General features: G+C 68.1%; 56 protein-coding genes (2 of these 56 running past the window's edge). 26 read left to right on the forward strand and 30 right to left on the reverse strand.

Annotated features, from left to right (window positions below; all coding sequences use genetic code 11):
- From ACS5NL_RS03715 to ACS5NL_RS03730, 4 genes are all read left to right on the forward strand, one after another.
- A protein-coding gene (locus ACS5NL_RS03715; protein WP_439352242.1) for a hypothetical protein crosses the window boundary here: on the forward strand, window positions 1-162 show its final stretch. The gene continues 174 nt to the left of window position 1, outside the view; the window shows 162 of its 336 coding nt (coding positions 175-336); its start codon lies off the left edge, out of view; the stop codon is at window positions 160-162.
- Between the two features lie 65 nt (window positions 163-227).
- Window positions 228-605 carry a VOC family protein gene (locus ACS5NL_RS03720; RefSeq protein ID WP_439352243.1) on the forward strand — a complete coding sequence of 126 codons (378 nt, stop codon included), beginning with the start codon at window positions 228-230 and terminating at the stop codon, window positions 603-605.
- 20 nt (window positions 606-625) lie between these two features.
- A complete protein-coding gene (locus ACS5NL_RS03725; protein ID WP_439352244.1) occupies window positions 626-973 on the forward strand; it encodes a DUF2200 domain-containing protein in 348 nt (115 codons plus the stop codon).
- A gap of 69 nt (window positions 974-1,042) precedes the next feature.
- Window positions 1,043-1,603 (forward strand): flavodoxin family protein, encoded by a 561-nt coding sequence (locus ACS5NL_RS03730; RefSeq protein WP_439352245.1) that lies wholly within the window; start codon window positions 1,043-1,045, stop codon window positions 1,601-1,603.
- Window positions 1,604-1,686: 83 nt separating this feature from the next.
- On the opposite strand, the gene dnaJ is transcribed toward ACS5NL_RS03730, so the two are convergent.
- From dnaJ to grpE, 3 genes are all read right to left on the reverse strand, one after another.
- The gene (dnaJ, locus tag ACS5NL_RS03735) at window positions 1,687-2,826 is read right to left on the reverse strand and encodes a molecular chaperone DnaJ (protein WP_439352246.1); all 1,140 of its coding nucleotides are present in this window, start codon (window positions 2,824-2,826) and stop codon (window positions 1,687-1,689) included.
- Between the two features lie 86 nt (window positions 2,827-2,912).
- Complete coding sequence (gene dnaK, locus ACS5NL_RS03740) at window positions 2,913-4,856, reverse strand: molecular chaperone DnaK (RefSeq protein WP_439352247.1); 1,944 nt, start codon at window positions 4,854-4,856, stop codon at window positions 2,913-2,915.
- Between the two features lie 115 nt (window positions 4,857-4,971).
- Window positions 4,972-5,529, reverse strand: coding sequence for a nucleotide exchange factor GrpE (gene grpE, locus ACS5NL_RS03745; RefSeq protein WP_439352248.1), 558 nt, complete (start codon window positions 5,527-5,529; stop codon window positions 4,972-4,974).
- Window positions 5,530-5,676: 147 nt separating this feature from the next.
- Between grpE and ACS5NL_RS03750 the strand changes: the two genes are divergently transcribed.
- Window positions 5,677-6,522, forward strand: a complete 846-nt coding sequence (locus ACS5NL_RS03750) for a fumarylacetoacetate hydrolase family protein (RefSeq protein ID WP_439352249.1) — start codon at window positions 5,677-5,679, stop codon at window positions 6,520-6,522.
- Between the two features lie 10 nt (window positions 6,523-6,532).
- On the opposite strand, the gene ACS5NL_RS03755 is transcribed toward ACS5NL_RS03750, so the two are convergent.
- The 15 genes from ACS5NL_RS03755 to ACS5NL_RS03825 form a co-directional block, all read right to left on the reverse strand.
- On the reverse strand, window positions 6,533-6,883 hold the full coding sequence (locus tag ACS5NL_RS03755) for a winged helix-turn-helix transcriptional regulator (protein ID WP_439352250.1): 351 nt from the start codon (window positions 6,881-6,883) through the stop codon (window positions 6,533-6,535).
- Between the two features lie 238 nt (window positions 6,884-7,121).
- Window positions 7,122-7,646 (reverse strand): MarR family winged helix-turn-helix transcriptional regulator, encoded by a 525-nt coding sequence (locus tag ACS5NL_RS03760; protein WP_439352251.1) that lies wholly within the window; start codon window positions 7,644-7,646, stop codon window positions 7,122-7,124.
- 44 nt (window positions 7,647-7,690) lie between these two features.
- A complete protein-coding gene (locus ACS5NL_RS03765; protein ID WP_439352549.1) occupies window positions 7,691-9,382 on the reverse strand; it encodes an acyl-CoA dehydrogenase family protein in 1,692 nt (563 codons plus the stop codon).
- Window positions 9,383-9,442: 60 nt separating this feature from the next.
- Window positions 9,443-10,126, reverse strand: a complete 684-nt coding sequence (locus ACS5NL_RS03770) for a flavin reductase family protein (protein ID WP_439352252.1) — start codon at window positions 10,124-10,126, stop codon at window positions 9,443-9,445.
- A 35-nt stretch (window positions 10,127-10,161) separates the two neighbouring features.
- Window positions 10,162-11,772, reverse strand: a complete 1,611-nt coding sequence (locus ACS5NL_RS03775; RefSeq protein ID WP_439352253.1) for a tannase/feruloyl esterase family alpha/beta hydrolase — start codon at window positions 11,770-11,772, stop codon at window positions 10,162-10,164.
- A gap of 20 nt (window positions 11,773-11,792) precedes the next feature.
- Window positions 11,793-13,529 carry a tannase/feruloyl esterase family alpha/beta hydrolase gene (locus ACS5NL_RS03780; protein WP_439352254.1) on the reverse strand — a complete coding sequence of 579 codons (1,737 nt, stop codon included), beginning with the start codon at window positions 13,527-13,529 and terminating at the stop codon, window positions 11,793-11,795.
- 22 nt (window positions 13,530-13,551) lie between these two features.
- A complete protein-coding gene (locus tag ACS5NL_RS03785; protein WP_439352255.1) occupies window positions 13,552-14,286 on the reverse strand; it encodes an ABC transporter ATP-binding protein in 735 nt (244 codons plus the stop codon).
- 15 nt (window positions 14,287-14,301) lie between these two features.
- On the reverse strand, window positions 14,302-16,068 hold the full coding sequence (locus ACS5NL_RS03790) for a branched-chain amino acid ABC transporter ATP-binding protein/permease (RefSeq protein WP_439352256.1): 1,767 nt from the start codon (window positions 16,066-16,068) through the stop codon (window positions 14,302-14,304).
- A 1-nt stretch (window position 16,069) separates the two neighbouring features.
- Complete coding sequence (locus tag ACS5NL_RS03795; protein ID WP_439352258.1) at window positions 16,070-17,110, reverse strand: branched-chain amino acid ABC transporter permease; 1,041 nt, start codon at window positions 17,108-17,110, stop codon at window positions 16,070-16,072.
- Between the two features lie 146 nt (window positions 17,111-17,256).
- Complete coding sequence (locus tag ACS5NL_RS03800; RefSeq protein WP_439352260.1) at window positions 17,257-18,390, reverse strand: ABC transporter substrate-binding protein; 1,134 nt, start codon at window positions 18,388-18,390, stop codon at window positions 17,257-17,259.
- 57 nt (window positions 18,391-18,447) lie between these two features.
- Window positions 18,448-18,867, reverse strand: a complete 420-nt coding sequence (locus ACS5NL_RS03805) for an acyl-CoA thioesterase (RefSeq protein ID WP_439352262.1) — start codon at window positions 18,865-18,867, stop codon at window positions 18,448-18,450.
- Window positions 18,868-18,877: 10 nt separating this feature from the next.
- Window positions 18,878-19,642 carry an SDR family NAD(P)-dependent oxidoreductase gene (locus ACS5NL_RS03810; protein ID WP_411363822.1) on the reverse strand — a complete coding sequence of 255 codons (765 nt, stop codon included), beginning with the start codon at window positions 19,640-19,642 and terminating at the stop codon, window positions 18,878-18,880.
- A 1-nt stretch (window position 19,643) separates the two neighbouring features.
- Complete coding sequence (locus ACS5NL_RS03815; RefSeq protein WP_439352264.1) at window positions 19,644-20,894, reverse strand: thiolase family protein; 1,251 nt, start codon at window positions 20,892-20,894, stop codon at window positions 19,644-19,646.
- Between the two features lie 11 nt (window positions 20,895-20,905).
- Window positions 20,906-22,762 carry a feruloyl-CoA synthase gene (locus ACS5NL_RS03820; protein WP_439352266.1) on the reverse strand — a complete coding sequence of 619 codons (1,857 nt, stop codon included), beginning with the start codon at window positions 22,760-22,762 and terminating at the stop codon, window positions 20,906-20,908.
- 53 nt (window positions 22,763-22,815) lie between these two features.
- Window positions 22,816-23,604, reverse strand: a complete 789-nt coding sequence (locus ACS5NL_RS03825) for a crotonase/enoyl-CoA hydratase family protein (protein WP_439352267.1) — start codon at window positions 23,602-23,604, stop codon at window positions 22,816-22,818.
- Between the two features lie 126 nt (window positions 23,605-23,730).
- Here ACS5NL_RS03825 and ACS5NL_RS03830 point away from each other — a divergent pair, with 126 nt between their 5' ends.
- From ACS5NL_RS03830 to ACS5NL_RS03860, 7 genes are all read left to right on the forward strand, one after another.
- A complete protein-coding gene (locus ACS5NL_RS03830) occupies window positions 23,731-24,594 on the forward strand; it encodes an amidohydrolase family protein (protein WP_439352269.1) in 864 nt (287 codons plus the stop codon).
- A 169-nt stretch (window positions 24,595-24,763) separates the two neighbouring features.
- On the forward strand, window positions 24,764-25,801 hold the full coding sequence (locus ACS5NL_RS03835) for a TRAP transporter substrate-binding protein (protein ID WP_439352271.1): 1,038 nt from the start codon (window positions 24,764-24,766) through the stop codon (window positions 25,799-25,801).
- Window positions 25,802-25,923: 122 nt separating this feature from the next.
- Window positions 25,924-26,400, forward strand: coding sequence for a TRAP transporter small permease (locus ACS5NL_RS03840; RefSeq protein WP_439352273.1), 477 nt, complete (start codon window positions 25,924-25,926; stop codon window positions 26,398-26,400).
- Complete coding sequence (locus tag ACS5NL_RS03845) at window positions 26,397-27,722, forward strand: TRAP transporter large permease (RefSeq protein WP_439352275.1); 1,326 nt, start codon at window positions 26,397-26,399, stop codon at window positions 27,720-27,722. The genes ACS5NL_RS03840 and ACS5NL_RS03845 overlap by 4 nt, the downstream gene beginning before the upstream one ends.
- Window positions 27,723-27,922: 200 nt before the next feature.
- Window positions 27,923-28,834 carry a Bug family tripartite tricarboxylate transporter substrate binding protein gene (locus ACS5NL_RS03850; RefSeq protein WP_439352550.1) on the forward strand — a complete coding sequence of 304 codons (912 nt, stop codon included), beginning with the start codon at window positions 27,923-27,925 and terminating at the stop codon, window positions 28,832-28,834.
- A gap of 15 nt (window positions 28,835-28,849) precedes the next feature.
- Window positions 28,850-29,764, forward strand: a complete 915-nt coding sequence (locus tag ACS5NL_RS03855) for an NAD(P)-dependent oxidoreductase (protein WP_439352276.1) — start codon at window positions 28,850-28,852, stop codon at window positions 29,762-29,764.
- 16 nt (window positions 29,765-29,780) lie between these two features.
- Window positions 29,781-30,737 (forward strand): AEC family transporter, encoded by a 957-nt coding sequence (locus ACS5NL_RS03860; RefSeq protein ID WP_439352277.1) that lies wholly within the window; start codon window positions 29,781-29,783, stop codon window positions 30,735-30,737.
- A gap of 22 nt (window positions 30,738-30,759) precedes the next feature.
- Here ACS5NL_RS03860 and ACS5NL_RS03865 read toward each other — a convergent pair whose 3' ends face one another.
- The 3 genes from ACS5NL_RS03865 to ACS5NL_RS03875 all read right to left on the reverse strand — a co-directional run bounded on the left by ACS5NL_RS03865 (window position 30,760) and on the right by ACS5NL_RS03875 (window position 33,590).
- Complete coding sequence (locus ACS5NL_RS03865; RefSeq protein WP_439352279.1) at window positions 30,760-31,545, reverse strand: YybH family protein; 786 nt, start codon at window positions 31,543-31,545, stop codon at window positions 30,760-30,762.
- Between the two features lie 46 nt (window positions 31,546-31,591).
- Complete coding sequence (locus ACS5NL_RS03870; protein WP_439352281.1) at window positions 31,592-32,494, reverse strand: LysR substrate-binding domain-containing protein; 903 nt, start codon at window positions 32,492-32,494, stop codon at window positions 31,592-31,594.
- A gap of 97 nt (window positions 32,495-32,591) precedes the next feature.
- Window positions 32,592-33,590 (reverse strand): Bug family tripartite tricarboxylate transporter substrate binding protein, encoded by a 999-nt coding sequence (locus tag ACS5NL_RS03875; RefSeq protein ID WP_439352283.1) that lies wholly within the window; start codon window positions 33,588-33,590, stop codon window positions 32,592-32,594.
- 205 nt (window positions 33,591-33,795) lie between these two features.
- Here ACS5NL_RS03875 and ACS5NL_RS03880 point away from each other — a divergent pair, with 205 nt between their 5' ends.
- The 8 genes from ACS5NL_RS03880 to ACS5NL_RS03915 are packed head-to-tail and all read left to right on the forward strand — an operon-like array spanning window position 33,796 to window position 40,441.
- Complete coding sequence (locus tag ACS5NL_RS03880) at window positions 33,796-34,842, forward strand: amidohydrolase family protein (RefSeq protein WP_439352284.1); 1,047 nt, start codon at window positions 33,796-33,798, stop codon at window positions 34,840-34,842.
- Between the two features lie 27 nt (window positions 34,843-34,869).
- A complete protein-coding gene (ligK, locus tag ACS5NL_RS03885; protein ID WP_439352286.1) occupies window positions 34,870-35,553 on the forward strand; it encodes a 4-carboxy-4-hydroxy-2-oxoadipate aldolase/oxaloacetate decarboxylase in 684 nt (227 codons plus the stop codon).
- 10 nt (window positions 35,554-35,563) lie between these two features.
- Window positions 35,564-36,499 (forward strand): amidohydrolase family protein, encoded by a 936-nt coding sequence (locus tag ACS5NL_RS03890; protein ID WP_439352288.1) that lies wholly within the window; start codon window positions 35,564-35,566, stop codon window positions 36,497-36,499.
- A 12-nt stretch (window positions 36,500-36,511) separates the two neighbouring features.
- Window positions 36,512-36,952, forward strand: coding sequence for a protocatechuate 4,5-dioxygenase subunit alpha (gene ligA / locus ACS5NL_RS03895; RefSeq protein WP_439352289.1), 441 nt, complete (start codon window positions 36,512-36,514; stop codon window positions 36,950-36,952).
- A 2-nt stretch (window positions 36,953-36,954) separates the two neighbouring features.
- Window positions 36,955-37,833, forward strand: a complete 879-nt coding sequence (locus tag ACS5NL_RS03900; protein WP_439352291.1) for a class III extradiol dioxygenase subunit beta — start codon at window positions 36,955-36,957, stop codon at window positions 37,831-37,833.
- A gap of 10 nt (window positions 37,834-37,843) precedes the next feature.
- Window positions 37,844-38,794, forward strand: a complete 951-nt coding sequence (locus tag ACS5NL_RS03905; RefSeq protein ID WP_439352294.1) for a Gfo/Idh/MocA family oxidoreductase — start codon at window positions 37,844-37,846, stop codon at window positions 38,792-38,794.
- A 35-nt stretch (window positions 38,795-38,829) separates the two neighbouring features.
- Entirely contained in the window at window positions 38,830-39,417 is a 588-nt protein-coding gene (locus ACS5NL_RS03910) for a hypothetical protein (protein ID WP_439352296.1), read from the forward strand.
- Between the two features lie 25 nt (window positions 39,418-39,442).
- Window positions 39,443-40,441 (forward strand): aldo/keto reductase, encoded by a 999-nt coding sequence (locus tag ACS5NL_RS03915; protein WP_439352298.1) that lies wholly within the window; start codon window positions 39,443-39,445, stop codon window positions 40,439-40,441.
- 31 nt (window positions 40,442-40,472) lie between these two features.
- Here ACS5NL_RS03915 and ACS5NL_RS03920 read toward each other — a convergent pair whose 3' ends face one another.
- The 7 genes from ACS5NL_RS03920 to ACS5NL_RS03950 all read right to left on the reverse strand — a co-directional run bounded on the left by ACS5NL_RS03920 (window position 40,473) and on the right by ACS5NL_RS03950 (window position 47,691).
- Window positions 40,473-41,258, reverse strand: coding sequence for an enoyl-CoA hydratase-related protein (locus ACS5NL_RS03920; RefSeq protein WP_439352300.1), 786 nt, complete (start codon window positions 41,256-41,258; stop codon window positions 40,473-40,475).
- Window positions 41,255-42,064, reverse strand: a complete 810-nt coding sequence (locus ACS5NL_RS03925; RefSeq protein WP_439352302.1) for a crotonase/enoyl-CoA hydratase family protein — start codon at window positions 42,062-42,064, stop codon at window positions 41,255-41,257. The genes ACS5NL_RS03920 and ACS5NL_RS03925 overlap by 4 nt, the downstream gene beginning before the upstream one ends.
- Before the next feature lie 98 nt (window positions 42,065-42,162).
- Window positions 42,163-43,365, reverse strand: coding sequence for a 3-oxoadipyl-CoA thiolase (gene pcaF / locus ACS5NL_RS03930; RefSeq protein WP_439352304.1), 1,203 nt, complete (start codon window positions 43,363-43,365; stop codon window positions 42,163-42,165).
- A 2-nt stretch (window positions 43,366-43,367) separates the two neighbouring features.
- A complete protein-coding gene (locus tag ACS5NL_RS03935; RefSeq protein ID WP_439352306.1) occupies window positions 43,368-44,210 on the reverse strand; it encodes an amidohydrolase family protein in 843 nt (280 codons plus the stop codon).
- 23 nt (window positions 44,211-44,233) lie between these two features.
- Window positions 44,234-45,892 (reverse strand): (2,3-dihydroxybenzoyl)adenylate synthase, encoded by a 1,659-nt coding sequence (locus tag ACS5NL_RS03940; RefSeq protein WP_439352307.1) that lies wholly within the window; start codon window positions 45,890-45,892, stop codon window positions 44,234-44,236.
- A 24-nt stretch (window positions 45,893-45,916) separates the two neighbouring features.
- A complete protein-coding gene (locus ACS5NL_RS03945; protein ID WP_439352309.1) occupies window positions 45,917-46,690 on the reverse strand; it encodes an SDR family NAD(P)-dependent oxidoreductase in 774 nt (257 codons plus the stop codon).
- A 26-nt stretch (window positions 46,691-46,716) separates the two neighbouring features.
- Window positions 46,717-47,691 (reverse strand): Bug family tripartite tricarboxylate transporter substrate binding protein, encoded by a 975-nt coding sequence (locus ACS5NL_RS03950; protein WP_439352311.1) that lies wholly within the window; start codon window positions 47,689-47,691, stop codon window positions 46,717-46,719.
- A gap of 140 nt (window positions 47,692-47,831) precedes the next feature.
- On the opposite strand from ACS5NL_RS03950, the gene ACS5NL_RS03955 reads away from it, so the two are divergent.
- Entirely contained in the window at window positions 47,832-48,725 is an 894-nt protein-coding gene (locus ACS5NL_RS03955; RefSeq protein ID WP_439352313.1) for a LysR family transcriptional regulator, read from the forward strand.
- A 15-nt stretch (window positions 48,726-48,740) separates the two neighbouring features.
- Here ACS5NL_RS03955 and ACS5NL_RS03960 read toward each other — a convergent pair whose 3' ends face one another.
- Entirely contained in the window at window positions 48,741-49,526 is a 786-nt protein-coding gene (locus ACS5NL_RS03960; RefSeq protein WP_439352315.1) for an alpha/beta hydrolase, read from the reverse strand.
- Between the two features lie 115 nt (window positions 49,527-49,641).
- A complete protein-coding gene (locus ACS5NL_RS03965) occupies window positions 49,642-50,994 on the reverse strand; it encodes an esterase-like activity of phytase family protein (RefSeq protein WP_439352318.1) in 1,353 nt (450 codons plus the stop codon).
- 194 nt (window positions 50,995-51,188) lie between these two features.
- On the opposite strand from ACS5NL_RS03965, the gene ACS5NL_RS03970 reads away from it, so the two are divergent.
- The 5 genes in view from ACS5NL_RS03970 to arsA are tightly spaced (at most 44 nt apart) and all read left to right on the forward strand, a layout consistent with a single transcriptional unit that may run on beyond the window.
- Window positions 51,189-51,659 (forward strand): Spy/CpxP family protein refolding chaperone, encoded by a 471-nt coding sequence (locus tag ACS5NL_RS03970; protein WP_439352319.1) that lies wholly within the window; start codon window positions 51,189-51,191, stop codon window positions 51,657-51,659.
- On the forward strand, window positions 51,652-51,942 hold the full coding sequence (locus tag ACS5NL_RS03975) for a hypothetical protein (protein WP_439352321.1): 291 nt from the start codon (window positions 51,652-51,654) through the stop codon (window positions 51,940-51,942). The genes ACS5NL_RS03970 and ACS5NL_RS03975 overlap by 8 nt, the downstream gene beginning before the upstream one ends.
- A 4-nt stretch (window positions 51,943-51,946) precedes the next feature.
- On the forward strand, window positions 51,947-52,648 hold the full coding sequence (locus tag ACS5NL_RS03980) for a response regulator transcription factor (RefSeq protein ID WP_439352323.1): 702 nt from the start codon (window positions 51,947-51,949) through the stop codon (window positions 52,646-52,648).
- Entirely contained in the window at window positions 52,645-54,018 is a 1,374-nt protein-coding gene (locus ACS5NL_RS03985; protein ID WP_439352325.1) for a HAMP domain-containing sensor histidine kinase, read from the forward strand. The genes ACS5NL_RS03980 and ACS5NL_RS03985 overlap by 4 nt, the downstream gene beginning before the upstream one ends.
- A 44-nt stretch (window positions 54,019-54,062) precedes the next feature.
- On the forward strand, window positions 54,063-54,337 hold the beginning of the coding sequence (arsA, locus tag ACS5NL_RS03990; protein WP_439352327.1) for an arsenical pump-driving ATPase. Its footprint extends 1,513 nt past the window's final position; the window shows 275 of its 1,788 coding nt (coding positions 1-275); its start codon is at window positions 54,063-54,065; its stop codon lies off the right edge, out of view.

Genomic DNA, 54,337 nt, shown 5'->3' on the forward strand with positions numbered 1-54,337 from the left:
TGGTTCGTGTGGGCCGGCCTCTGCGCCGTGACCGGGCTGCTGGGGCTGTGGGCGCGTTCGCGCAGCCTGCGCGCCGGCGTGGCGGTGGGCCTGGTGCGGGCGGCCGTGTGGGGGCAACTGCTCATGGCGCTGGGGCTGCTGGCCTGGTGGTGGCTGGGTTGAAGGCGGGTTGACCGCCCGGGCACCTCAGGGCACAGTGGTTGCCCCGTCACACACCGGAGATCACCATGGCCACCGCCCCCAACGCGATCAACTGGTTCGAAATCCCCGTCACCGACTTCGCCCGCGCCAAGGCCTTCTACGAGGCCGTGCTCGGCCGCCCCATCGAAACCATGAACATGGGCCCGTCCACCATGGGTTTTCTCTCCACCAGCCACGAGGGGGTGGGTGGTGCCATCGTGCACGGCGATGGCACCGCGCCGTCCAGGAGCGGCACCCTGGTCTACCTCAACGGCGGTGACGACCTGGCGCCGATGCTTGCGCGGGTCGAGGGCGCGGGTGGCTCGGTGGCCGTGCCGAAGACGGACATCGGCAGCGGCTTCGGCTTCTTCGCCCACTTCATCGACACCGAGGGCAACCGGGTGGGTTTGCACTCGATGGGGTGAGACAGGGAGTCCCGACCGCCATGGCCGCCCACCGCGTCTTCGCCACCCCGTTCGCCAGCGTGTACCCGCTGTATGTGCAGAAGGCGCAGCGCAAGAACCGGACAAAAGACGAGGTGGACCGCATCGTCTGCTGGCTGACCGGTTACAGCCCGGCGCAGCTGCAGCAGCAGATCGACTCTGGTGCCAGCTTCGAGGCCTTCTTCGACCAGGCGCCGGCCCTGCACCCCAATACCGCGCTCATCAAAGGCGTGGTCTGTGGCGTGCGCGTGGAGGCGGTGGACGACCCGCTGATGCAGAAAATCCGCTGGCTCGACAAGCTGATCGACGAACTCGCCAAGGGCAAGGCGATGGAGAAGATCCTGCGCTGAGCAGAGGGCATGCGCGGTATGCGGCGGGCTGCTTAAGATGGCGCAGACCCCCAACTTCTTTGCCCGCCCATGTCCACGCGCCATTGCCTCTTCCTCATCGCCTCCACCCGCGAACCCGGCCACGTCGGCAACACCGAATGGCTGGCCCGCCAGGCCGCGGCCAGCCTGCCGCCCGACACCACCCAGACCTGGGTGCACCTGGCCCGCGCTGGCATCCCCGAATTCATCGACCAGCGCCACACCGTCGGCAGCTACCCCATGCCCGAAGCCGGCAGCGTGATGCGCCAACTGCTGGACCAGACCCTGGCCTGCACCGACCTCATCTTCGTCGCGCCGGTCTACTGGTTCAGCTTCCCCGCCACGCTCAAGGCCTACCTCGACCACTGGAGCGCCTGGCTGCGCGTGCCGGGGCTGGAGTTCAAGGCCCAGATGAGCCAGAAGCGTCTGTGGCTCATCACCACCAACGGCGACCGCGCCAAGGCGCAGCCGATGATCGACTCGACCGCGATGTGCGCCAAGTTCCTCGACATGCCGCTGGCCGGGGTGCTGTGGGGCAAGGGTGGGCCGCCGGAGGCGGTGAAGGGGGACGTGGCCGCGTTGGAGCAGGCGCAGGCCTTCTTCGTGTCCTGACGTCGCGAGCTTGTGCCGGCACCATGCAAAAGGGGCGACGGTCATCCGTCGCCCCTTTCCGTTTCTGAACCCTACAGCGCGAATCAGCTGAAAAAGCTCTTCGCCTTCTCAAACCACCCCTTGTCGTTCGGGCTGTGCTTGTGGCCACCCTTCTTGAACGACTCGTCGAGTTCCTTGAGCAGCTTGCGCTGGTGCTCGGTCAGCTTCACCGGCGTCTCCACCGCCACGTGGCAGTAGAGGTCGCCGGGGTAGCTGCTGCGCACGCCCTTGACACCCTTGCCGCGCAGGCGGAAGGTCTTGCCGCTCTGCGTGCCTTCGGGCAGGTCGATGGTGGCCTTGCCTTGCAGCGTGGGCACGTCGATCTCGCCGCCGAGCGCGGCGGTGGTCATGCTCACCGGCACCTGGCAGTGCAGGTCGTCGCCCTCGCGTTCGAAGATGTCGTGCTTGCGCAGGCGGATCTCGATGTAGAGGTCGCCGGCGGGGCCGCCGTTCTGGCCCGGTTCGCCGTTGCCGCTGGAGCGGATGCGCTGGCCGTCGTCGATGCCCGACGGGATCTTGATTTCCAGCGTCTTCTGCTTCTTGATCTTGCCCTGGCCGCTGCAGGTGGTGCAGGGCTCGGGAATGATCTTGCCGCTGCCGTGGCAGTGCGGGCAGGTCTGCTGCACGCTGAAGAAACCCTGGCGCATCTGCACCACGCCCTGGCCGTGGCAGGAGGTGCAGGTCTTGGCGCTGGTGCCGGGCTTGGCGCCGCTGCCCTTGCAGGTTTCGCAGTCGTCCCAGCTCGGGATGCGGATCTGCGTTTCCTTGCCGGTGGCCGCTTCTTCGAGGCTGATTTCCATCGCGTACGATAGGTCGGCGCCACGGTAGACCTGACGGCCGCCGCCACCACGGCGCTGGCCGCCGAAGATGTCGCCGAAGATGTCGCCGAAGGCTTCGCCGAAGCCGGCAAAACCTTCCGCGCCGGGGCCGCCCGGGCCACCGCGCATGTTTGGGTCCACGCCGGCGTGGCCGTACTGGTCGTAGGCCGCCTTCTTCTGCGGGTCCGACAGCATCTCGTAGGCTTCCTTGGCCTCCTTGAACTTCTCTTCGGCGACCTTGGCGGCATCTCCCTGGTTGCGGTCAGGGTGGTGCTTCATCGCCAGCTTGCGATACGCCTTCTTGATCTCGTCGTCCGAGGCGTTCTTGGGCACGCCCAGCACTTCGTAAAAATCGCGTTTGGCCATGGTGGTGAATCGGAGGTTCTGTTGAGCAGAAACGCCGCGTCAGGTTGCCCCGACGCGGCGATGGGTTGAACGCGGGAGCGCGGCGATCAGCCCTTCTTCACTTCCTTGACTTCGGCGTCGACGATGTCGTCGTCCTTGGCGGACGACGATGCACCGGCGGCGGCCTGTTCGGCACCACCGGCGGCACCGGCCGCCGCGGCTTCGGCCTGCGAGGCGGCGTACACCTTCTCGCCCAGCTTCTGGCTGGTGGTCATCAGCGCTTCGGTCTTGGCTTCGATCGCGGCCTTGTCGTCGCCCTTGGCGGCTTCTTCGAGGTCCTTGATCGCGGCTTCGATGGCTTCCTTCTCGCCGGCGTCCAGCTTGTCACCGTGTTCGCCCAGCGACTTCTTCACGCTGTGCGCCATGGCTTCGGCCTGGTTGCGGGCCTGCACCAGCTCGACCTTCTTCTTGTCGTCGGCGGAGTTCAGCTCGGCGTCCTTGACCATCTTCTGGATTTCTTCTTCAGACAGGCCGGAGTTGGCCTTGATGGTGATCTTGTTTTCCTTGCCGGTGCCCTTGTCCTTGGCGCCCACGTGCAGGATGCCGTTGGCGTCGATGTCGAAGGTCACTTCGATCTGCGGCATGCCGCGCGGTGCGCTGGGGATGCCTTCGAGGTTGAACTCGCCCAGCAGCTTGTTGCCGGCAGCGATTTCGCGCTCGCCCTGGAACACCTTGATGGTCACGGCCGGCTGGTTGTCTTCGGCGGTCGAGAACACTTGGCCGAACTTGGTCGGGATGGTGGTGTTCTTGGCGATCATCTTGGTCATCACGCCGCCCATGGTCTCGATGCCCAGCGACAGCGGGGTCACGTCCAGCAGCAGCACGTCCTTGCGGTCACCGGAGAGCACCTGGCCCTGGATGGCGGCGCCGACGGCCACGGCTTCGTCGGGGTTCACGTCCTTGCGCGGGTCCTTGCCGAAGAACTCCTTGACCTTTTCCTGCACCTTGGGCATGCGGGTCATGCCGCCGACCAGGATCACGTCATGGATGTCACCGACGGCCACGCCGGCGTCCTTGATGGCGGTGCGGCAGGGGGCGATCGTGCGTTCGATCAGCTCTTCCACCAGGGCTTCGAGCTTGGCGCGCGTGAGCTTGATGTTCAGGTGCTTCGGACCCGAGGCGTCGGCGGTGATGTAGGGCAGGTTGATGTCGGTCGCGGCCGAGCTGGACAGCTCGATCTTGGCCTTTTCGGCGGCTTCCTTCAGGCGCTGCAGGGCCAGCACGTCCTTGGACAGGTCGACGCCCTGGTCCTTCTTGAACTCGCCGATGATGAAATCGATGATGCGCTGGTCGAAGTCTTCGCCGCCCAGGAAGGTGTCGCCGTTGGTGGACAGCACCTCGAACTGCTTTTCGCCGTCGACGTCGGCGATCTCGATGATGGACACGTCGAAGGTGCCGCCACCCAGGTCATACACGGCGATCTTGCGGTCGCCCTTTTCGGTCTTGTCCAGACCGAAGGCCAGCGCGGCCGCGGTGGGCTCGTTGATGATGCGCTTGACTTCCAGGCCGGCGATGCGGCCGGCGTCCTTGGTGGCTTGGCGCTGGGCGTCGTTGAAGTAGGCCGGCACCGTGATCACGGCTTCGGTCACGGGCTCGCCCAGGTAGTCCTCGGCGGTCTTCTTCATCTTGCGCAGGATGTCGGCCGAGACCTGCTGGGCCGACAGCTTCTTGCCGCGCACTTCCACCCAGGCGTCGCCGTTGTCGGCGGCCACGATGGAGTAGGGCATCAGGTCGATGTCCTTCTGCACTTCCTTCTCGGTGAACTTGCGGCCGATCAGGCGCTTGATCGCGTAGAGCGTGTTGCGGGGATTGGTCACGGCCTGGCGCTTGGCCGAGGCGCCGACCAGCACTTCACCGTCTTCCTGGTAGGCCACGATCGACGGCGTGGTGCGCGCACCTTCCGAGTTCTCGATCACCTTGGTGGTGTTGCCTTCCATGATGGACACACAAGAGTTGGTGGTGCCCAGGTCGATGCCGATGATTTTTCCCATGTTTTGCTCCGGTTCGAAAGATTGAATAAGTGTGTGGGTGGGCTGTGGGCCCGTTGTGGAGGAGGTGTGGATAACCGGTGGACTTTTCAAGACCGGCTGGCCGGGTTTCCTGCCTTTATTTGGGCGCCGCGACGGTGACCAGGGCCGGCCGCAGCACGCGCTCGGCGATCAGGTAGCCCTTCTGCAGCACGGTGACCACGGTGTTGGTTGGCTGGTCGGCGGGCACGAGGCTGATGGCCTGGTGCTGGGCGGGGTCGAACCTGGCGCCGGCGTCGGGCGCGATGGCGATCACCTTGTTGCGCTCGAGGGCGCTGCGCAGCTGCTTGAGCGTGGCGTCGGCGCCTTCCCGGATCTGCTGCACCGAGGCTTCCTGCACCGCCAGGCCGGCTTCCAGGCTGTCGAGCACCGGCAGCAGGCTCTCGGCAAAGCTCTCGACCGCGAACTTGCGGGCCTTGCTGATTTCCTCGTCGGCGCGGCGGCGGGCGTTTTCGGCCTCGGCCTTGGCGCGCAGGAACTGGTCGGCCAGGTCGGAGTTCTTGGCCTTGAGGTCGCTGACCTCGTTGGTCAGGGCGGCCAGCGCGTCGGCTTCGGCCACCGCGGCAGCGGCCAGCGCTTCTTCGGTGCTCTGGTGGGCGGTCTGGGGGTTGTCGGCGGGGTTCTGTGGTTGGCTCATGACAAACAAGGTTCCAGAAAATCGGGGCAACGCTGCCCGTGCGCGGCACATGGGGGCGCCCGCAGGGGCTTCAAGGGGGCGACAGGAAAAAAGCCGGGACGGCCTCAGAATGGCGGGTTTTCAGCCCCAAAACACGAGGAAAACCGCATGAAACTGATTCGCCACGGCCTTCCCGGCGCGGAAAAACCCGGCCTGATCGACGCCAGCGGGACGCTGCGCGACCTGTCGGGCGTGGTGCCGGACATCGCCGGCGCCGTGCTGGGGCGTGATTCTATGCGGCGGCTGGCGACCCTCGACCCGGCCGCGCTGCCGCCGGTGCCCGCCGGCAGCCGGCTCGGCCCCTGCGTGGGGGCGGTGGGCAATGTGGTCTGCATCGGCCTGAACTACGCCGACCACGCGGCCGAATCCGGCATGAAGGCGCCGGGCCAGCCGATCGTCTTCAACAAGCACAACGGCGCCATCAGCGGCCTGGACGACGATCTCTGGATCGCGCCCGGCTCGCAGAAGCTGGACTGGGAGGTGGAGCTGGGCATCGTGATCGGCGAACGGGCCTTCCAGGTGAACGAGGCGGAGGCGCTGCAACACGTGGCCGGCTACTGCCTGGTCAACGACGTTTCAGAGCGCGCGTTCCAGATCGAATATGAGGGCCAGTGGACCAAGGGCAAGAGCTACCCGACGCATTGCCCGATCGGCCCCTGGCTGGTGACACCAGACGAACTGGGCAACGTGCAGGACGTCGATCTCTGGCTGGACGTGAACGGCCAGCGGCGCCAGACCGGCAACACGCGCACCATGATCTTTGGTGTGGCGCAGATCGTGAGCTACCTCAGCCGCTTCATGGCGCTGCAGCCGGGTGACGTGATCCCGACCGGCACCCCGCCGGGCGTGGGCATGGGGCACAAACCGCCGCTGTTCCTTCAGGCGGGTGATGTGGTCACGCTGGGCGGGCGTGGCCTGGGCCAGCAGCGCCAGAAGGTCGTGCCCACCCCCTGAGCACCTGTTTTCAGGGCGCGTGTACGGCGGCAGGTGTTGCCGCGACCCCCGCCATCGCCGCCCGGGCCTGCTGCTGGGCCCAGCGGCCGGCGAACTGCTGCACTTCGGTCATGCGCCGCGCAAGTTCGGCGCCCTGGGGCGTGAGGCGGTAGCCGTCGCCGGTGTGGTCGACCAGGCGTGCCGCGCGGAGTTCTTTCAACCGGGTGTTGAGGGTGTTGGGCGTGACACCGCCGACGCTGTCCTGCAGCAACCGGAAGGTTTGCGGGTGGCCGTCGCTCAGGGCCCAGATCACGCGCATGGCGTAGCGCGATTCCAGCAGGTCGAACAGCTGAATGACCGCCGCTTGGTCTTTGGCACTCATGGGTTGTCTCCTGGACCAGCCTTCTGTGTCGAGGCTTGAACCCACTATACGGCGCGCGCTAGCAGTTCGCTAGCTGGGCAAGCCCGCGAGACGGGGAAAGAACGGTCGGGATTTACCCGGATTGCAGAGGGTGGCCCCCACGCTCCACCGCTGCGCGGGTCGCTGTCCCCCGAGGGGCTGGGCCTGCCTTGGGGCGGCCCGGCGGCTGGCCCTGTCGCCCCCAACGCTGCGCGGGTCGCTAACCTCGGTACACCTTGCGCAGCAGGTCCTTGAGGGTGTCGAGTTCCTGCGCGGTGAGCCGGCTGGCCACATCGCTTTCGAGCTGGGTCGCGGTGGCCTGGGCGCTCTTCTGCAGCTTCTTGCCCGCCGCCGAGACGTGCAGACCCTGGGCGCGCCGGTCGGTCGGATGGGGGCGGCGCTCGATCAGGCCGCGCTGGTCCAGGCTCTTGATCATGCCCACCAGGTTGGGCGGCAGGATGTCCAGCGCCGCGCAGAGCTGGCGCGAGGTGATGCCCGGGTTGTGCGCGATCAGTGTCAGCACCGAGAAATCGACCGGTCGCAGGCCGTAGGGCGCCATGCGCTGCAGGAACACGCCGATCACCGCCAGCGCGGCGCGGCGGGCGTTGTAGCCCAGCAGCGTCTCGAGGTAGCTGGTGTCGATGCCGGAATCGTTGTCCACGACCGGGAATGTGGTGGCAGGCGCCGCGGTCTTGCGTGGCGCACGCGGTCGGCGCAGGGTGTTGGCGACAGAGGTTTCGGACATGGTGGCCAAGGATAACGGGGTCGTTGCCAGGCGCGCGGTGGGGTTCACCCGGCGAGGGTCGAGTCCATCATCGACACGCGCATGCCGAACTCGGGCCAGACCCAGCGCCAGAAGCCTTGCTGGGCGGTCTGCCAGCGGCTGGCATCGGCACCCGGGGTGGCGCCGATGCGCGCCCAGGCCCAGGCCATCAGCAGCAGCGTGAGCGCGCGCAGGAAGTCGTCGGCCAGCCAGTGCGCCAGGTCGGCGGGCGCGTCCTTGGCGGTGGCGCGGGGCAGCAGGCGCTCGCGCAGGAAGCCGGCGAAACCGGCGAACTGGGCCTTCACCCGGGTGGCCTGGTCGTCGTCGCCCAGGTCGGCCGCCAGCTCGCCCAGCAGCGTCAGCAGCGACGCACCACCGTCGGGCAGGGTCTTGCGCAGCAGCAGGTCGATCGCCTGGATTTCGTTGGTGCCCTCGTAGATCATGGACACGCGCGAGTCGCGCACGATCTGTTCGATGCCCCATTCGCGCACGTAGCCGTGGCCGCCGAACACCTGCAGGCAGGCGCTGGCGCCGTGGAAGGCCTGGTCGGTCCAGGCGGCCTTGAGCACCGGCGTGACCAGGGTGCACCAGCGGCCGGCGGCCTCGCGCCGGGCGGCGTTGCCGTGGTGTTTGAGGATGTCGAGTTCGATGGCGGTGCGGTAGGCGACCACGCGGCCGGCGTCGATCCAGGCGCGCTGCGCGTCGAGGATGCGGCGCATGGCCGGGTGCTGCTCGATCAGGTCGGCCTCGCCCGCTTTCTCGGAGCCGCCGGGCGCGCGCATCTGGCGGCGCTCCTTCGAATACGCGTCGGCCTTCTGCCAGGCGGCTTCGAGCAGGCCGATGCCCTGCAGGCCCACGTGCAGCCGCGCGGCGTTCATCATCACGAACATCGCGTTCAGGCCCTTGCCCGGCTCACCCACGATCCAGCCCGGCGCCTCGTCGAAGCGCATCACGCAGGTCGGGCTGCCGTGCAGGCCCATCTTCTCCTCGATGCGCTCGCAGACGGCCGCGCTGCGCGTGCCATCCGGGTAGAACTTCGGGCAGAGGAACAGCGACAGCCCCTTGGGGCCGGGCGGCGCGTCGGGCAGGCGGGCGAGCACCAGGTGCACGATGTTGTCGGTCAGGTCGTGTTCGCCGCCGGAAATGAAGATCTTGGTGCCCGACAGCGCGTAGCGGCCGTCGGCCATGGGGACGGCCTTGGTGCGGCACAGGCCGAGGTCGGAGCCGGCGTGCGGCTCGGTCAGGCACATGGTCGCCAGCCACTCGCCGGTCGCCACCTTTTCCAGGTACTGCGCCTTCAGCGCGTCCGACGCGTGGTGCTTGATGCACTCGTAGGCGCCGTGCAGCAGTCCGGGCGCCATGGTCCAGCCGTGGTTGGCGGCGCTGAGCATCTCGTAGAGCATGGCTTCGAGCACCGCGGGCAGGCCCTGGCCGCCGTCCTCGGTGGCGCAGGCCAGGGCAGGCCAGCCGGCCTGCCAGAAGGCCTGGTAGGCGTCGCGAAAACCCGGCGGCATGGTGACGGCGCCGTCCTTCCACTGGGCACCGATCTCGTCGCCGTCGCGCGTCAGCGGCGCCACCACCTCGGCCACGAACTTGCCCGACTCTTCGAGCACCTGCTGCATCAGGTCGGCGTCGGCTTCGGTCCCTTCACCCGAGTACGCGGGCAGCGCCTGCAGCTGTTGCGGGGCCTGCAGCACGGACTGCAGGATGAAGGCCATGTCGGCGGTGGCGGGCTGGAAGTGGTTCACGGTGTGCGGGGGGCGAAAAAGGGAAGAGCGTCAGCGGCCGCCGGTGGCGTCCTGGGCCTTGTCGGGCGAGCCTTCGAGACCGGCGAGCAGGGCCTTGCTGTTGCCGGGGATGACCATCTGGAACTTGTTGTCGACCACGGTGTAGTCGTAGTAGCCCATGCGCGCGATCGGCTGGATCTTGAGCACGTCGACCAGGCCGTTGCCATCGATGTAGGCATCGTCGATGTGGATGCCGACCACGCGGCCGAACACCACGTCGACCGTGCCCATCGGCGGCCGGCCGGGGAAGCGCAGGGTGTTGAGGTACTCGCACTCGAACTGGATCGGCGAGCCCTTGATGCGCTTGGGTTTCACGAGCCGGCTCTCCAGCTTCTCCAGCCCGGCGCGCTGAAACTCGTCCACGCCCAGCGGCAGCTCTTCGGCACTGATATTCACGGCCTCGCGCAGCGCGTAGGTCGCCATGTTCCAGACGAACTGGCCCATCTGCTCGGCGTTGTGCACCGAGTCCTTGCGTTCGCCCTGGGTGGTCTGGTTGGCGCTGAACATGACGATCGGCGGATCGAAGGTCACGTTCTGGAACTGGCTGTAGGGCGCGAGGTTGTCGCGCCCCTGCGCGTCCACCGTGGAGATCCAGCCGATGGGGCGCGGGATCACGCAGGACTTGAACGGATCGTGCGGCAGGCCGTGGGGTGTCTTGCCCGGCTCGTAGTACATGCGTGTCTCCTGGCGATGGACGGTGGGGCGCGGGCTCAGCGGCAGCTGAAGTTCGCGGCGTCTTCGGGGTTGCCGCTGCCGTTGTAGTGGGCGTGTTTCGGCCAGGCGCAGAGCGGGCGGGTGCGGCCGGGGAAGACGGTGGTGCCTGCGGCGGTGATCTGCTGCGGAGCCTGGCCCTTTTCGACCCAGTCGACCAGCGCGCTCAGGCCGTCCCAGCTGTCGGTGGCGGCGCCGCCGCTGCAGTGGCCCATGCCGGGAATCAGGAACAGGCGCGCGAAGTCGGGCGTGGTGGCGCCGTGTTCGGCGCTCAGGCGCTGGTAGTAGTCGATCATCTCGTCGGGCGAGAAGATCGGGTCGGCCATGCCGTGGGCGAACAGCAGCTTGCCGCCGCGCGCCCTGTAGCCCGCGAGCTTGACGTCGTCGGCGGTGTTGAAGATCCAGCTGTGCGCGTCCATGCGCGCCGGGTCGCGGTCAAAGTCGAACGCCAGGATCGACAGCGAGCGGTCGGGCGGCGTGACGAAGTAGCCCTGCAGCGCGTCCTGCATCAGGAACACGTGGCGCGAGTTGGGTGTGCCGGCGGTGGCGGTGCCCAGCTTCCAGGCGCGCCAGTCGTTGGCCGGGTGACCGACGCCCGCGTCCCAGGGCCAGCTGAAGTACAGCGGCTTGCCGGCGCTGTTGCGCGCGCCTGAGAAGACCTTCTGCAGCGCGCCGACCTGCGGGGCCGAGAGGCAGCTGTCGTCCTTGGCGCCGCTGCATTGCAGCTTCTTCACGTCGAAGCGGCAGGCGGCGGGGTTGGACACCAGGCCATCGGCCAGGCCGTCGTCCGCATCGCAGGCGTCGAGGATGCCCTTGCGCAGCAGGCCCAGGTCGTTGTTGGACAGCGCCATGCTGATGGCGGGTTTGCCGTCGGTGCCTGCGGGCGCAATCGCCTGCAGCGCCTGCGTGTCCCAGGCCGCGGCGATGGTCGCGCCCTTGGAGACGCGCATGGCCGGCGCCATCGCGATCACGCCGTCGAAGTGCTGCGGGAAACGCTGCGTGAACATCATCCCCTGGCGCCCGCCGCCCGAGCAGCCGATGAAGTAGGACTTGTCGGCCGGCTTGCTGTAGAAGCGGCGCACCAGGTCCTTGGCGGTCACGGCCACGCGGTCGTGCGCGGCGTAGGCGTTGTCGGTGCGGGCGATGGGGTCGAAGCCGAAGTCGGCGGTCGGCCCCTGGTGGCCGGCGTCGGTGGTGACGACGGCGAAGCCGCGGTTGAGCGCGTAGCCGCCGGGGCCGCCGGTGGCCTGCGGGCCGACCGCCGGGCGCACCACGCCGTCGTTGCCGCCGCCGCCCTGGTAGAGCAGGCGCCCGTTCCACTGGGTGGGCAAGCGCAGCTCGAAACCGATGTGGTAAGGCTTGCCGTCCTGCCCCATCCGTTCACCCATCTTGCCGCTGAGGCGGCAGTGCTCGACCAGCAGCGGCCCGCCGCCCTGTCCGGGCGGGCGCACGGTGTCGCCCTGGATGCGCTCGGCGGTCAGCGTGACGCCCGCCGGGGCCTGCGCGGCGAAGGCCGCACAGTCGGTGCCTTGCGCCATCGCCACGGGGGCGGCGATGGTCAGTGTGGCGGCCACGAGGCTGGCCAGTCGAATCGTGTGAACGGTGTGCATGGTCGGCCTCTTGGCGTGGTTCAGCGGCAGCTGAAGTTCGCGGCGTCTTCCAGCGAGCCCGAGCCCTTGTAGGTCGCGACCGTCGGGTAGGCGCACAGAGGGCGGCTGCGGCTGGCGGACCAGTCGGCGGGCAGCTCCTTGTTTTCGCCACCGGGGTTGCCGGCGCCACGCGCGGTGGCCGGCACGGCCTGCGGGGGCACGCCCTGTTCCACCCACTTCACCAGCGGCGAGAGCAGGTCGAACTGGTCGGTGGCCAGGCCGCCGCTGCAGTGCGCCATGCCGGGCACCGGGAAGAAGCGCGCAAAACTGTCGGCCTTGCCGCCCAGGGCCTGGTCCAGGCGCAGCAGCCACTGGCGCGTGTCTTCGGCGGAGAAGATCGCGTCGGCCACACCGTGGTAGATCACCATCTTGGCGCCGCGGTCCTTGAGCCTGGCGAGGCTCACGGGCTTGTCGTTGCCGGGCGGGGTCATGAGCGACAGGCCCGATTCGCGGTACACGTCATTGGTCGCGCTGAACAGCGGCAGGCGGGCGTTCAGGTCGTCCTTGAGCGGATCGACCGGGCCGGGCGGCGTGCTGAAGACGGTGCCGACCGACAGCGGGTCCAGTGCCACCGCGTTGGCGAACTTCCACATCGCCCAGTTGTCACCGGCCAGACCCGGGTCGAGCGGGAAGGCCGAGTAGATGGCCTGGCCACCGGTCGTGCGGCCACCGGCGAACACACTGGCGATCACGTCCTTCTGCGCGGTGCTCAGGCACTGGCCATTGCGTTCACCGCTGCAGGTCGCGACATCGGTCTTGAGGTTGAAGGCCGACTGGCAGGCCTGCGTGGCCTGCACCAGGCCGTCCTTCGCACCGTCGAGCGCGTCGCACTTGGCGAGGATGGCGCTGGCGACCAGCTGGCGTTCGGCCTTGGTGAAGGCGCCGCTGAGGTCGGGGATGGAGGCGTTCGGGTTGAGCGGGTGCTTGGTGGTGGCACCGGCCACGGCCAGCGGCGCCCACTGCTGCGCGCCCCAGAGCTGGGCCAGCGCCGCATTGGGCAGGCGGTAGCCGGGCGCGCCGACGAGGTAGCCGTCGTAGGACTGGCCGCGCGCGGCCTCGACCATCGCGTGGCGGCCGCCGTTGGAGCAACCGCCCAGGTAGGAGCGGTCCGGACCCTTGCCGTAGGCGCTGGCGATCAGGGCCTTGGCCATGGGCGTGAGCTTGGCGACGGCCTGGTAGCCGTAGTCCAGCCGCGACTGCGGCTCGGCGCCGAAGAAGGGCGTCTGCGCGCCGGTGTGGCCGGCGTCGGAGCTGATGACGGCAAAACCCTGGGCCAGGGCGCCGGTCAGCGGGCCGCCGCCCAGCGCACCCTGCGCGGGTTGCACGGCGCCGTCGAGACCGCCGTTGCCCTGGTAGTAGAAGCGACCGTTCCAGGCCTTGGGCAGGCGCATCTCGAAACCGATCGCGTAGTCGCGGTTGTCGCTGCCCTTGCGCTTGAACATCGCGCCCTTGACGAGGCAGTGTTCGGCGACCGGCTGGCTGCCCAGCTTGAGCGCGCCGGCGGCCTGCACCGTGGCCGAGTCGATGCTGGTGTTGTCGTGGCGGAAGCCGGCGGCCAGCGTTTCGCACTGTTGCAATGCCGCCCCTTCGGCGGCCTTGAGCGGGCCGCCAGCGCTGCTGCCCGCGGGCAGGCTGCCGCAGGCGCTGAGCGCCAGGCCGAGGGAGGCCGGCAGCACCAGGTGCAGGGCGCGCGGACGGTGGATCGACGACGTCTTCATGGCTTGTCTCCAGTGTGTGCGGTCAGGCCGCTTTTTGTGCGCTGCCGAGATAGGTCTCGATCACGCGGGGATCGTTGGCGAGCTGGTCGGCCGGGCCTTCGGCGCTGAGTTCGCCCATTTCCAGCACATAGCCGTGGTCGGCCACCTGCAGCGCGGCGCGCGCGTTCTGTTCCACCAGCACGATGGTCACGCCGGTCTTGCGCAGGTTGTCGATGATGGAAAAGATCTCGCGCACGATCAGCGGCGCAAGGCCCAGGCTGGGTTCGTCGAGCATCAGCAGGGCGGGGCGCCCCATCAGGGCGCGGCCCACGGCCAGCATCTGCCGCTCGCCGCCCGAGAGCGTGCCGGCGAGCTGGGCGCGGCGCTCCTTCAGGCGCGGAAAGATGTCGAACACGTCGGCCAGCCGGTCGCGCCATTGCGCATTGCCCAGCCGCATCTGGCGGAAACCGCCCAGCAGCAGGTTGTCTTCCACCGACATGGTGCCGAACAGCTCGCGCTTCTCGGGCACCAGGGCCATGCCCAGCATCACGCGCTCCTCGAGCGTGAGCGCGCTGATGTCCTGGCCGTCGAAGTGCAGGCGGCCCTTGCCGGGCAGGATGCCCATGATGGTGTTGAGCAGGGTCGACTTGCCGGCACCGTTGGGGCCGATGACGGTGATGACGCTGCCCTTGTCGGCGTGCAGGCTGATGCCGTGCAGCACCTCGGCGCGGCCGTAGCCGGCGCGCAGGTCGCTGATCTGGAGAAGGGGGGTGCTCATGGGACGGGTTCCCGTTCAGTGTTCGGTGCCCAGGTACGCGGCGCGCACCATCGGGTCTTGCTGCACATGCTCGGGCGTGCCCTGGGTGAGCAGGGTGCCGAACTCCATGACCACCAGGTGGTCGCAGATCTGCATCACCAGATCCATGTCGTGCTCGACCAGCAGGATGCTCATGCCTTCCGACTTGAGCTGGCGCAGCACGTCGGCCAGGCCCTGCTTCTCCTTGTGGCGCAGGCCGGCGGCGGGTTCATCGAGCAGCAGCAAGGCCGGATCGGCGCACAGGGCGCGCGCGATCTCCATCAGCCGCTGCGGACCCATGGCCAGGTTGCCGGCCTGCTCGTGCAGGTAGTCGCCCATGCCGATGCGTTCGAGCTGGCGCTGCGCTTCCTTGAACAGGCGCTTCTCTTCGGCCCGGTTGCTGCGCAGCATGGCCGAGAGCACGCCCTTGCTGCCGCGGGTGTGGGCGCCCAGGGCCACGTTCTCCAGTACCGTCATGTCCGGGATCATCTTGACGTGCTGGAACGTGCGCGCCATGCCCTTGCGCGAGATCTCGCGCGAAGAGTGGCCACTGATGGTCTCGCCGCGGAACTTCACCGAGCCGCTGGTCAGCGACAGCACGCCGGTGACCAGGTTGAAGGTGGTCGACTTGCCGGCGCCGTTGGGGCCGATCAGGCCGACGATCTGGCCCGCCTGGATCTGGAAGCTGATGTCGTTCACCGCGGTCAGACCGCCGAACTGCTTGCGGATCTTGTCCACGTCCAGCACCAGGTCGCCCTGCGCCGGCTTGTCGCGCGCCGGCAGCGCGGGCGCGTCGTTCCAGTCCTGCTGGCGCTTGGGCGCGGGCATTTTCTTGCCGACCACCGACCACAGGCCATCGGGCAGGTACTTGAGCACCAGCACCATCAGCACGCCGAACACGATCACCTCGTAGCTGCCGCTGGTGCCGATCAGCTTGGGCAGCAGCACCTGCAGCTGGTCGTCCAGGATCTTGATCAGGCCGGCGCCCACGATCGCACCCCAGACGTGGCCGACGCCGCCGATCACCGTCATGAACAGGTACTCGATGCCCATCTTCAGGCCGAAGGCCGAGGGGTTGACCGTGCGCTGGAAGTGCGCCAGCAGCCAGCCCGCGATCGAGGCCAGCACGGCGGCCAGCACGAAGATCGTGACCTTGTAGCGGAAGGTGCTGATGCCCATGGCCTCGGCCATCTGCGAGCCGCCCTTGAGCGAGCGGATCGCACGGCCGGCCCGCGAGTCCAGCAGGTGCAGCATGCCGGCCGCCGAAGCGACCAGGATGCCCCAGGTCAGCACGAAGAAGGCACGGCCCTGGCCGATGTCGAAGCCGCCGATGGACAGGCTCTTGAGACCCAGCAGGCCGTCGTACTTGCCCAGCGCGTCCAGGTTGCCCATCAGGTAGTAGAGCGACAGGCCCCAGGCGATGGTCGCCAGCGGCAGGTAGTGGCCCGACATGCGCAGCGTGATGACGCCGACCACCAGCGCGCTCAGCGCGGTGAACCCCATGCCGATGAACAGCGTGAGCCAGGGCGAGATGTCCATGTTCAGCGTCAGCCAGGCGGTGGTGTAGGCACCGATGCCGACGAAGGCCGCCTGGCCGAACGAGGTGAGGCCACCGACGCCGGTGAGCAGCACCAGACCCAGACAGGTCAGGCTGTACAGGCCGATGTAGTTGAGCTGCGTGATCCAGAAATCGGGCAGCGGCAGCACCGCGATCAGCGGCACGGCGGCGATGAGGGCCAGCAGGCCGGTTTTGCGAATGTCCATTTCAGTGGTCCTCGTCGGAATGGCTGCTGCCCAGCGAACGCACCAGCAGCACCGGCAGGATCAGCGTGAACACGATGACCTCCTTGAAGGCGCTGGCCCAGAACGAGCCGAAGGACTCGACCAGACCAACAAACAGCGCACCCAGCAGCGCGCCGGGGTAGCTCGACAGCCCGGCGACCACGGCCGCCACGAAGCCTTTGAGACCGATCAGGAAGCCCGAGTCGTAGAACACGGTGGTGGTGGGGCCGATCAGCAGGCCCGAGAGCGCGCCGATGAAGGCCGCCATGGTGAAGGTCAGCTGGCCCGACGCGTGGGTCGAGATGCCCATCAGGCGCGCACCGGTGCGGTTGACCGCGGTGGCCCGCAGCGCCTTGCCGCGCAGCGAGCTTTCAAAGTAGAGGCGCAGCATCACGATCAGCGCCAGCGAACACAGGGCGATCACGATGGTCTGGCCCGACAGGGCCACCGGGCCAAGCTCCAGCCGGTAGTCCCAGAACGGGGGATTGCGGAAGCCTTCGGCACCGAAGAAGAGCAGGCCCAGGCCGGTCATGGCGAAGTGCACGCCGACCGACACGATCAGCAGCACCAGCGGCGTGGCACTCTCCAGCGACTGGTAGGCGACGCGGTAGACCAGCGGGCCGAAACTGGTGACGATCGCCAGGCTCAGCGCGGCCTGTGCCCACATCGGGAACTGCTGCGGCGCGGCCCAGATGCTCACCAGGGCGATCACTACCGGCGGCACCAGCGTCTTGGCCGCCGAGCGCAGCGCGCGCAGGGGCTGGCCGTGGTGGCGCCAGCGCTCAAGCAGCTCCATCAGCGAAGCCACGACCGCCAGGATCAGCAGCAGCCACACGGTGCCCGGCGTCTTGCCGGTCTGCAGCATGGCCAGCGTGAGCGCCCCATAGGCGACGAACTCGCCCTGCGGAATGAAGATGACCCGGGTGACGGTGAACACCAGCACCGTCGCCAGGCCCAGCAAGGCATAGACGGCGCCGTTGGTCAGGCCGTCCAGCGCAAGAATGCTGGCAATAGAGAAATCCATACAAAACCTTCAACGATAGAAAGAAGGGCGGCTGTCCAGGCCAGGGACACCGAGGGTCCGGCTCTGCCGGCCCCAGGTGTCGCCCCCCTCCCGCCAAAGGCGAGAGAGGGGGGAGGCGCCGAAGGCGACGCAGGGGGTGCGGATGCTCAGTCCGCCTTGAACTTGCCGTCGACGACCTTGAGCATCACGCCGGTTTCCAGCGTGTAACCCCAGTGGTCGGCGGCGGTCCAGTTCATCACGCCGTGCGAGAACACGGTGCGGCCCATGGTTTCCATGGCGTCGCGCAGGGCGGCGCGGAACTCGGGGGTGCCGGGCTTGGCCTTCTTCAGGGCGACCGGAATGACCTTTTCCAGCGTGATCTGCGCGTCGTAGGCGTGGCCGGCGAACTGGTTGCGCGAGTTCGGGCCGTAGGCCTTCTCGTACTTCTGCACGAAGTCGATGGCGACCGGCTTGGACGGGTGCTTGTCGGGCAGCTGTTCGGCGATCACGGCCGGGCCGGACACCACCAGCGTGCCTTCGACGGCCTTGCCGCCGACGCGCATCAGGTCCTGCGTGGCTGCGGCGTGGGTCTGGTAGATCTTGCCCTTGAAGCCGCGGTCGACGATCGCCATCTGGGGCATCGCGGCGCCGGAGCCCGAGGCCACGATCAGCACCGCGTCGGGGTTGGCGGCGGTGATCTTCAGGGCCTGCGGGGTCACGCTGGTGTCGGTGCGGGCGAAGCGCTCGGTGGCGACGATCTTGATGCCGGCCTTGTCCAGCTGGGGCGTGATTTCCTTGAGCCATTGCTCGCCGTAGGCGTCGGTGTAGCCCAGGAAGCCGATGGTCTTGATGCCCTTTTCCTTCATGTCTTCGACCACGGCGTGGCCCATGACGGTGTTGGACTGCGGCAGGCGGAACAGCCACTTGTCCTTGCCGGCGGGCACGCCCACGGGCGAACCGGCCAGCTGCACGGTGCCGGCTTCGCTGGCGATGTCGGTCATGGCGGCGGCGACCGCGGTGATGCACGAGCCGATGATCATGTCGACCTTGTCTTCGGTCACGAAGCGGCGCGCGTTGGCGGCGCCCTTGCCCGGGTCGGTCGCGTCGTCCAGCACGATCAGGTTGACCTTCTCACCGGCGATGGTCTTGGGGAACAGCTTGAACTGGTTCTGCATCGGGATGCCCAGACCGGAGCCGGGGCCGGTCAGCGCGAGGCTGACGCCGATGTTGATGTCGGCTTGTGCGGCGCCGGCGGCGAGCAGGGTCACAGCGGCGGCGACCAGGGTCTTGAGGGCTTTCATGCGATGTCTCCTAGGAGGGTGGAACGGGAACAGGGAACAGAAAAACGGTGGATGGGGTCAGGAACACTTGGTCCGGATGTCGTCCGGGATCGGGATCGCCTTGATGCGGTCGGGGTTCTCCGGGTCGCGCATGCAGAACGCGCGCGTCTCGGAGCCTTCGCACAGCACGGTGTCGCCGCGCATGACCACGTGCTTGTGGATCAGCACTTTCTCGCGCCATTCGGTGACGCTGGTGTGGATCTGCAGGCGCTCGCCGTAGGTGGCGGGCTTGAAGAACTTGGTGTGGATCTCCAGCAGCGGCGTGCCGATGATCCCGGTCGTCTTCATCAGTTCGCGCCAGGGCGGCACTCCGCACTGCACGAAGAAGTTCAGCGACGAGGCGTCCATCCACTTGCTGAAGTTCGGGAAGAAGACGATCCCGGCGGGATCGCAGTCGCCGAACATCACCTCGACTTCGTAGACAACGGTCTTGCTCATGGTGTTCTGTTCAGCGGGGAGCCATGCGCAGGGCGCCGTCGAGACGGATGACTTCGCCGTTGAGGTGGCCGTTGCTGACGATGTGTGCCGCCAGTTCCGCGAACTCCTCGGGCTTGCCCAGGCGGTTGGGGAAGGGAATGCTCTTGGCCAGCGACTCCTGCACCGGCTCGGGCAGTTCCTTCATCAGCGGCGTGGCGAACAGGCCGGGAGCAATGGTGCAGACACGGATGCCGTGCTGCGCCAGGTCGCGCGCCATCGGCAGCGTCATGCCGGCGACGCCGGCCTTGGAGGCGCTGTACGCCTGCTGGCCGACCTGGCCGTCGAAGGCGGCGACGCTGGCGGTGAACACCATCACGCCGCGCTCGCCGTCTTCCATCGGGTCGAGCTTGGCGCAGGCCGCGGCGAACAGGCGGGCCGCGTTGTAGGTGCCGATCAGGTTGACGTTGATCACGCGGGCGAAGTCGGCCAGCGGGGCGGCATTGCCGTCCTTGCCGACCACGCGCTTGGCGCTGCCGATGCCCGCGATCTGCATCAGGATGCGGGCCGGGCCGTGGGCCGCGGCGGCGGCGTCGACGGCGGCCTGCATGCTGTCCGGGTCCGACACATTGCACTGCACCGCCACGCCGCCGATGTCCTTGGCGACGCGCTGCGCGTTCTCGAGGTTCAGGTCGAGCACCGCGACCTTCGCACCCAGGCGGGCCAGTTCGCGGGCCGTGGCCTCGCCGAGGCCGGAGCCACCGCCGGTGACGAGCGCGGCATGTCCTTGAATGTTCATCTCAGTTTCCTTCCAGGTTCTCAATGAGGAGGGCAATGCCCTGGCCACCGCCCACGCAGGCGCTGGAGATGCCGTACTTCGCGCCGCAGCGCTGCAGTTCGCGCGCCAGCGTCAGCGTCAGGCGCACGCCGGTGGTCGCCAGCGGATGGCCCAGCGCGATGGCGCCGCCGTTGACGTTCAGCCGGCCGATGTCCATGCCCAGCTCCTTCGCGACCGCCAGGGTCTGCGCACCCTGGGCTTCGTTGACTTCGAAGCGCGCGATGTCGTCGAGCTTCAGACCCGTGCGCTCCAGCAGCAGCCGGATGGCGGGGGCCGGGCCGATGCCCATGATCTCGGGCGGCACACCGACCGCTGCCGCTGCAACCAGGCGTGCCAGCGGCTTCTTGCCTTGTGCCTTGGCGTAGGCCCCGGAACTGACCACGCAGGCCGCGGCCGCGTCGACCAGGGCCGAGCTGTTGCCACCGGTCTGCACGCCGTGTTCGAACACCGGCTTGAGCTTGGCCAGCACCTCGACCGGCGACAGCCGCGGGTGCGTGTCCGTCGCGACCTCGGTCACCTTGCCCTGCAGGCGGATGCCGCGCGGTTTGTAGCCCTCGATCTCGAACTTCTCGCTGACCACCGGCACGATCTCGCCGGCCAGGAAGCCGCTTTCCTGCGCGGCCACCGCATTGGCAAACGACGAGGAGGCGAACGCATCCACCTCCTCGCGCGTGATGCCGTACTTCTTCGCCAGGTTCTCGGCGGTCTGGATCATGTTGATGCCGGCCGCCGGGTCCTTCAGTGCCTCCCACATGTAGTCCTTGAAACCCACCGGCGCGCCGAGCTTGAAGCCGGTTCGGTGGTCGAAGGCGGCGATCGGGTTGCGCGTCATGCTTTCGGTGCCCACGACCAGCGCCACGTCGGCGGCACCGCCCTGGATGTGCTCGCCGGCCTGGCGGAACAGCTCGAAGCCGGTGCCGCAGATGCGCTGCGCCATGATGGCCGGCACCTCGACCGGCACGCCGGCGTAGAGACCGATGTGGCGCGGCAGGAAGAACTGGTCGAAGTCGCCGGGCGCCATGTTGCCCGTGACCACCGAACCGATGTGATCGCCTGGCACGCCGGCGCGCTGCAGCGCAGACCGCGCCGCCTTGATGCCCAGGTCGGTCGGCGAGAGGTGGCCCAGCGCGCCGCAGTAGTCCACCATCGGCGTGCGCACGCCGTCGAGGATCACCACATCGGCGAACGCATTGAAGAAGCCTTTGCTGGCCATGTCGTGTCCCTTCAGGCCGTCGGTTTGACGATGAAACGCAGGCCGTCGCTGTGCAGCTTGGCCACCGTGTCGGCGCGGTGCGAGAGCACGGCGCGCTGGTTGATCGATCCCTTGTCGGTGATCTCGCCGCGGTCGATGGTCGGCGGGTCGGCCAGCAGGCAGAGGCGGGCAATGCGGTTGGCCGAGCCGGTCGAATTGCGGGACAGCTCGTCCACGATCTTCTGGAACTGGGCCAGCACCGGCGCCGCGTCGAGCACGTCGTGCATCGAGGCATCGGCGGGCAGGCCGGCTAGCTGGCGCACGGCCGCGGTCGGGAACACCATGGCGCCGACCTCCTTCATGTTCAGTCCGGTGAGCACCACGTCCTGGATGTAGGGCGCGCCGGCGGCGATGATCTTGCCGCGCAGCGGGCCGACGCTGACGAAGGTGCCGGTGGCGAGCTTGAAGTCCTCGGCGATGCGGCCGTCGAACTTCAGGCCCTGGTGCACGTCGGTCTCGTCGATCCACTTGACCGCGTCGCCGGTCTTGAAGAAGCCTTCTTCGTCGAAGGCGTCGGTGGTCTCTTCGGGCTGGCGCCAGTAGCCAGGGGTGATGTTCGGGCCCTTGTAGCGGACCTCCGTCTTGCCCTGCATGTCGACCAGCTTGAGTTCCAGGCCGGGCGTCGGCAGGCCGAGGTCGCCGGCCTTGACGTTGGGGTTGGTCACGAAGATGCCGAACGGGCCGGACTCGGTCATGCCCAGGCCGGTGGTCATCACGACGCGTTCACCGATCTCGCGCTCCTGGCTCTCGAACAGGCTGTCCCAGATCGGCTGGGCGAGGGCGGCGCCGGCGTAGAAGAACATGTTGACCTTGGCCAGCAGCGTCTTGCGCAACTGGTCGTCGGTCTGCATCGCGTTGGCGATCGCCTCGAAGCCGGTCGGCACGTTGAAGTACACGGTCGGCGAGATCTCGCGCAGGTTGCGCAGCGTCTCGTGCATCAACGCGGGCGTGGGCTTGCCGTCGTCGATGTAGAGCGTGCCGCCGTGGTAGATCACCATGCCGAAGTTGTGGTTGCCGCCGAAGGTGTGGTTCCAGGGCAGCCAGTCGACCAGCACCAGCTCCTTCTCGGCCAGCACCGGCATCGAGGCGGCCATCTGCGCCTGGTTGGCACACCAGAGGCGCTGCGTGTTGATCACGGCCTTGGGCATCTTGGTCGAGCCCGAGGTGAAGAGGAACTTGGCGATCGTGTCGGGGCCGGTGGCGGCCATGGCGGCGTCGACGGCGGGCGTCGGCTCGGTCGCCATCAGGGCGCCGAAGGATGTCGTGTCGCGGCCGGGAATGGTGCCGTTCGTGGTCACCAGTTCCACCTCTTCGCCCAGGGTGGCCAGCATCGCGCGGCTGTAGCGCAGCGCGTCGCTGGCGAACACCAGGCCCGGTGTCAGCGTCTTGATGACGTGCTTGAGCTTGTCGAAGTCCTGGCTGATCAGCGAGTAGGCGGGCGAGGTCGGGCAGTAGGCGACGCCGGCGTAGAGGCAACCCAGGGCGAGCAGGGCGTGTTCAAGGTCGTTCTCGCTGAGGATCAGCACCGGCTTGTCGGCCGACAGGCCGCGGTTGAGCAGGCCCTGGCCGATGCGGCGGGCGGCGTCCAGCGCCTGCGCGAACGTGATGTGCTTCCAGTCGCCGCTGCTGCCATCGGCATTCTTCACGCGGCGGGCGAACAGGGTCTGGTCCGGGCGCTCCTTCGCCCAGTGCACCAGGCGGTCGGTCAGGCGCCCGGGGAAGGGGCCGAGTTCCTGGTCGGCGCGCAGGTAGTGCACACCGGTCTCGCCGTCTCGCAGCGTGGCGCGGGTGACGCCGAACTTCAGGGGGCGGTACTTCGCAGCAGTCATCGTTTGTCTCCAGGGGTCTTGTCTTTATCGGGTCGGTCTGCGGCGGTGGCCGGTCATTCCTTCTTGACTTTCGCCGCCTTGCCCTCGAGGAAGGCGCGGACGCGGGCTTTCGCTTCGGGCGCCGACTGCGCGATCGAGGCCATCAGGGCTTCGGTGAACAGGCCGTGGTCGGCGGGCTGCTCGGCGATGCGGGGCAGGGCGTGCATCAGCGCGAAGTTGGTCATGCGCGCGTTGGTGGCGATGCGCGTGGCCAGTTCGATGGCCCTGTCCAGTGCGGTGCCGGTGGGCACGACGTACTGCGAGAGGCCGATGCGTTCACCGTCGATGGCGTTGTAGACACGGCCGGTGAGCATCATGTCGGTCATGCGCGCGGCGCCGATCAGCTTGGGCACGCGCACCGCGCCACCGCCGCCGACGAAGATGCCGCGCGTGCCTTCGGGCAGGGCGTAGAAGGTCGACTCGTCGGCCACGCGGATGTGGCAGGCGCTGGCCAGCTCCAGGCCGCCGCCGACGACGGCGCCGTGCAGCGCCGCGATCACCGGGACCGTGCCCTTCTCGACGCAGTCCAGCGCGGCATGCCACATGCGCGAATGGAACACACCTTCGGCCGCATCGCGCTCGCTCAGCTCGGACAGGTCCAGTCCGGCGCAGAAGTGCTCACCTTGACCATCGATGACGGCCGCCTTCACACTGGCGGGCAGGTTCTGGAAGGCGTCGCGGATCGCCAGGATCAGACCATCGTTGAGCGCGTTGCGCTTGGCCGGGCGGGTCAGGGTGACGATCGCGACTTCCTGTTGTTCGCCGTGCAGTTGGACGCTCAGGTCGGGGTGCTGTGTGGTCATGGTGGTGCGGGTTTTCTGGCTTGTTGGGTGCTGGAATTATTGTTATAAACAATAACCAAATCAAGCGAAACCCGGCCCGGACACCCCCGGATTTACCCCTAGTACCGACCCTTGTCAGGAGACACCATGGACCACCAGAACCTGATTGCCATCGACATCCACACCCACGCCGAAGTGAGTTGCCGCAACCCCTTCGACAACTACGGCGAAGAGTACGACCGCGCCGCCGACAAGTACTTCGGCAGCAACCGGCGCCCGACCATCGCCGAGACGGTGGCGTACTACCGCGAGAAGAAGATCGGCCTGGTGATGTTCACGGTCGACAGCGAGAGCCAGCTCGGTCGCCGCCGCATTCCCAACGAAGAAATCGCGCAGGCCGCGCGCGAGAACAGCGACATGATGGTGGCCTTCGCCAGCATCGATCCGCACAAGGGCAAGATGGGTGCGCGCGAGGCCGAGCGCCTGATCAAGGAGGAAGGCATCAAGGGCTTCAAGTTCCACCCCACGGTGCAGGGCTACCACCCCTACGACAAGATGGCCTGGCCGATCTACGAGGTGATCAACGCGCACAAACTGCCCGCCATCTTCCACACCGGGCACAGCGGCATCGGCTCGGGCATGCGCTGCGGCGGCGGCCTTCGGCTGGAGTACAGCAACCCCATGCACCTGGACGACGTGGCGATCGACTTCCCCGACATGCAGATCGTCATGGCGCATCCCAGCTTCCCCTGGCAGGACGAAGCGCTGTCGGTCGCCACGCACAAGCCCAATGTCTGGATCGACCTCTCGGGCTGGAGCCCGAAGTACTTCCCCAAGCAGCTGGTGCAATACGCCAACACGCTGCTGAAGGACCGCATCCTGTTCGGCAGCGACTACCCGCTGATCACGCCCGAGCGCTGGATGAAGGACTTCGAGGTCGCCGGCTTCAAGCCCGAGGTGATGCCCGGCATCCTCAAGGGCAATGCCGTGCGCCTGCTCGGGCTGGCCTGAGTGCGGCGCTTTGCTAGGGTAAATACCGACAGATCAGGCGCGCATAGCTGAATGTGGGTAATGCCGCTTTTCAAAACGGCTGGAAGCACCGACAGTGCGCGATGAACCCGCCCGTGCGGACCCCGGGCCCGTGCGGGTGGTACCTTTTGAACCCATGAAGGAGACCTCCATGACACACCGTTCCGTTCGCCGCAGCCTGCTGGCCACGCTGGCAGCCCTGTCCGCCCTGGCCGCCGTGCCGGCCCAGGCACAGACCGTCACCCTGCGCCTGCACCAGATGCTGCCGGCCACGGCCACCATCCCGGCCCGCGCGATCGTGCCCTGGGTGCAGAAGGTCGAGGCCGAGTCCGGCGGCAAGATCAAGGTGCAGGTCTTCAACGCGATGCAGCTGGGCGGTGCGCCGCCGCAGCTGTTTGACCAGGCCAAGGACGGCGTGGTCGACATCACCTGGACCGTGCTGGGCTACACCCCGGGCCGTTTCCCCAAGACCGAAGTGTTCGAGCTGCCGTTCATGAGCAGTTCGGGCGAATCCTCGTCCAAGGCGCTGCAGGAATATGTCGAGAAGTTCGCGGCCGACGAGTTCAAGGACGTCAAGCTCATCGCCGTGCACACCCACGGTCCCGGCCTGTTCCACACCAAGCAGCCGATTGCCGGCCTGGAGAGCCTGCGTGGCATGAAGGTGCGGGGCGGCTCGCGCATCATCAACAACATGCTGACCAAGCTGGGCGCGACGCCGGTGGGCATGCCGGTGCCGGCGGTGACCGACGCCCTGTCCAAGGGCACGATCGACGGCACGACCATTCCCTGGGAAGTGGTGCCCTCACTGAAGGTGCACGAGCTGGTGAAGAACCACACCACCTTCGCCGGCAAGGAAGGCCTCTACACCCAGACCTTCGCGTTCTCGATGAACAAGGCCGCCTACGACAAGCTGCCGCCCGACCTCAAGAAGGTGATCGACAACAATTCGGGCCAGGTCGCCGCCGCGATGTTTGGCAAGGCCATGGACGATGGCGACAAGGCCGGCCGCGAGGTTGCGGTCAAGGCGGGCAACAAGATCACCGAACTGGAGCTGGCGGAAGTGCAGCGCTGGCGGCGCACGGCCTCGACGGTCGAGACCGACTGGGTCAACGAAGTCAAGGCCAAGGGCATCGACGGTGCCAAACTCGCGTCCGAGGCCCGTGCCCTGATCGCGAAGTACAACAAGTGAGCTGGTAGCGGACCTGGTGCCGGAAGTTTTCTGGTGTTTCGATAGGTTGAACGGATTTCACAATCCGTAACTTCCGGCTATAGTCCGCCCCGTTTCGCCCCTCAACCCCTCAAGGTGACCGTTTGAAAATCCTCTCTGCCCTGGCACGCCTGTGTGCCGTCCTGGCGGGCGTGCTGATGACGGCCATCACGCTGGTGACCTGCGCCAGCCTGATCGGCCGCAACACGATCGGCGCCACGCTGCTCGGTGACTACGAACTGACGGCCGTGACCGCCGGCGCGGCCGTGGCCCTGTTCATGCCCTGGTGCCAGCTCAAGCGCGGCAACATCATCGTGGACTTCTTCACCGCCAAGCTGTCCGATGGCGCCAACGCCGGTCTGGACCGGTTCGGTGCCCTGGTGATGGCCAGCATGATGCTGCTGCTGGCCTGGCGCACCGCGATCGGTGCCATGAACGCCTACAGCGCCCAGACCACCACCATGATGCTGGGCTTTCCGGAGTGGATCGTCTACACGGCGATCGTCCCCCCCCTGTGCCTGACCGGTGTCATCGCCCTCTACCAGGCTTTTGTCGGTGACTTCGAGGAGCAGGCGCAATGAATTCGATTTCCATGGCCGGCGCCATCTTCGGCGTCATGCTCTTGCTGATGGCGGTCCGGGTGCCGATCGCCGTCTCCATGTTTGCGGCCGGCGTGTTCGGTTACCTGGCCCAGGTGGGCTGGCTGCCGTTTTCCAACAACCTCAACGGCATGGTCTACGCGCGCTTCGCGAGCTACGACCTGTCGGTGATTCCGCTGTTCATCCTGATGGGCAACTTCGCCACGCAGGGCGGCATTTCCAAGGCGTTGTTCGAAGTGGCTGCTGCGGCAATGGGCCGCTTCAAGGGCGGTCTGGCGATGGCCGCCGTGGTGGCCAGTGCGGCCTTCGGTGCGATCTGCGGTTCCTCGGTCGCCACCGCGGCGACGATCACCTCGGTCGCTCTGCCCGAGATGAAGCGCCACGGCTATTCGGGTCGCCTCTCCACCGGCACGCTGGCCGCGGGCGGCACGCTGGGCATCCTGATTCCGCCGTCGGTGCCGCTGGTGATCTACGCCATCCTGACCGAGCAGAACATCGCCAAGCTGTTCGCCGCCGCGATGGTGCCCGGCATCATCGCCATGACCGGCTACCTGATCGCCATCGCGATCTATGTGCGCGTGGTGCCCGGCCAGGCGCCCGACCACGACGACGAGAACCAGCCCAGGCTGAACGGCAAGATGGTGCTCGGCGTGGCACCGATCGCCGTCGTGTTCGGCATCGTGTTCGGCGGCATCTACGGCGGCCTGTTCACACCCACCGAAGGTGCCGGCGTGGGCGCGGCGGCGACCTTCGTCGCGGCCCTGCTCAAGCGCGAGCTGACCTGGGCCAAGGTCAAGCAGTGCTTCTTCTCGACCGCCGAGGCCAGCGCCATGATCTTCATGATCTTCATCGGCGCCGACCTGATGAACTCGTCGCTGGCGCTGACCCAGGTGCCGGCCATGCTGGCCGAGGTCGTCAACGGCTGGGGCCTGTCACCCCTCATGGTCGTGACCGCGATCCTGCTGTTCTACGTGGTGCTGGGCGCGGTGATGGACGAGCTGTCCATGATCCTGCTGACCATCCCGATCTTCTTCCCGATGATCATGGGCATGGACTTCGGCATGAGCAAGGAGATGACCGCGATCTGGTTCGGCATCATGGTGCTGATGACGGTGGGCTTCGGTCTGCTGGCGCCGCCGGTGGGCCTGAACGTCTACGTGGTCAACGGCATGGCCAAGGACGTGCCGATCAGCGAGAGCTACAAGGGCGTGATGCCGTTCCTGATGAGCGACGTCGTCCGCACCACGCTGCTGCTGCTGTTCCCGTCGATCTCGCTCTGGCTGGTCCAGTTCGTCGGGAACTGACCGCCGCCGCCCGGCCCTGATCACGTTCGGGCATATCTGAAAGGGCCTGCGAGCGATTGCAGGCCCTTTTTCTGTTCACTACAGTCGGCATCTGTGCCCCGAACAACCCGAGGAGACTTTCCATGACACCGCATCTGTCCCGCTTCCGCCGCGCCCTGCTGTCTGCCGGCATCGCCCTGACTGCGCTGGGCCTGTCGGACATGGCTTCGGCCCAGAGTTTCCCGAGCAAGCCGCTGCGCATCGTCGTCCCCTTTGCGGCCGGCGGCGCGGGCGACCTCACGGCCCGCATCGTCGGTGCCGAGCTGAGCCAGTCGCTGGGCCAGCCGGTCACGATCGAGAACAAGCCGGGCGCGGGCGGTGTGGTGGCGGCCGAGACGGTGGCGCGCGCGGAGCCTGACGGCCACACGCTGTTCCTGATGTCCAACGGCACCGCCGTGACGGCCAGCCTGTTCAAGAGCCTGCCCTACGACACGCTCAGGGACCTGGCGCCGGTCTCGACGCTGGGCACCTTCGACCTCGCCGTGCTGGTGCCGGCCGATTCGCCCTACAAGACACTGGGCGAGCTGATCGCTTACGCCAAGTCGCACCCGGGCAAACTCAACATCGGCAGCATCAACATCGGCAGCACGCAGAACCTGGCGGCCGAGCTGTTCAAGTCCAGCGCCGACATCGACGCCCAGATCGTGCCCTTCAAGGCCACGCCGGAGCTGATTGGTGCGCTGCGCGGCAAGCAGGTCGATGCGGGTGTCGAGATCCTCGGCCCCACGCTCACGCAGATCAAGTCCGGCGCCTTCCGTGCGCTGGCCGTGACCGGCAAGAAGCGTTCGAGCGTGCTGCCCGAGGTGCCGACGGCGGTGGAAGCCGGCGTCAAGGGCTTCCAGGCCTCGTCCTGGAACGCGCTGGCGGTGCCAGGCAAGACGCCGCGCGCCGTGATCGACCGCCTGAACAAGGACATCGTCGCCGCGCTGGCCAAACCCGAGGTGAAGAAGAAGCTGGCGGATCTGAACATCGACGCCGACAACAGCACGCCCGACGAAGCCACGCAGCTGCTTGTGTCGGACATCAAGCGCTGGGGCGCGGTGATCGACAAGGCCGGCATCCCCAAACAGTGATCGGGACACGACGGCATGAGTGAATTGCGCATCGGCCTGATCGGCTATGGCGAGGTGGGCCGCATCTTCACGGCGGGCCTGAGGGACAAGGCGGCCTGGACCGGTGCCTGGGACCTGAAGTTCGCCGACCCGGCGGCGCGAGACGACGCTCTCGCGCACGCCGCCGCGGCCGGCGTGGTGGCCTGCGAGAGCGCGGCCGCACTGTGCGCGCAGGCGGATCTGGTGATCTCGGCCGTGACGGCGAGCAACACCCTGGCGGTGGCCGAAGCGGCGGCGCCGCACATCCGGCCGGGCAGCGTGTTCCTCGACCTGAACTCGGCCTCGCCGGGCACCAAACAGAAGGCGGCGGCGCTGATCGGGGCGGCCGGCGCGCACTATGTCGAGGCCGGCGTGATGACCTCGGTCCCACCGTACGGCATCCGCGTGCCGATGCTGCTGGGCGGCGCACACGCGGCCCGCCTGCTGCCGGTGCTCCGCGACCTGGGCCTGGACGCCAAGGTGGCGAGCGAGCAGCTCGGCATCGCCTCGGCCACCAAGATGTGCCGCAGCGTGATGATCAAGGGGCTGGAAGCGCTGGTGCTGGAGAGCTACACGACCGCGCGGCACTACGGTGTGGAAGACGCCATGATCGCCACGCTGCAGGAGACCTTCCCCGGCATCGACTGGACCAGGCAGGGCGCCTACTTCTTCAGCCGCGTCGCACAGCACGGCAAGCGCCGCGCCGAAGAGATGCGCGAGGTGGCCAACACCGTGCGCGAGGCCGGGTTCGAGCCCTTCATGGCCGCCGCGATCGCGCAGAAGCACGACTGGATGGCCGCGCAGGCCCGCGCCGGACACTTCGCCGGTCTCGACCAGAACCCGCCCTGGCAGGGCTACGCCGACCGGCTGCTGGCCGCCCGCGGCAGCGCCGCCAACGACGACCAGGCCTGACCAGGCCGATCACCCCATGCTCGACATCCTGGCCATCACCGGCCCGATCTACCTCTGCATCGCGCTGGGCTACCTGGCGACCCGGCGCGGCCTGTTCGAGCGCGGCGACATGCGCGTGTTCGGCAAGTTCGTCATCAACCTCGCGCTGCCGGCGCTGCTGTTCAACGCGCTGTCGCAGCGCAGCGTCGGCGAGATCTTCAACGGCCGCTACCTGCTGGCCTATGCGCTGGGCAGCCTGATCCTGCTGACGGCGGCCACGCTCTGGTACCGCAAGGCCGGCCAGGAAAGCATGAGCCGCTCGGCCATCATGGCCATGGGCATGTCCTGTCCCAACAGCGGCTACGTCGGTTATCCGGTGCTTCTGCTGACGCTGGGCGCGCCGGTGGCCGGCGTGGTGCTGGCGCTGAACATGGTGGTCGAGAACCTGGTGGTGATTCCCGTGCTGCTGGCGCTGGCCGACATGGACCGCCACGATTCGGGTCACTGGCACAAGCTGGTGGTGCAGACCCTGCAGGGCCTGGTGCGCAATCCGCTGATCATCGCCATCGTCGCCGGCTTCCTGGTGTCGGCGCTGGGCCTGCACATGCCTTCGCCGGTGTCGCGCACCGTGACCCTGTTCGCGCAGGCCAGCAGCGCGCTGTCGCTGTTCGTGATCGGCGGCAGCCTGGTGGGCCTGCAGTTGCAGGGCCTGAAGTCCGCGGTGGCGCAGATCGACATCGGCAAGCTGGTGCTGCACCCGCTGTGCATGCTGGCGGTGATGACCTGGCTGGTGCCGATCGACGACACGCCGCTGAAGGTCGCTCTGCTGCTGACGGGCGCCATGCCGACCATGGGCATCTACACCATCCTGGCCCAGCGCCAGGGCCACGAGGGGCTGGCTTCGGCGGCCTTGCTGGTGGGCACCATGGCCTCGTTCTTCACGCTCAGCGGCCTGCTCTGGGTGTTGCGCCACAGCGCGGGCTGGCTGGCCTGAGGCCGCTTCCGGCGGCGCCCGTTCAGGGCTTGCCGGCCGTCTCGACGGTTTCTTCGCCGATCTTCCAGCCGTCGGCGCCGCGCACGAAGACCAGGCGTTTGTGCACCTGGTCGTCCAGCGCGCCGGCCCGGTAGCGCTGCAGGAAACGCGCGGTGGCGCGCTCACCCTCGGTGCTCACCTCCAACTGCTCGATCTGCACCCGCAGGCCGCGCGCGTTGCGCAGCCGGTCTTTGCGCTGCGACACCCAGGCTTCGTGGGACGTCACGTCCGCGGGGTGGAAGTCGGGCGTGTACGCGGCCAGGTAGCGCGGCAGGTCGCGCGCGGCCCAGGCGCTGCGCCAGGCCTCGACCGCCGCCGTGACTTCTTCCCTGGCGTCCGCGGCCGTTGGCACCGCAGGGGTGGCGGGCGCTGGCGCCGCGACCGGGGCGGGGGTGTCCGGCGCGCCGGGGACCGCGGGTACCGAGGGCGGTGTCACCACGTCGGTCGCCACCCCCGCTGGTGGCGGACTGGCCACCGCTGGCGACGGCGCGGGCCGGAACGCGACATAGGCCACAGCGAGCAAAGAGCACAACAGCACCACGGGCAGCGGCCAGCGGCGCGAATGGCGGCGCGTGAACAGCTGGAAGCCGCTGCCACCGCCGACCGGGCGGGCGCGCAGGCTGTCGGCCGAGAACAGCACGACGATGAAGCCCAGCACCAGCACCAGCAGCGCGATGGCCAGTGTCTCGGCGGTGAGCCGCCCGCCGAGCGACAGCATCAAGGCCATCGCTGCGAAGGTGGCGCCGAAGGCGGCGATCAGGATGAACATGGGCCGGGCAGCAGTCTCGGGTGGAACGTCGGGCGCCGCATTCTATTCAGAGCCCAAGCCCGGCGCAGACCTCGCCGATGAGACCGAGCGCGGTGCGCTGGGTCAGGGTGGCGGGGCGCTGCGAGCTGGTCGCCAGGCTCACGCGGGTGCGCAGGCGCGGTTCGACCGGGCGCATGCGGTAGGCCGAGGGCCGGATCGACGAGGCGACCGCGTGGCGAGAGAGCAGGGCCGAGCCGGCGCCGTCGGCGACCAGGTCGAGGATGGCCGACACGCCATCGATCTCCAGCCCGATGACCGGCCGGCAGCCGATGGCGGCCATCTCGGCCTCCACGTGCATGCGGATCGCGTTGGGCCGGCTGGGAATCACCAGCGGCAGCGCGGCCACCTCGGCCAGCGGAATCGGCGAGGGCGGCGGGTCTTCGGCCAGCCCGGGCGGGCGGGGCTGCACCAGCACCAGCTCTTCTTCCATCAGCGGCGTGATCTCGACGTCGGGCGCCGGGATCGCGTTGTAGAGCACGGCGATGTCCAGCCGGCCGGTGTGCAGCCATTCCTGCATCGTGGCCGACAGGCCTTCGCTGATCGACAGGCTGGCCTCGGGCAGTTGGGCCCGGAAGGCGCGCGTGAGCGGCACCGCCATCACCCGCGACAGGCTGGGCGGCAGGCCGATCGCCACGCGGCCGGCCAGTGCCCCACGGACCCGGCCCAGCTCTTCGCGCGCGCGCTCGACCTGGTGCAGGATGCCGCGCCCGTGTTCGAGCAGCAGCTTGCCGGCTTCGGTGGGGGTGGCGCCGCGGCCGTTGCGGATCAGCAGGTTCTGGCGCAGCTCCACTTCGAGCAGGCGCACCTGGCGCGAGAGCGCGGGCTGGGCCACGTCCAGCGCGAGCGCGGCCTTGGTGAAGCTGCCCAGCTCCGCCACGCGCACGAAGTATTCGAGTTGCTTGAGGTCCATGCAGGTCCCGGTGAGGAGACCTGATTATTCCACTCTGCGATAGCGGGTGGCCTGCTATGCCAGAAGATGCGCTCCGGCGCCGGCGGCGCGGGGGGGTTCAATCTGCCTTCACCCGGCCCGAGGTGATGACGGGCCGCCAGCGCTCGATTTCCGCCGCGATGTACTTGCCGAAGGCTTCCGGGCTGGTCGGGTTGGCGACCGCGCCTTCGGCGTTGAGGCGTTTCCTGAGTTCGGCCGAGTTGAGCGCGGCGTTGATCGCCTGGTTGAGCTTGGCCACCGTGTCTGCCGGCGTGCCGGTCGGGGCGACCACGCCGTACCACTGGTCGGCCTCGAAGTCCTTGAGGCCCAGCGCCTCGTTGACCGTCGGCACCTCGGGCAGGGCCTCGACGCGCTGCTTGCCCGACACGGCCAGCGCCTTGAGCTGGCCGCTGCGGACCTGGCCGATCACGGCGGGCACGCCGGTGAACAGCACCTGCGTCTGGCCGGCGACCAGGTCGGTCACGGCCGGCGCCGTGCCACGGTAGGGAATGTGCACCAGGGAAATGCTGGCGCGCAGCTTGAGGTATTCGGTCGCCAGGTTGGCGGCACTGCCGTTGCCGCCCGAGCCGTAGTTGAGCCGGCCGGGGTTGGCCTTCGCGTAGGCCACGAAGTCTTTCATCGTGCTGGCCGGCGTCGAGGGGTGCAGCACCAGCACATTGGGCACGTTGGCGACCCAGGCCACGGGCGTGAAGTCCTTGAGCGGGCTGTAGGGCAATTTGGGGTAGAGGCTGGGGTTCACGGCCAGCGTGCCGATGTGGCCCATCAGCAGGGTGTAACCGTCGGGTGCGGCCCGCGCGACCTTCTCGGCGCCGATGGCGCCGCCCGCGCCGGGCACGTTGTCGATCACCACCGTCGCGTTCCAGGCCTTGCCCAGCTCCTGGCCGATGGCGCGCGCCAGGATGTCGGTGCTGCCGCCCGGCGTGAACGGCACCACCAGCCGGATCGGCCGGTTCGGGTAGGCCTGCGACCAGGCGGCCTGCGGCAGGCCGGCCAGCAGCGCCAGGGCGCCCAGGCCCAGCAGCCGACCAAAGCCCCGGCGTGGCAAGGTGGTGTTCATGCGTGTCTCCTCGTGGTTGTTGTGTGGCCAATCTATCAGTGCCGCGGGTGGCCGGTCGGTCGCGCGGGCATCTTTCCGTTATCGCAGCCCGGCATGGATCGCTGCATTCATGAGTTTTTGCGATATCTGGTAGAGGGGTATCACACTTGTCTCTGGCTGGTGCGGTGTCCAGAATCTGCGTCATCGCACAAAACGGAGACCGGACATGTCCCTGCAAAAGCCCCTCATCATCGACTGCCACGGCCACTACACCACGGCGCCCAAGGCGCTGGAAAACTGGCGCAACCAGCAGATCGCCGGCATCAAGGACCCCGCCGCGATGCCGAAGGTCGCGGACCTCAAGATCAGCGACGACGAACTGCGCGAGTCCATCGAGACCAACCAGCTCAAGCTGATGAAGGAGCGCGGCTCGGACATCACCATCTTCAGCCCGCGCGCCAGCTTCATGGCCCACCACATCGGCGACTTCAATGTCTCGTCCACCTGGGCCGCGATCTGCAACGAGCTCTGCTACCGCGTCAGCCAGCTGTTCCCCGACCACTTCGTGCCGGCCGCCATGCTGCCGCAAAGCCCGGGCGTGGACCCCGCGACCTGCATCCCCGAACTGGTCAAGTGCGTCGAGCAGTACGGCAACGTCGGCCTCAACCTCAACCCCGATCCCTCGGGTGGCCACTGGACCAGCCCGCCGCTGACCGACAAGTCCTGGTACCCCATCTACGAGAAGATGGTCGAGTACGACATCCCCGCGATGATCCACGTCAGCACCAGCTGCAACGCCTGCTTCCACACCACCGGCGCGCACTACCTGAACGCCGACACCACTGCCTTCATGCAGCTGATCCAGGGCGACCTGTTCAAGGACTTCCCGACGCTCAAGTTCGTGATCCCGCACGGTGGCGGCGCGGTGCCCTACCACTGGGGCCGCTTCCGTGGCCTGGCGCAGGAGATGAAGAAGCCCCTGCTCAAGGACCACCTGCTGAACAACGTGTTCTTCGACACCTGCGTCTACCACCAGCCCGGCATCGACCTGCTGACCAAGGTGATCCCGGTCGGCAACATCCTGTTTGCCTCGGAAATGATCGGCGCCGTGCGCGGCATCGACCCCGAGACCGGCAATTACTACGACGACACCAAGCGCTACGTGCAGGCCACCGGCAACCTCAGCGACGAGCAGCGCTACCAGGTCTACGAAGGCAACGCGCGCCGCGTGTTCCCGCGCCTGGATGCCCGCCTCAAGGCCGCCGGCCAGTAACCCATCACAGAACCCGAGGAGAAAAACATGTACGAACTGGGCGTTGTTTACCGCAACATCAAGCGCGCCGACCGCGCAGCCGCCGATGGCCTGGCCGCGCTGGGCTCGGCCACGGTGCACGAGGCCATGGGCCGCGTCGGCCTGCTCAAACCCTACATGCGCCCGATCCAGACCGGCGTGCAGGTGTCCGGCACGGCCGTGACCGTGCTGCTGCAACCCGGCGACAACTGGATGATGCATGTGGCGGCGGAGCAGATCCAGCCGGGCGACATCGTGATCGCCACCGTCACCGCCGAGTGCAGCGACGGCTACTTCGGCGACCTGCTGGCCACCAGCTTCCAGGCCCGCGGCGCCCGCGGCCTGATCATCGAAGCCGGCGTGCGCGACGTGAAGACGCTCAAGGAAATGAACTTCCCGGTCTGGTCGCGCTACATCTCGTCCAAGGGCACGATCAAGGCCACGCTGGGCTCGGTGAACATTCCCATCGTCTGCGCCGGTGCCTATGTGACGCCGGGCGACGTGATCGTGGCCGACGACGACGGCGTGGTCTGCGTGCCGGCCGCCAAGGCCTCCGCCACGCTGGAAGCCGCGATCAAGCGCGAGAGCTTCGAAGGCGAGAAGCGCGACAAACTGGCCTCGGGCGTGCTGGGCCTGGACATGTACAAGATGCGCGAGCCGCTGGCGGCTGCCGGCCTGAAATACATCGATTGAGGACGTCACCATGAGCAAACCCGTTTCCGGTGACTTCACCAAGACCGCCGGCTGGATGGACTGGTACACCGGTCCGTCCGAGCCCCGCTTCCAGCTGCCGGCCGGCGCGGTCGACGCGCACTGCCACGTGTTCGGCCCCGGTGCCGAGTTCCCCTACGCGCCCGAGCGCAAGTACACGCCCTGCGACGCGAGCAAGCACGAGCTCTACGCGCTGCGCGACCACCTGGGCTTCGCCCGCAACGTGGTGGTGCAGGCCACCTGCCACGGCGCCGACAACCGCGCCATGGTCGATGCCTGTCTCTCTTCGAACGGGAAGGCTAGAGGGGTCGCCACGGTCAAGCGTTCGGTCACCGACGAAGAGCTGCAGGCCCTGCACGCCGCCGGCGTGCGCGGCGTGCGCTTCAACTTCGTCAAGCGCCTGGTGGACTTCACGCCCAAGGACGAGCTGATGGAGATTGCCGGCCGCATCGCCAAGCTGGGCTGGCACGTGGTCATCTACTTCGAGGCGGTGGACCTGCCCGAGCTCTGGGACTTCTTCACCGCGCTGCCGACCACCGTGGTGGTGGACCACATGGGCCGGCCCGATGTGAGCCTGCCGGTCGATGGCCCGCAGTTCGCGCTGTTCGAGAAGTTCATGCGCGAGCACAGCAACGTGTGGAGCAAGGTGAGCTGCCCCGAGCGCCTGTCGGTCACCGGGCCGAAGGCGTTGAACGGTGAGCAGAACGCGTACACCGACGTGATCCCGTTTGCCAAACGCATCGTCGAGCAGTTCCCGGATCGCGTGCTCTGGGGCACCGACTGGCCGCACCCCAACCTGAAGAACCACATGCCCGACGACGGCCTGCTGGTGGACTTCATTCCGCACATTGCGCCGACCGCCGAGCTGCAGCAGAAGCTGCTGGTGGACAACCCGATGCGCCTGTATTGGCCCGAAGAAGTCAAATAAGCGGAGACATCCATGTCGCTCAACAAACCCTACCTGGACGTGCCCGGCACCATCATCTTTGATGCCGAGCAGAGCCGCAAAGGCTACTGGCTCAACCAGTTCTGCATGTCGCTCATGAAGGCCGCCAACCGCGAGCGCTTCAAGGCCGACGAACGCGCCTACCTCGACGGGTGGGCGATGACCGAAGAGCAGAAGCAGGCCGTGCTGGCGCGCGACCTCAACTGGTGCATGCGCACGGGCGGCAACATCTACTTCCTGGCCAAGATCGGCGCCACCGACGGCAAGAGCTTCCAGCAGATGGCGGGCTCCATGACCGGCATGACCGAAGAGGAATACCGCCACATGATGATCAGCGGCGGTCGTTCCGTCGAAGGCAACCGCGTGGTGGGCGAAGACGGTGACGCACAGGCGCACCGCCAGCCGCAAGGCGCCGCAGGCAAGAAGGGCAACTGACCATGGCAAAAATCACCGCATCCGTTTTCACGTCGCACGTGCCCGCCATCGGCGCGGCCATGGACCTGGGCAAGACCAAAGAGGACTACTGGAAGCCGCTGTTCGCAGGCTACGACTTCTCCAAGCAGTGGATGAAGGACAACAAGCCCGACGTCATCTTCCTCGTCTACAACGACCACGCCACGGCTTTCAGCCTGGAGATGATCCCGACGTTCGCCATCGGCACGGCGGCCGAGTTCACGCCGGCCGACGAGGGCTGGGGACCGCGCCCGGTGCCCAAGGTGATCGGCCACCCCGACCTGGCCTCGCACATCGCGCAGAGCGTGATCCAGCAGGACTTCGACCTCACCATCGTCAACAAGATGGACGTGGACCACGGCCTCACGGTGCCACTGTCGCTGATGTGCGGCGAGCTGGACCCGAAGAAAGACGCCTGGCCCTGCCCGGTGATCCCGTTCGCGGTCAACGTGGTGCAGTACCCCGTGCCCTCGGGCAAGCGCTGCTTCATGCTCGGCCAGGCGATCCGCAAGGCGGTCGAGAGCTACGACGACAACCTGAACGTGCACATCTGGGGCACGGGCGGCATGAGCCACCAGCTGCAGGGTGCGCGCGCCGGCCTGATCAACCGCGAGTGGGACAACAACTGGCTGGACCTGATGATCAACGACCCGGTGGCCTGCGCCAACGTGCCGCACATCGACTACGTGCGCGAAGCGGGCAGCGAAGGCATCGAACTCGTGATGTGGCTGATCGCCCGCGGCGCCATGTCCGACGTGGTCGATGGCAAGGTCGTCGGCCCGGCGCCCACGGTCAAGCACCGCTTCTATCACGTGCCCGCGTCGAACACGGCCGTCGGTCACGCCATTCTTGAGAACGCATAAGGAACACACCATGACCATCAAAGTAGCCCTCGCCGGCGCCGGCGCCTTCGGCATCAAGCACCTGGACGGCATCAAGAACATCGACGGCGTGGAAGTGATCTCGCTGATCAGCCGCGACCTGGAAAAGACCAAAGAAGTGGCCGACAAGTACGGCATCGGTCACGTGACCACCAAGCTCGAAGACAGCCTGGCGCTCAAGGAAGTCGACGCCGTGATCCTCTGCACCCCGACGCAGATGCACGCCGAGCAGACGCTGGCCTGCCTGAAGGCCGGCAAGCACGTGCAGGTGGAGATTCCGCTGGCCGACAGCCTCAAGGGCGCCGAAGAAGTGGTGGCCTTGCAAAAGCAGACCGGCCTGGTGGCGATGTGCGGCCACACCCGCCGCTTCAACCCCAGCCACCAGTACGTGAACCAGAAGATCACGGCTGGTGAGTTCAACATCCAGCAGATGGATGTGCAGACCTACTTCTTCCGCCGCACCAACACCAACGCGCTGGGCCAGGCCCGCAGCTGGACCGACCACCTGCTGTGGCACCACGCCGCCCACACCGTCGACCTGTTCGCCTACCAGTGCAACAGCCCCATCGTGCAGGCCAACGCCATCCAGGGCCCGATCCACCCGGTGCTGGGCATCGCCATGGACATGAGCATCCAGCTCAAGGCCGCCAACGGCGCGATCTGCACGCTGAGCCTCTCGTTCAACAACGACGGCCCGCTGGGCACTTTCTTCCGCTACATCGGCGACACGGCGACCTACCTCGCGCGCTACGACGACCTGTTCACCGGCAAGGAAGAAAAGATCGATGTGTCCAAGGTGGCGGTGTCCATGAACGGCATCGAGCTGCAGGACCGCGAATTCTTCGCCGCCATCAAAGAAGGCCGCGAGCCCAACTCCAGCGTGGCCAAGGTGTTCAACTGCTACCAGGTGCTGCACAACCTGGAGCAGCAACTCAAGGGCTGAACAGGTAAAGGCGGGCGCGGCGCTATCCTTCGCGGATGAACTGGAAGACGCTCGCCTTCATCGCCCTGATCGGCTTCGGGGCCTACCAGCACTTTCACAGCCGGCCGGTCCATCAGGCCCCGGGCGCCGTGGCGGCGGCCGTGCCGCAGCAGCACGACGCCCAGGCGGCCGAGTTCCCGTTCAAGGGCTACACGCTGCAGCCCTTGCAGGATTTCCAGATCGAGGCGCGCGTGCTGGCCAGCGAGACCTACCGGACCGGTCGCGAGTCGGAGCTCTCGCCGGTCGACCTCGCGCTGGGCTGGGGCCGCATGTCCGACAGCGCGGTGCTCGACAAGGTCCGCATCAGCCAGGCCGGCCGTTTCTACGCCTGGCACGTCGACGAGTTTCCGATCCCGCGCGAGGAGATCGAGCAATCCAGTGCCAACATGCACATGATTCCGGCCGACGGCGCGATCGCGGGCCGCCTCAAGGACGTGCGGCCCGGGCAGGTCGTGCGCATCCAGGGCTGGCTGGTCGAAGCCCGTTCCGGCGACGGCTGGCGCTGGCGCAGTTCACTCACCCGCAACGACACCGGCGCCGGCGCCTGCGAAGTCATCTTCGTGCGCGACCTTCAGGTGCTCTGAATCCATCTTTACCAGGGAATATTCCATGCAACAGCGACAACTCGGTTCCTTCAGCGTCGGCGCCATCGGCCTGGGCTGCATGAACATCTGCCACGCCTACGGCGCACCGGCCAGTTTCGAGGAGGCCGAGCGCCTGCTGCTGACCGCGCTCGACCACGGCGTCACCCACTTCGACACCGCCGCGCTCTACGGCTTCGGCCAGAGCGAGACCGTGGTCGGCAAGGTGCTGTCGAAGCACCGCGCGAAGTTCACGCTGGCCAGCAAGTGCGGCATGACCGGTGTGCCCAACGCCGAGGGCGTGAAGGTGCGCGTGATCGACGGCCGCCCCGACACGATCAAGGCGACCTGCGACGAAGCCCTGCAGCGCCTGCAGACCGAGGTGATCGACCTGTATTACCTGCACCGCTGGGACAAGCAGGTGCCGATCGAAGAGAGCGTGGGCGCCCTGGGTGACCTGGTGCGCGCGGGCAAGATCCGCAGCATCGGCCTCTCCGAAGTCTCGGCCTCGACCCTGCGCAAGGCGCATGCGGAGCATCCTATTGCCGCGCTGCAGACCGAGTACTCGCTCTGGTCGCGCAACCCCGAGATCGCGGTGCTGCAGGCCTGCCGCGAGCTGGGCGTGAGCTTCGTGGCCTTCAGTCCGGTGGCGCGCGGTTTCCTGTGCGGCCCGCTGGATGTGGGCGGACTCGACGCCAAGGACATCCGCCGCAGCATGCCGCGCTTCTCGCCCGAGAACCACGCGAAGAACGCGCAGCTGCTGCCGGCGTACAACGCCATCGCGGCCGAGGTCGGTTGCACGCCGTCGCAGCTGGCGATCGCCTGGCTGCTGCACCAGGGCGACGACATCCTGCCGATCCCGGGTACGCGCAGTGTCGACCACCTGCTGGACGACCTCGGCGCCGCCAACGTGTCGCTGTCGGCCGACGTGATCGAGCGCCTGAACGCGCTGATCAACCAGCACACGGTGCATGGTTCGCGCTACAACCCGCAGGACAACAGCGAGGTGGACACCGAGGTGTTCTGACCCCGGTGCGCCCGCGCCGCCTCAGCGGTGGTCAGCCCTGGTTGAAGCGCGCGGGCCGCTTGTCCAGCCGGGCGCGCATGCCCTCGTGTTTGTCGGGGCTCGCGAACGAGGTCTGGAAGGCGTTGCGCTCGAATTCCAGCCCGGCCGACAGCGGCGTTTCCATCGCCATCAGCACCGATTCCTTGACCAGGCGCAGCGCGACCGCGGGCAGCGCCACCAGCTGCTGCGCGATTGACAGCGCGCGCGCTTCCACCGCGTCGTCGTCCAGCACCTCGGCCACCAGGCCGATGCGGGCCGCGGTCTCGGCGTCGATGGGCTCGCCGAGCAATAGCAGCTTCATCGCGCCGAACTTGCCCAGCGCGCGGGTCAGGCGCTGCGTCGCGCCACCGCCGGGCATGATGCCGACCTTGACCTCGGGCTGGCCGAAGCGCGCGCTGCGCCCGGCCAGGATCAGGTCGGCGTGCAGCGCGAGTTCGCAGCCGCCGCCCAGCGCGTGGCCGCGCACCGCGGCGATCACCGGCTTCTTGCAGGCCGCGATCGCGCCCCAGAGCAGGTCGTGGCGGCGCTGCAGCAGGTCGATGGGGCTGGCGTCCACGTACTCGCCGAGGTCGGCGCCGGCACAGAAAGCCCTGGGGCCGCCAGCGAGCACGATCACGCGCACGGCGGGATCGGCGTCGAGCCGCCGGAAGGCTTCGGCCAGCGCGCGGCGCAGCGCGAGGTTGAGCGCGTTGAGCACCTCGGGCCGGTGGATGCGCAGCAGCACCACGCCGTCGGCGGGGCGTTCCTCCAGCAGCGGACTTTCGGTGACGGCGCTCATGCGCCGCCCCCGCTGAACACCGGTGTGCGCTTCTCGAAGAAGGCCGCGACCGCTTCGGCGTGGTCGGCCGTGTGGTGCGCCAGGCCTTGCAGGCGGCCGGCGGCGTCGAGTGCTTCGTCCAGCGTGCCGGTGCGCGCCTGCTGCAGCAGCTGCTTGGTCCAGCGCAGCACCTGCGGCGGGTTGGCGGCGATGCGGCCTGCCAGCTTGAGCGCTTCGGGCAACAGCTCATCGGGTGCGACCACGCGGGAGACCAGGCCGATGCGTTGTGCTTCTTCGGCGTCGACGGCATCGCCGGTCAGCGCCATCTCGGCCGCACGCGCATGGCCGATCACGCGCGGCAGCAGCCAGCAGCCGCCGTCGCCGGGGATGATGCCGACCTTCACGAAACTCTCGGCGAAACGCGCGGTGGAGGAGGCGATGCGCAGGTCGCACATGCAGGCCAGGTCGTTGCCGGCGCCAATCGCCGGGCCGTTGACGGCCGCGATCAATGGCACCTGCAGCCGCGCCAGCGCGCGCGGGATGCGCTGGATGCCCTGGCGGTAGCGTTCGGTGATCTCGTCGGGCGACCCCGCGAACATGCCGCTGCGGTCGCGCATCTCGGCCACGTTGCCGCCGGAACAGAAGGCCGTGCCTGCGCCGGTGAGCACGGCGGCGCGCACCGACAGGTCGGCGTTGAGATCGTCGACCAGCGACTCGAAGGCCGCGAACATCTCTTCGCCGCTGAGCGCGTTGCGCGTGTCGGGGCGGTTGAGCGTGATGAGTGCGACGTGGCCGCGGCGGGTGATGAGCAGGGGGGGGTGGTTCATGTTTGGTCCCATTTTTTGACGATCCGGCGCTGGGCCGCCCCGAGCCGGATCAGCCCCCTCGGGGGGCAGCGACCCGCGCAGCGGTGGAGCGTGGGGGCTCATGTGCGTTCAATCGCCATGGCCACGCCCTGGCCCACGCCGACGCACATGGTCACGAGGCCGTAGCGGCCGCCGGTGCGCTGCAGCTGCCGCGCGGCGGTGAGCACCAGGCGCGCGCCGCTCATGCCCAGCGGGTGGCCGAAGGCAATGGCGCCGCCGTAGGGGTTCACGTGCGGCGCGTCGTCGGGCAAGCCCAGCGCGCGGGTCACGGCCAGGCCCTGAGCGGCGAAGGCTTCGTTGAGTTCGATCGCGTCGAAGTCGCTGATGCGCAGACCGGTCTGTGCCAGCAGCTTGTGCACCGCGGGCACCGGGCCGAATCCCATCACGCGCGGTGCGATGCCGGCGCTGGCATAGCCGACGATGCGCGCCAGCGGGCGCAGGCCGTGTCGCGACACGGCCGCTTCATTGGCCAGCAGCAGCGCGGCCGCGCCGTCGTTCACGCCCGAGGAGTTGCCGGCCGTGACCGTGCCGTCCTTGCGGAAGGCGGGCTTGAGCGCGGCCAGGCTCTCGGCGGTCGTGTCGGCTCGCGGGTGTTCGTCTTCGGTGAATTGCGTGACGGCGCCCTTGCGGCCCTGGATCTCCACCGGGGTGATCTCTTGCGCGAGCACACCCGAGCGCATGGCTGCGGAGGCGCGCTGCTGGCTGCGCAGTGCGAACGCGTCCTGGTCGGCGCGCGCAATGCCGTGTTCCTGCGCCACGTTCTCGGCCGTCTCACCCATCGCGTCCACGCCGTGCAGTTGCTCCATGCGCGGGTTGACGAAGCGCCAGCCGATGGTGGAGTCGTGGATCTCGGCGTGGCGCGAGAACGCGGCGGTGGGTTTGGGCATGACCAGCGGCGCACGGCTCATGCTCTCGACACCACCCGCGATGGCGAGTTGTGCCTGGCCCGCGTGCAGTGCCCGCGCCGCCTGCGCTACCGCTTCGAGGCCGGAGCCGCAGAGCCGGTTCACCGTCACCGCCGGCACCTCCACCGGCAAGCCCGCGAGCAGCGCGCTCATGCGCGCCACGTTGCGGTTGTCTTCACCGGCCTGGTTGACGCAGCCGTAGATCAGCTCGTTCACCAGGGCCGGATCGAGACCGGGGTGCCGCGCCATCAGCGCACGGATCGGGATCGCACCGAGGTCGTCGGTGCGCACGCCCGAAAGCGCGCCACCGTAGCGCCCGATCGGCGTGCGCACGCCGTCACAGAGGTAGGCGTTCATGCTCACAAGCCCAGCACCCGCTCGGCGTTGCCGTGCATGATCTTTTCCATGACCTCGGGCTTGTAGCCCAGCTCGTCCCACTCGCGCAGGATGCGTTCGTAGGGCAGGCTGGGGTAGTCGCTGCCGAACATGATCTTGTCCTGCAGGCGGCCGCGAATGTCGACCTTGAGGTTGCCCGGGAAGTGCTTGGGCGCCCAGCCCGACATCTCCCAGTACACGTTGCCCTTGTGCAGCGCCACGGCCGTGGTCTCGTCGACCCAGGGCCAGCCGGGGTGGGCCATGATGATATTCAGCTTGGGGAAATCGGCCGCGAGCTGGTCGATGTGCTCGGGGTGGGCGTGGCGCACCAGGGCGCCGTTGCCGCCCGGCATGCCGGCGCCCATGCCGGTGGTGCCCACGTCCACCATGACGGCCGCGCCCATGGCGTTGATCTCTTCGAACAGCGGGTAGTAGCGCCGGTCGCTCACGGCGAAGTGCTGCATGATGGGGTGGAAGTGGAAGCCGATGAAGCCCAGCTCTTTGATGGCTTTGCGGGCCTGGATCATCGCGATCTCGCCCTTGGCCGGCTCGACCGCGCCCCAGCACTGGATGATGCGTTGCGGGTGGCGTTTCCACATGCCGTGCACGTACTCGTTGGTGCAGGGCGGGGCGGCCACCGTGGTCTCCAGGTCGAGCGCGACGAGGCAGGCCTCGACGCCGGCGCCGGTGAATTCTGCGACCACGTCCTCTTCGCTCTTGCCCACCCAGTCGCGTTTCCAGTAGCGGGCGAGTTCGGCCGGGTAGGGGCCTTGTGATTCGATCCAGGTGGGGGTACCGGGGTAGCAGTGCAGGTCGATGATGCGCATGGCGGGTCTCTTGTGTTGTGGGGTCAGTGGGCGGTGGCGGCTTGCTCGGCTTGCAGCTTGCTGGCGACCAGTTCGCCCAGGGCTTTCTTGGACACCTTGCCGAAGGTGGAGACCGGGAAGTCGGGCAGCACTTCCAGCCGCTCGGGCAGCTTGAACTTGGCGATTTCCTTGGTCAGCAGGAAGCCCACCAGTTCCTTGAGGTGCAACTTCTGGCCGGCCTTGAGGATCACGAAGGCGCACATCTTTTCGCCCATGGCCGCGTCGGGCATGGGCACGCAGGCCACGTTCTGCACGGCGGGGTGCATGAGGATCAGGTTCTCCACCTCTTCGGCGCTGATCTTTTCGCCGCCGCGGTTGATGAGGTCTTTCTTGCGGCCTTCGACGATGTAGTTGCCGCTCGGGTGCTTGCGCATCAGGTCGCCGGAGCGGTAGAAGCCCTCGGGCGTGAACTGGCGCGCGTTGTACTCGGGCACGCCGTAGTAGCCGCGCAGCGTGTAGGGGCCGCGCACGGTGAACTCGCCGACCTCGCCGTCGGGCACCAGGTGGCCTTCGTCGTCGAGCAGCAGCACCTCGTCGTCCTCGCAGACCGGGCGTCCGCAGGTTTCCAGCTTCACCTCTTCGGGGTCGCTGGCGCGCACGAACATCAGCGTGCCTTCGGACATGCCGAAGTTCTCCTGCACGAACACGCCAGGGATCAGCGCGCGCGTCTTCGCGCGCACCTCGGGCTGCATGCGCTGGCCGCCGCTCTGGATCAGCTTCAGGCTGGACAGGTTGAAGTTCTCCACCGCCGGGTCGTTGATCAGACGGATCAGCAGCGCCGGCACGACCTTGAGGTGCGTGACCTTGTGCTTCTCGATCAGCGCGCACATCTCGGCCGGTCGCGTGTTGCCGTGCAGGACGACCTTGGCGCCCTTGAACATGAAGCCCTGGATGCCCGGGCAGGCCAGCGGCAGGTTGTGCGCGATCGGCAGCACCAGCAACAGCGTGGAGTCGGCCGTGATCTCGGTGACCTCGGCCGCCACCTTGGAGTTGTAGGCGTAGTCGTTGTTGGTGCGCGGGATCAGCTTGGGGATGCCGGTGGTGCCACCCGAGAGCTGGAAGATGCAGGGGTCGGTCGGGTCGATCTGGATCTCGCTCAGGCGCGAGGCAGGCAACGTCGCTGGCTTCTTGATCAGCTCGCGCAACGACACCTCACCGGCGCCGGCTTCGCCCAGCACGATGCGGAACTTCAGCGACGGGTGCTCGGCCTGCACGCGGGTGATCACCGGGCCGAAGGCGAAGTCGCCCGACGTGTCGGGGTAGACCGCGGTGGTCGCACCCGAGAGCTGCACGAACTGGCTGATCTCGGCGTAGCGGTGCGTGACCAGGGCGGCGATCGGGATGCAGCCGATCTTCTGCAGCGCGAAGTACAGCACCACGAACTCGTGCACATTGGGCAGCGTGGGCACGACGCGGTCCAGCGGCTGCAGACCGAGTTCGAGCAGGTTGAGCGCGAGGTTGGAGCTGACGCGGTCGAGCTCGGCGTAGGTGTAGACGGTGTCGCCGTCGATCAGCGCCACGCGCTCGGCGTAGCGCTGGAACACGGCATCGAATTCCTGCGCCAGCGAGCGGTCCTGCCAGTAGCCCTTGGCGCGGTAGCGCGCGGCGTATTCGGGGGGGAAGGGAACGAAGCCTTCGAGCATGTTGGTCTCCTCGTATGGGTTGGGTCAGGTCGAGCTCGTGAAGCCGCCGTCGATGACGACCACCTCGCCGGTCACGAAGCGCATGCCGGTGATGAGGTTCAGCATCACCTCGGCCACGTCGTCGGCGGTCACGCAGCGCTTGAGCGGCGTGGCCTTGGCGCGCGCGCCCATGAGCGCGTCGTACTTGTCGCCCAGCATGCGTTCCATCCAGTCGCCTTCCATCCAGCCGGGAGCGACAGCGTTCACGCGGATGTCCGGCCCCAGGTTCCAGGCCATCATCTTGGTCAGGCTCACCACGGCGGCCTTGCTGGCGGCGTACGGTGGCGGCTGCGGGCCGGGGCGCAGGCCCACGATGCTCGCGGTGTTGACGATGCAGGGTTCGCCGCCCGATTCCTTGCTCTTGCGCAGCAGCGCCACGGCGGCGCGCGTGACCTGGAAGTTGCCGCGCACGTTGACCGCGAAGGTGCGGTCCCAGGCGTCCATGTCCAGGCTGTCCAGGTCCTTGACTTTCCAGGTCGCGGTGGTGCCGGCGTTGTTGATCAGCGTGTCGAGATGGCCGAAGGCCTCGCCCACCTTGGCGAGCATCTGGCGCACAGCGGCGTCGTCGCTGACGTCGCACTGCAGCAGCAGCGTCTGCGCGCCCAGGGCCTGGGCTTCGGCGGCCACTTCCTGTGCGGCCTGGGCGCTGGAGGCGTAGTTGATCGCGACGTCGAAGCCGGCGCGGGCCAGGGCCAGCACGGCGCTGCGGCCGATGCCGGTGCCGCCACCGGTGACGAGGGCTTTTTTGCGGGTACTCATGGAAATGCTCCGTGGAATGAAAGGGGTCACTGCGGCTGGATGCCGAGGTCGGAAACCAGGCGCTTCATCGCCTTCTGCTGCTCGTCGAAGAAGTCGGCGGCGGCCTTGACGCTGTCCTGGCGCGGGTAGACGCCCATCTCGCCCAGCTTGGCGGTGACTTCGGGCGAGGCGGTGATGCGGTTCACGTCGGCGTTGATGCGTTCGACGATGGCGGCCGGCGTGCCGGCGGGCACGATGATCTGGAACCAGCCGATGGCTTCGTAGCCCGGGTAGGTCTCGGCCACGGCCGGCACGTCGATGCCCGGCAGGCGCTTGGCCGAGGTGACGCCGATGGCGCGCAGGCGGCCCGACTTCACGTGCTGCAGCAGGCCCGGCACGCCGTCGATGGTCAGCGTCGCGTCGCCGGACAGCACGGCGGTGACCGCTTCGGGCGGTGCGCGGAACGGCACGGTGAACAGGCCCATCGCACCGGCCTTGCTGACCATCTCGCCGGCCAGGTGCGGCAGCGAGTTGAGCTGCGGTGCGGCGAAATTGATCTTGCCGGGGTTGGCCTTGGAGACCTTGGCCAGATCGGCGACCGAGTGAATCGGGCTGCTGGCCGGCACGGCCAGCATCAGCGGGCTGATGCCCACGGTGGCGGCCGAGGCCAGCTCGGTGTCGGGGTTGAATTGCGGGTTCTTGAACACCAGCGGCGTGATGGTGCCCATGGCCGCGGGCACGAAGCCGATGGTGTAGCCGTCGGGGGTCGAGCGGGCCAGCGCCGACATGCCGGGGATGCCGCCGGCACCGGGCTTGTTGTCGACCACCACGCCCTGGCCCCAGGCGGCCGAGAGCTTCTCGCCGATGATGCGGGCGATCACGTCGGGGGCAGCGCCGGCACCGGCCGGCACGATCAGTCGCACGGGTTTGCTGGGCCAGGCCTGGGCCATGGCCCCGGTGCTGGCCAGGGCCAGAAGGGAAAGGCTGGCCTGCAGCAGGCCGCGCTTGGAAATCAGTGGCATGTTTGTCTCCGTCTTGTGGTTCTGGACCGTCCCCGGGTGTCGGGGTGGGGCGAACTCTAGGGAGACGCGGGGATTCCAATAAGATGGCGCTTTGTCAAAAGCGATTCGTTTTCTGAATCTCCTCTCCACGACCCGTTCCCATGAAACTCGAACAGCTGCAGCACCTGATCGCCATCGTTGAACACGGCAGCCTGCGCGCGGCCGCGCGCCGCCTGGACGAACCGCAACCCGCGCTGACGCGCAGCGTGCGGGCGCTGGAGCGGGAACTGGGGGTGGACCTGTTTGCGCGACAGACCACGGGCATGGTGCTGACGGCGGAGGGGGTGCGTTTTCACCGCCGCGCCTGCGCGATCGCCAACGAGGCGCGGCGTGCACGCGAGGAGGTGCAGCAGCCGGGACCGGGCTATGAGGGCACGGTGTCGGTGGCGCTGTCCATCATGCCGCACCTGGGCATGCTGCCCGAGGCCCTGCCGGTGTTCCGGCGCACCTATCCCAAGGTCAAGCTGAGCATCACCGAGAGCCTGTTGCCTGCGGTCGAAGGCGCGCTGCGCGACGGCAGCATCGACTTCTACCTGGGCGCCGCGCCGCGCCTCAAACCGGCGCCTGGCCTGGCGCTGCAGCACCTGTGCGACAACACGCGCGTGGTGGTCTGCCGCAAGGGGCATCCGCTGGCGCGGGTGCGCAGCCTCAAGGCGCTGGCGAATGCCGAGTGGGCCGCGACCACCATCGACCACAACGCGGAAGAAGACCTGGCGCGGCTGTTTGGTGCACACGGCCTCGAAGCGCCGCGCGTGATGCTGCGCGCGCACTCGGCGCTGTCGGTGCAGGTGGCGCTGGCGCAGACCGACCTGCTGGCCATGCTGCCCAGGCAGTGGATGAGTTTTGCGATGACCCGAGACGTGCTGGACGTGATCGCGGTGCGCGAGGTCTTGCCGGCGCCGGCCATCGTGCTGGTGCGCCGGCCCGACCTGCCGCTGTCGCCGCCGTCCGAATTTTTCTGCGACGTGCTGTTGCGCGGCTTGCCGCGCGACTGAGCGTGCCGCTTCAGGTCAGGCGGCGCAGGCGCGGCGGACGAAGGCGGCCAGCGGGTCGCCGACCGTGCCGTCCTCGCTGCCCAGCGAGGCGCCGGGGGTGAAGTGGTCGTGGCCGCGCCACCAGTGCAGCTCGGGCGAATAGCCGTGTCGCGTGACCAGGCGTGCGAACAGCTCGCCGGCCTGCACCTGCATCTGCAGCAGGTCGCGTTCGGCGGCCGCGATCAGCAGGGGGAAGGGGGCCGCATCGACCTGGTCCACCGTGCTGGCCGTTGCCCAGAGCGCCGGGTCGTCGCCGAAGTAGGCGTTGTTGCGGATGTCGGGCTGCGCGATGCCCAATGCCTCGGGGGCGGCGGCTTCCAGTCCGGCGTTGTAGGGGCCGGAGAGCAGGGCCGCACCCGCGATCTGCCAGCCGGCGGGCTGGAAGCGGGTCATCAGCGCGGCGGCGGCCACGTGCGCCGCGCCGGCCGACTCGCCGGCCAGCACGATCTTCGACGGATCACCGCCCCACCCGGTGGCCTGTTCGCGCACGAACCGCCAGACTGCCGCGACATCCTCCGGTCCGCTGGGCCAGCGGTGATCGGGCGCCAGCCGGTAGTTCGCCAGCACGGTCACGAAACCCTGCGCAGCGCCCCAGGCGCCGACGTTGGCCCGCATGCCCTTGTCGCCGCGGATGAAGCCGCCGCCGTGGAAGAACACCAGCACCGGTGCGCCCTGCACACCGGCCGGGCGGAACACGTCGAGCCGCTGCCGGGGGTGCGGCCCGTAGGCCAGGTCGGTCAGGGGAGGGACGGCATCGGGCATGGGTGTGACAGCGTTGGGAAGGTCCCGCACTGTAGGTGGCAGGGCCTCCACACGCCAGATGCCGTTTCCCCCGCCGTGATGCGTTCAGCGCATCACCCGGACCGGTGCGGCGCGTTCAGCGCGCCTTGAGGAAGTCGCCGACCTCCAGCAGGATCAGCTCGTCGTCGTCGGCCTGGTTGGGCTCGCGGCTGCTGGAGAAGGGCAGGTTGTTGTCGTTGCCGACCACGATGTGGGTCGCGTCGACCACGTCCACGTTCTCGATGGTGAAGAACGGGAAGCTCAGCTCGCCGCCCACCAGCGGCTTGCGCGCCAGCTTGGCCGGATCGGCGATGTGCAGCAGGTCGATGTAGCCGATCTTGCGCAGCGGCGCACCCACGTTGGCTTCGTTCAGCTCGATCTTGTAGACCCGCTTGAACTGCGGCAGGTCGTGGAAGCAGTCGGGGCGCTTCTCGCCTGCGGGGCAGGCCTTGTCGGGCGTGCCTTCGCCGTTGTCGCGCTCGATGATCAGGCCGGTGGTGGCGTCGATCATGTTGAAGTCGCCAATCGCGTGGTGGTTGGCTTCGAGCACGTACTTCCAGTGCCGGCCGGTCCAGCGCTCGGTCTTCACGTCGAACTCCAGCACGCGCAGGTACTGCTTGCCGTCGACCGTTTCGTAGGCCTTGGCCGCGTCGTCCCACAGCGCGCCCTCAAGCAGGGCGTAGAGCTTGCTGCCGTCGGGGGACGAGGCCATGCCCTCGTAGCCCTTGGAGCGGCGCGACTGGAACTTCACTTCACCGCCGGGCGCGCCCGGGGTGGTGACCGAAGGATGGTCGGGCGAGACGATGGTCTTGCCATCCACCTTCGTTTCAATGACGGCCCGTACCCGACCCTTCATGTCGGTCTTGATGAGGTACGGGCCAAACTCGTCGCCGATCCAGATCGTGTCGCCAATGATCTGGACGCTTTCGGTGTCGAAATCGGCACCGGTGAGGTAACGCTGCTTCGTGCCTTCGTGGACGATGCGGAACGGCACCTTCTTGTCGGGGTCGTGCAGGAACACCGTCTGCTGGCGCTTGAACTGGCCGCTCTTGAAGTCGATCGCGTAGCGGTTGAGGTAGAGCATGAAGTCCGGCGAATTGGCCTTGGAACCGGCGCCGTTGTCGGTCAGCAGCCAGAAGCTGCCGTCGGCCATGCGCTTGATGCCGGAATGGCCCTGCGCGGGCTGGCCCTGGAACGGCAGCGACACCCCGGTGGGGCGGCCGGCCGACTTGCCTTCGACCGTGCCGATGGCTTCCACGCGCTGGCCGGTGGTGAACTTGCCGCTAACCCGCAGGTCGGCGGGCGCGTCCTTGGGCGCGGCGATGAAGGTCTTGGCGGGCAGCACCGCGTGGCCGGCCAGGGTGGCGGGGTAGGCGGTCTGGGCCTGGACGGAACAGGCGCCCAGGGCCAGGGCGATGGAGGAAACAAGGTGCAGGGGCTGATGGCGCATGGCTGGGTGGCGGTGTGTGGGGACGGCGAGAGCGTGCCCGCGTGCCGTGACATTGCCGTGAACGCTGGTTGACACCACGGTGACCCGCGGCTGAAACAAACCGAAAAAAAGCGAGACGGCGCCGACACCCGCTGCGGGGTGGGTCTGGGCACCATCACGGTCATGTTCAACCGATTCCCGAAAGGAACACCGTCATGAAAACCTGGATCAAGCGCTCCCTCATCGGCCTGGCGGCCGCCACCGTGGTTCTCGGCGGTCTCACCGCCTGCGGCGCGCGCGGCGACCACGCCCGCGGCTGGAGCGACGAGAAGATCACCGAGATGCGCGGCAAGGCGGTCGACAAGATCAGCAGCAAGCTGGATCTCAACGCCGAGCAGAAGACCAAGCTGGGCGCGCTGGCCGACGAGATGATCGCCTCGCGCAAGGCCTTCCGCGGCGAGTCGGCCAGCCCGCGCGCCGACATGGCCTCGCTGATCGCCGGCGACAAGTTCGACCGCAGCAAGGCCCAGCAGATGCTGGAGCAGAAGACCACCGTGCTGCAGGGCCAGGGCCCCAAGGTGGTGGCCGCCTTCGGCGACTTCTACGACAGCCTCAACCCCGAGCAGCAGAAGCAGGTGCGCGAGAAGCTGGAGCGCCGTGGCCATGGCTGGTGGGGCCGTGGCTGACGCCATCCACGCGATCGCCCGGCAGGTCCGCCCGCACACGGCGGTCCTGCTGGCCGACGCCGACGATCCGCACGCCGAGCTGCTGACCCTGTTCTGGGGGCCGCAGTTCGATCGCGAACACGCGCTCGCGCTCTGGGCGCGCTTTTCGCAGCAGCAGCCGGTCGAAGCCGTGCCGCTGCTGCCCGAGCTGCTGTCGGTGGGCGCGCGCTTTGACGCCCTGGCCCCGGGCGAGCAGCACCGGCTTCGCCGCCTGATCCTGCGCCACCGCGCCCTGTCAGAATGAACCGATGAACCGCATCCTGCTGATCGACGACGACGAAAACCTCGGACCGCCGCTGGCCGCCTACTTCCAGCGCTTCGAGCTGCAACTGGTCCACGCCACCCGGCCCAGCGCCGGGCTGGCGCTGCTGCGCGGCGGCGGTTTCGACGCCGCGATCCTCGACGTCATGCTGCCCGAGATGGACGGCTTCGAACTGTGCCGCACCATCCGCAGGGACAGCGACATCCCGATCGTGATGCTGACCGCGCGCGGCGAGGTGATGGACCGCATCGTCGGCCTGGAGATCGGCGCCGACGACTACCTGCCCAAGCCCTTCGAGCCGCGCGAGCTGGTGGCCCGGCTGCAGACCGTGCTGCGCCGCCTCAAGCCCAACGGCAACGGTCACGCGGCCGTGCTCGGCGCCGCGCCGACGCTGAAGTTCGAGGGCCTGGAAATCGACACCGCGCGCCGCAGCGTGCTGCGCCAGGGCGAGGCCATCGAGCTGACCGGCACCGAATACGAGCTGCTGGCGGTGCTGGCGCGCGAACCGGGCCGGGTGTTCAGCCGCGACGACATCCTCAACCAGCTGCGTGGCCACGAGGCCGACCTCTACACGCGCGCGGTCGACATCGTAGTCAGCCGCCTGCGCAAGAAGCTGGAGCCGCTGGACTGCATCAAGACCCTGCGCAACGCGGGCTACTCGCTGGCGCTGCGGCGGGAGGCCGAATGAGGTCGGAGAACAAGTCCGCCTGGCGCCGCGCCAAGCACCGCGTTGCGCATTCGATCAAGCTGCGCATGGTGCTGGTGTTCCTGGTGCTGGCGGCGGCGCTGAGCTTCGTGTTCTTCACCGGCGCGCAGAAGGCCTTCACCATGGGCTGGCGCGACGCCGCCCGGCCGATCCTGATGGACTACGTCGACCGGCTCACGCTGGAGGTCACGGGCGGTGGCGCCCCATCGGTCGAGCGCGCGCGCGCCATCACCCAGCGCCTGCCGCTGACGGTGCGCATCAGCGGGCCGGTGGTCAACTGGGCCTCGCACCCCGACCAGGGGCCACCCGACTGGATCCGCGCGCGCAGCAGCGATGCGCCATCGGTGGGGCAGGACTGGGGCAACGGCAAGGACTGGCCGCGCATCCTGCACCGCCAGACCGCCGACGGCCACACCATCGAGTTCGGCATCAACGGCGACGCCTTCGAGCACCGGCCGCGCATGATCGGGTATCTGCTGTGCGCCCTGTTGCTGCTGACCTTGCTGGCCTGGCTCTATGTGCGCCGCCTGCTCAAGCCGCTGGACGCGATCGGCGAAGGCGCCCGGCGGTTCGGCGCCGGCGACTTCAGCCTGCCGATTCCCGAGCGCTGCGTGCACGGCCCCGACGAACTGGGCGAGCTCGCACTGACCATCAACACCATGGGACGTGACATCCACCAGATGCTCGAAGCCAAGCGCGCGCTGCTGCTGGCGATCAGCCACGAATTGCGCAGCCCGCTCACGCGCGCCCGGCTCAACGCCGAGCTGCTGCCCGAGTCGGCCGAGGTGAACCCGCAGCGCGACGCGCTGCTGCGCGACCTGCAGGAAATGGCGACGCTGATCACCGACCTGCTGGAAAGCGAACGCCTGGCTGGCCACCACGCCGCGCTGCAGCGTGAGCCCACCGATCTGGCGGCGCTGGCGCGGTCGGTGGTGCAGGACCTGGGCGCGCGCCACGCGGGTGCGGCGCAGGTGACGGTGGAGGCGCCGGCCGATCTGCCGAGGGTGGCGATCGATCCCGCGCGTGTGCGCCTGCTGATCCGCAACCTGCTGGACAACGCGTTGCGGCACGGTGCCGGCGCCCCGCAGGCGCCGGTCGTTCGGCTGTCGGTGGACGCCGCCGGGGCCTTGCACATCGGGGTGCGTGACCACGGACCCGGTGTGCCCGACGACCAGATCGAGCAGCTGGCCCAGGCCTTCTACCGGCCCGACAGCGCGCGCACCCGCAGCGCCGGCGGCGTGGGGCTGGGCCTGTACCTGTGCCGGCTGGTTGCGCGCGCCCACGGCGGCAGTTTCGAGGTGCGCAACGCCCAGCCCGGGCTGCAGGTGACGGTCACGCTGCCACCGGCTTGATGTCGGTCATCGCCGTGCGGCCCTTGTTGTGACATGCTGCGGCGATGAACTCCGACCGCACCGCGTTTCTGCCCGGCTTCGCCACCGCTCCCACCCGCTTCCTGTTCTTCACCGGCAAGGGCGGGGTGGGCAAAACCTCCCTGTCCACCGCGACCGCGATTGCACTGGCCGATGCGGGACAGAAGGTGCTGCTGGTCAGCACCGACGCCGCCTCCAACCTCGACGAGATGCTGGGTGTGCCGCTGTCCAACCAGCCGGTGCCGGTGCCCGGCGTGCCGGGTTTGCAGATGCTCAACATCGACCCCGACACAGCCGCCGA

The sequence above is a fragment of the Hydrogenophaga sedimenti genome, assembly GCF_051857515.1.
Classification (GTDB): Bacteria; Pseudomonadota; Gammaproteobacteria; order Burkholderiales; family Burkholderiaceae_C; genus Hydrogenophaga.

Coding starts and splice junctions, on each gene's coding strand:
- ACS5NL_RS03720 (WP_439352243.1), top strand. CDS start 228: ATGGCCACCGCCCCCAACGCGATCAACTGGTTCGAAATCCCCGTCACC.
- ACS5NL_RS03725 (WP_439352244.1), top strand. CDS start 626: ATGGCCGCCCACCGCGTCTTCGCCACCCCGTTCGCCAGCGTGTACCCG.
- ACS5NL_RS03730 (WP_439352245.1), top strand. CDS start 1,043: ATGTCCACGCGCCATTGCCTCTTCCTCATCGCCTCCACCCGCGAACCC.
- dnaJ (WP_439352246.1), bottom strand. CDS start 2,826: ATGGCCAAACGCGATTTTTACGAAGTGCTGGGCGTGCCCAAGAACGCC.
- dnaK (WP_439352247.1), bottom strand. CDS start 4,856: ATGGGAAAAATCATCGGCATCGACCTGGGCACCACCAACTCTTGTGTG.
- grpE (WP_439352248.1), bottom strand. CDS start 5,529: ATGAGCCAACCACAGAACCCCGCCGACAACCCCCAGACCGCCCACCAG.
- ACS5NL_RS03750 (WP_439352249.1), top strand. CDS start 5,677: ATGAAACTGATTCGCCACGGCCTTCCCGGCGCGGAAAAACCCGGCCTG.
- ACS5NL_RS03755 (WP_439352250.1), bottom strand. CDS start 6,883: ATGAGTGCCAAAGACCAAGCGGCGGTCATTCAGCTGTTCGACCTGCTG.
- ACS5NL_RS03760 (WP_439352251.1), bottom strand. CDS start 7,646: ATGTCCGAAACCTCTGTCGCCAACACCCTGCGCCGACCGCGTGCGCCA.
- ACS5NL_RS03765 (WP_439352549.1), bottom strand. CDS start 9,382: ATGGCCTTCATCCTGCAGTCCGTGCTGCAGGCCCCGCAACAGCTGCAG.
- ACS5NL_RS03770 (WP_439352252.1), bottom strand. CDS start 10,126: ATGTACTACGAGCCGGGCAAGACACCCCACGGCCTGCCGCACGATCCG.
- ACS5NL_RS03775 (WP_439352253.1), bottom strand. CDS start 11,772: ATGCACACCGTTCACACGATTCGACTGGCCAGCCTCGTGGCCGCCACA.
- ACS5NL_RS03780 (WP_439352254.1), bottom strand. CDS start 13,529: ATGAAGACGTCGTCGATCCACCGTCCGCGCGCCCTGCACCTGGTGCTG.
- ACS5NL_RS03785 (WP_439352255.1), bottom strand. CDS start 14,286: ATGAGCACCCCCCTTCTCCAGATCAGCGACCTGCGCGCCGGCTACGGC.
- ACS5NL_RS03790 (WP_439352256.1), bottom strand. CDS start 16,068: ATGGACATTCGCAAAACCGGCCTGCTGGCCCTCATCGCCGCCGTGCCG.
- ACS5NL_RS03795 (WP_439352258.1), bottom strand. CDS start 17,110: ATGGATTTCTCTATTGCCAGCATTCTTGCGCTGGACGGCCTGACCAAC.
- ACS5NL_RS03800 (WP_439352260.1), bottom strand. CDS start 18,390: ATGAAAGCCCTCAAGACCCTGGTCGCCGCCGCTGTGACCCTGCTCGCC.
- ACS5NL_RS03805 (WP_439352262.1), bottom strand. CDS start 18,867: ATGAGCAAGACCGTTGTCTACGAAGTCGAGGTGATGTTCGGCGACTGC.
- ACS5NL_RS03810 (WP_411363822.1), bottom strand. CDS start 19,642: ATGAACATTCAAGGACATGCCGCGCTCGTCACCGGCGGTGGCTCCGGC.
- ACS5NL_RS03815 (WP_439352264.1), bottom strand. CDS start 20,894: ATGGCCAGCAAAGGCTTCTTCAATGCGTTCGCCGATGTGGTGATCCTC.
- ACS5NL_RS03820 (WP_439352266.1), bottom strand. CDS start 22,762: ATGACTGCTGCGAAGTACCGCCCCCTGAAGTTCGGCGTCACCCGCGCC.
- ACS5NL_RS03825 (WP_439352267.1), bottom strand. CDS start 23,604: ATGACCACACAGCACCCCGACCTGAGCGTCCAACTGCACGGCGAACAA.
- ACS5NL_RS03830 (WP_439352269.1), top strand. CDS start 23,731: ATGGACCACCAGAACCTGATTGCCATCGACATCCACACCCACGCCGAA.
- ACS5NL_RS03835 (WP_439352271.1), top strand. CDS start 24,764: ATGACACACCGTTCCGTTCGCCGCAGCCTGCTGGCCACGCTGGCAGCC.
- ACS5NL_RS03845 (WP_439352275.1), top strand. CDS start 26,397: ATGAATTCGATTTCCATGGCCGGCGCCATCTTCGGCGTCATGCTCTTG.
- ACS5NL_RS03850 (WP_439352550.1), top strand. CDS start 27,923: ATGGCTTCGGCCCAGAGTTTCCCGAGCAAGCCGCTGCGCATCGTCGTC.
- ACS5NL_RS03855 (WP_439352276.1), top strand. CDS start 28,850: ATGAGTGAATTGCGCATCGGCCTGATCGGCTATGGCGAGGTGGGCCGC.
- ACS5NL_RS03860 (WP_439352277.1), top strand. CDS start 29,781: ATGCTCGACATCCTGGCCATCACCGGCCCGATCTACCTCTGCATCGCG.
- ACS5NL_RS03865 (WP_439352279.1), bottom strand. CDS start 31,545: ATGTTCATCCTGATCGCCGCCTTCGGCGCCACCTTCGCAGCGATGGCC.
- ACS5NL_RS03870 (WP_439352281.1), bottom strand. CDS start 32,494: ATGGACCTCAAGCAACTCGAATACTTCGTGCGCGTGGCGGAGCTGGGC.
- ACS5NL_RS03875 (WP_439352283.1), bottom strand. CDS start 33,590: ATGAACACCACCTTGCCACGCCGGGGCTTTGGTCGGCTGCTGGGCCTG.
- ACS5NL_RS03880 (WP_439352284.1), top strand. CDS start 33,796: ATGTCCCTGCAAAAGCCCCTCATCATCGACTGCCACGGCCACTACACC.
- ligK (WP_439352286.1), top strand. CDS start 34,870: ATGTACGAACTGGGCGTTGTTTACCGCAACATCAAGCGCGCCGACCGC.
- ACS5NL_RS03890 (WP_439352288.1), top strand. CDS start 35,564: ATGAGCAAACCCGTTTCCGGTGACTTCACCAAGACCGCCGGCTGGATG.
- ligA (WP_439352289.1), top strand. CDS start 36,512: ATGTCGCTCAACAAACCCTACCTGGACGTGCCCGGCACCATCATCTTT.
- ACS5NL_RS03900 (WP_439352291.1), top strand. CDS start 36,955: ATGGCAAAAATCACCGCATCCGTTTTCACGTCGCACGTGCCCGCCATC.
- ACS5NL_RS03905 (WP_439352294.1), top strand. CDS start 37,844: ATGACCATCAAAGTAGCCCTCGCCGGCGCCGGCGCCTTCGGCATCAAG.
- ACS5NL_RS03910 (WP_439352296.1), top strand. CDS start 38,830: ATGAACTGGAAGACGCTCGCCTTCATCGCCCTGATCGGCTTCGGGGCC.
- ACS5NL_RS03915 (WP_439352298.1), top strand. CDS start 39,443: ATGCAACAGCGACAACTCGGTTCCTTCAGCGTCGGCGCCATCGGCCTG.
- ACS5NL_RS03920 (WP_439352300.1), bottom strand. CDS start 41,258: ATGAGCGCCGTCACCGAAAGTCCGCTGCTGGAGGAACGCCCCGCCGAC.
- ACS5NL_RS03925 (WP_439352302.1), bottom strand. CDS start 42,064: ATGAACCACCCCCCCCTGCTCATCACCCGCCGCGGCCACGTCGCACTC.
- pcaF (WP_439352304.1), bottom strand. CDS start 43,365: ATGAACGCCTACCTCTGTGACGGCGTGCGCACGCCGATCGGGCGCTAC.
- ACS5NL_RS03935 (WP_439352306.1), bottom strand. CDS start 44,210: ATGCGCATCATCGACCTGCACTGCTACCCCGGTACCCCCACCTGGATC.
- ACS5NL_RS03940 (WP_439352307.1), bottom strand. CDS start 45,892: ATGCTCGAAGGCTTCGTTCCCTTCCCCCCCGAATACGCCGCGCGCTAC.
- ACS5NL_RS03945 (WP_439352309.1), bottom strand. CDS start 46,690: ATGAGTACCCGCAAAAAAGCCCTCGTCACCGGTGGCGGCACCGGCATC.
- ACS5NL_RS03950 (WP_439352311.1), bottom strand. CDS start 47,691: ATGCCACTGATTTCCAAGCGCGGCCTGCTGCAGGCCAGCCTTTCCCTT.
- ACS5NL_RS03955 (WP_439352313.1), top strand. CDS start 47,832: ATGAAACTCGAACAGCTGCAGCACCTGATCGCCATCGTTGAACACGGC.
- ACS5NL_RS03960 (WP_439352315.1), bottom strand. CDS start 49,526: ATGCCCGATGCCGTCCCTCCCCTGACCGACCTGGCCTACGGGCCGCAC.
- ACS5NL_RS03965 (WP_439352318.1), bottom strand. CDS start 50,994: ATGCGCCATCAGCCCCTGCACCTTGTTTCCTCCATCGCCCTGGCCCTG.
- ACS5NL_RS03970 (WP_439352319.1), top strand. CDS start 51,189: ATGAAAACCTGGATCAAGCGCTCCCTCATCGGCCTGGCGGCCGCCACC.
- ACS5NL_RS03980 (WP_439352323.1), top strand. CDS start 51,947: ATGAACCGCATCCTGCTGATCGACGACGACGAAAACCTCGGACCGCCG.
- ACS5NL_RS03985 (WP_439352325.1), top strand. CDS start 52,645: ATGAGGTCGGAGAACAAGTCCGCCTGGCGCCGCGCCAAGCACCGCGTT.